Annotated in this window: 52 protein-coding genes (1 of these 52 only partly in view); 42 read left to right on the top strand and 10 right to left on the bottom strand. The window is 42.8% G+C overall.

Features of this window, described 5'->3' with window-relative positions; genetic code table 11:
- Positions 1 to 253, bottom strand: a 253-nt coding sequence (locus tag KFT32_RS09230; protein WP_211746902.1) for a hypothetical protein, incomplete at its 3' end; no start/stop codon positions are given.
- A gap of 62 nt (positions 254 to 315) precedes the next feature.
- Between KFT32_RS09230 and KFT32_RS09235 the strand changes: the two genes are divergently transcribed.
- The 3 genes from KFT32_RS09235 to KFT32_RS27670 all read left to right on the top strand — a co-directional run bounded on the left by KFT32_RS09235 (position 316) and on the right by KFT32_RS27670 (position 1,702).
- A complete protein-coding gene (locus tag KFT32_RS09235) occupies positions 316 to 453 on the top strand; it encodes a hypothetical protein (protein ID WP_211746903.1) in 138 nt (45 codons plus the stop codon).
- Between the two features lie 19 nt (positions 454 to 472).
- On the top strand, positions 473 to 988 hold the full coding sequence (locus KFT32_RS09240) for a hypothetical protein (protein WP_211746904.1): 516 nt from the start codon (positions 473 to 475) through the stop codon (positions 986 to 988).
- A gap of 414 nt (positions 989 to 1,402) precedes the next feature.
- On the top strand, positions 1,403 to 1,702 hold the full coding sequence (locus KFT32_RS27670) for a DUF975 family protein (RefSeq protein WP_481856322.1): 300 nt from the start codon (positions 1,403 to 1,405) through the stop codon (positions 1,700 to 1,702).
- A 78-nt stretch (positions 1,703 to 1,780) separates the two neighbouring features.
- On the opposite strand, the gene KFT32_RS09250 is transcribed toward KFT32_RS27670, so the two are convergent.
- Positions 1,781 to 2,824 (bottom strand): serine hydrolase domain-containing protein, encoded by a 1,044-nt coding sequence (locus KFT32_RS09250; RefSeq protein WP_211746906.1) that lies wholly within the window; start codon positions 2,822 to 2,824, stop codon positions 1,781 to 1,783.
- A gap of 229 nt (positions 2,825 to 3,053) precedes the next feature.
- Between KFT32_RS09250 and KFT32_RS09255 the strand changes: the two genes are divergently transcribed.
- The 4 genes from KFT32_RS09255 to KFT32_RS09270 all read left to right on the top strand — a co-directional run bounded on the left by KFT32_RS09255 (position 3,054) and on the right by KFT32_RS09270 (position 9,185).
- Positions 3,054 to 3,926, top strand: coding sequence for a polysaccharide deacetylase family protein (locus tag KFT32_RS09255; RefSeq protein ID WP_249435777.1), 873 nt, complete (start codon positions 3,054 to 3,056; stop codon positions 3,924 to 3,926).
- A 24-nt stretch (positions 3,927 to 3,950) separates the two neighbouring features.
- On the top strand, positions 3,951 to 4,628 hold the full coding sequence (locus KFT32_RS09260; protein WP_211746907.1) for a YkyA family protein: 678 nt from the start codon (positions 3,951 to 3,953) through the stop codon (positions 4,626 to 4,628).
- Positions 4,629 to 4,811: 183 nt separating this feature from the next.
- On the top strand, positions 4,812 to 5,693 hold the full coding sequence (locus tag KFT32_RS09265; protein WP_211746908.1) for a radical SAM/SPASM domain-containing protein: 882 nt from the start codon (positions 4,812 to 4,814) through the stop codon (positions 5,691 to 5,693).
- Between the two features lie 174 nt (positions 5,694 to 5,867).
- Positions 5,868 to 9,185: a DEAD/DEAH box helicase gene (locus tag KFT32_RS09270; RefSeq protein WP_211746909.1), complete on the top strand. Its 3,318-nt coding sequence runs from the start codon at positions 5,868 to 5,870 to the stop codon at positions 9,183 to 9,185.
- A gap of 89 nt (positions 9,186 to 9,274) precedes the next feature.
- On the opposite strand, the gene KFT32_RS09275 is transcribed toward KFT32_RS09270, so the two are convergent.
- The gene (locus KFT32_RS09275; RefSeq protein ID WP_211746910.1) at positions 9,275 to 9,517 is read right to left on the bottom strand and encodes a DUF896 domain-containing protein; all 243 of its coding nucleotides are present in this window, start codon (positions 9,515 to 9,517) and stop codon (positions 9,275 to 9,277) included.
- Between the two features lie 300 nt (positions 9,518 to 9,817).
- Here KFT32_RS09275 and desA point away from each other — a divergent pair, with 300 nt between their 5' ends.
- From desA to KFT32_RS09340, 13 genes are all read left to right on the top strand, one after another.
- Entirely contained in the window at positions 9,818 to 10,885 is a 1,068-nt protein-coding gene (gene desA / locus KFT32_RS09280) for a Delta(5) desaturase DesA (RefSeq protein WP_211746911.1), read from the top strand.
- Between the two features lie 125 nt (positions 10,886 to 11,010).
- Positions 11,011 to 12,132 (top strand): sensor histidine kinase, encoded by a 1,122-nt coding sequence (locus tag KFT32_RS09285; protein ID WP_211747066.1) that lies wholly within the window; start codon positions 11,011 to 11,013, stop codon positions 12,130 to 12,132.
- Positions 12,133 to 12,148: 16 nt separating this feature from the next.
- A complete protein-coding gene (locus tag KFT32_RS09290) occupies positions 12,149 to 12,748 on the top strand; it encodes a response regulator transcription factor (RefSeq protein ID WP_211746912.1) in 600 nt (199 codons plus the stop codon).
- 128 nt (positions 12,749 to 12,876) lie between these two features.
- Positions 12,877 to 13,626 (top strand): methionine ABC transporter ATP-binding protein, encoded by a 750-nt coding sequence (locus KFT32_RS09295; protein WP_211746913.1) that lies wholly within the window; start codon positions 12,877 to 12,879, stop codon positions 13,624 to 13,626.
- Positions 13,626 to 14,297 carry a methionine ABC transporter permease gene (locus tag KFT32_RS09300; RefSeq protein WP_211746914.1) on the top strand — a complete coding sequence of 224 codons (672 nt, stop codon included), beginning with the start codon at positions 13,626 to 13,628 and terminating at the stop codon, positions 14,295 to 14,297. Before KFT32_RS09295 ends, KFT32_RS09300 begins: the two co-directional genes overlap by 1 nt.
- Before the next feature lie 70 nt (positions 14,298 to 14,367).
- Positions 14,368 to 15,207 (top strand): MetQ/NlpA family ABC transporter substrate-binding protein, encoded by an 840-nt coding sequence (locus tag KFT32_RS09305; RefSeq protein WP_211747067.1) that lies wholly within the window; start codon positions 14,368 to 14,370, stop codon positions 15,205 to 15,207.
- A gap of 329 nt (positions 15,208 to 15,536) precedes the next feature.
- The gene (locus KFT32_RS09310) at positions 15,537 to 17,441 is read left to right on the top strand and encodes a PAS domain S-box protein (protein WP_211746915.1); all 1,905 of its coding nucleotides are present in this window, start codon (positions 15,537 to 15,539) and stop codon (positions 17,439 to 17,441) included.
- Positions 17,442 to 17,461: 20 nt separating this feature from the next.
- On the top strand, positions 17,462 to 18,355 hold the full coding sequence (locus tag KFT32_RS09315) for an AraC family transcriptional regulator (RefSeq protein WP_211746916.1): 894 nt from the start codon (positions 17,462 to 17,464) through the stop codon (positions 18,353 to 18,355).
- Positions 18,356 to 18,703: 348 nt separating this feature from the next.
- Positions 18,704 to 19,315, top strand: coding sequence for an ECF transporter S component (locus KFT32_RS09320; RefSeq protein WP_481856319.1), 612 nt, complete (start codon positions 18,704 to 18,706; stop codon positions 19,313 to 19,315).
- Positions 19,315 to 20,799, top strand: a complete 1,485-nt coding sequence (locus KFT32_RS09325; protein ID WP_211746918.1) for an ABC transporter ATP-binding protein — start codon at positions 19,315 to 19,317, stop codon at positions 20,797 to 20,799. The genes KFT32_RS09320 and KFT32_RS09325 overlap by 1 nt, the downstream gene beginning before the upstream one ends.
- Positions 20,790 to 21,584 carry an energy-coupling factor transporter transmembrane component T family protein gene (locus KFT32_RS09330; protein ID WP_211746919.1) on the top strand — a complete coding sequence of 265 codons (795 nt, stop codon included), beginning with the start codon at positions 20,790 to 20,792 and terminating at the stop codon, positions 21,582 to 21,584. The genes KFT32_RS09325 and KFT32_RS09330 overlap by 10 nt, the downstream gene beginning before the upstream one ends.
- A 172-nt stretch (positions 21,585 to 21,756) precedes the next feature.
- The gene (gene melA / locus KFT32_RS09335) at positions 21,757 to 23,262 is read left to right on the top strand and encodes an alpha-glucosidase/alpha-galactosidase (RefSeq protein ID WP_211746920.1); all 1,506 of its coding nucleotides are present in this window, start codon (positions 21,757 to 21,759) and stop codon (positions 23,260 to 23,262) included.
- A 660-nt stretch (positions 23,263 to 23,922) separates the two neighbouring features.
- Entirely contained in the window at positions 23,923 to 24,351 is a 429-nt protein-coding gene (locus tag KFT32_RS09340; protein WP_211746921.1) for a helix-turn-helix domain-containing protein, read from the top strand.
- Positions 24,352 to 24,542: 191 nt separating this feature from the next.
- Here KFT32_RS09340 and KFT32_RS09345 read toward each other — a convergent pair whose 3' ends face one another.
- Complete coding sequence (locus KFT32_RS09345) at positions 24,543 to 25,337, bottom strand: formate/nitrite transporter family protein (protein ID WP_211746922.1); 795 nt, start codon at positions 25,335 to 25,337, stop codon at positions 24,543 to 24,545.
- Between the two features lie 315 nt (positions 25,338 to 25,652).
- Positions 25,653 to 26,414, bottom strand: coding sequence for an MBL fold metallo-hydrolase (locus KFT32_RS09350; RefSeq protein WP_249435778.1), 762 nt, complete (start codon positions 26,412 to 26,414; stop codon positions 25,653 to 25,655).
- 218 nt (positions 26,415 to 26,632) lie between these two features.
- On the opposite strand from KFT32_RS09350, the gene KFT32_RS09355 reads away from it, so the two are divergent.
- From KFT32_RS09355 to KFT32_RS09390, 8 genes are all read left to right on the top strand, one after another.
- Positions 26,633 to 27,574, top strand: coding sequence for a metallophosphoesterase family protein (locus KFT32_RS09355; protein ID WP_211746923.1), 942 nt, complete (start codon positions 26,633 to 26,635; stop codon positions 27,572 to 27,574).
- Positions 27,567 to 28,223, top strand: a complete 657-nt coding sequence (locus tag KFT32_RS09360; RefSeq protein ID WP_211746924.1) for a glycerol-3-phosphate responsive antiterminator — start codon at positions 27,567 to 27,569, stop codon at positions 28,221 to 28,223. The genes KFT32_RS09355 and KFT32_RS09360 overlap by 8 nt, the downstream gene beginning before the upstream one ends.
- Before the next feature lie 252 nt (positions 28,224 to 28,475).
- On the top strand, positions 28,476 to 29,804 hold the full coding sequence (locus KFT32_RS09365) for an ABC transporter substrate-binding protein (protein WP_211746925.1): 1,329 nt from the start codon (positions 28,476 to 28,478) through the stop codon (positions 29,802 to 29,804).
- A 16-nt stretch (positions 29,805 to 29,820) separates the two neighbouring features.
- On the top strand, positions 29,821 to 30,939 hold the full coding sequence (locus KFT32_RS09370; RefSeq protein WP_211746926.1) for an ABC transporter ATP-binding protein: 1,119 nt from the start codon (positions 29,821 to 29,823) through the stop codon (positions 30,937 to 30,939).
- A gap of 3 nt (positions 30,940 to 30,942) precedes the next feature.
- The gene (locus KFT32_RS09375; RefSeq protein ID WP_211746927.1) at positions 30,943 to 31,830 is read left to right on the top strand and encodes a carbohydrate ABC transporter permease; all 888 of its coding nucleotides are present in this window, start codon (positions 30,943 to 30,945) and stop codon (positions 31,828 to 31,830) included.
- 147 nt (positions 31,831 to 31,977) lie between these two features.
- On the top strand, positions 31,978 to 32,805 hold the full coding sequence (locus KFT32_RS09380) for a carbohydrate ABC transporter permease (protein ID WP_211747069.1): 828 nt from the start codon (positions 31,978 to 31,980) through the stop codon (positions 32,803 to 32,805).
- A gap of 47 nt (positions 32,806 to 32,852) precedes the next feature.
- Complete coding sequence (locus KFT32_RS09385) at positions 32,853 to 33,128, top strand: hypothetical protein (protein WP_211746928.1); 276 nt, start codon at positions 32,853 to 32,855, stop codon at positions 33,126 to 33,128.
- A 132-nt stretch (positions 33,129 to 33,260) separates the two neighbouring features.
- A complete protein-coding gene (locus KFT32_RS09390) occupies positions 33,261 to 33,527 on the top strand; it encodes an excalibur calcium-binding domain-containing protein (RefSeq protein ID WP_211746929.1) in 267 nt (88 codons plus the stop codon).
- A gap of 106 nt (positions 33,528 to 33,633) precedes the next feature.
- Here the strand turns inward: KFT32_RS09390 and KFT32_RS09395 are convergent, their stop codons facing one another.
- The 5 genes from KFT32_RS09395 to KFT32_RS09415 form a co-directional block, all read right to left on the bottom strand.
- The gene (locus KFT32_RS09395) at positions 33,634 to 33,831 is read right to left on the bottom strand and encodes a hypothetical protein (protein WP_211746930.1); all 198 of its coding nucleotides are present in this window, start codon (positions 33,829 to 33,831) and stop codon (positions 33,634 to 33,636) included.
- Between the two features lie 280 nt (positions 33,832 to 34,111).
- Positions 34,112 to 34,792 carry a hypothetical protein gene (locus tag KFT32_RS09400; RefSeq protein ID WP_211746931.1) on the bottom strand — a complete coding sequence of 227 codons (681 nt, stop codon included), beginning with the start codon at positions 34,790 to 34,792 and terminating at the stop codon, positions 34,112 to 34,114.
- 224 nt (positions 34,793 to 35,016) lie between these two features.
- Positions 35,017 to 36,165, bottom strand: coding sequence for a mannitol-1-phosphate 5-dehydrogenase (locus KFT32_RS09405; protein ID WP_211746932.1), 1,149 nt, complete (start codon positions 36,163 to 36,165; stop codon positions 35,017 to 35,019).
- A 38-nt stretch (positions 36,166 to 36,203) separates the two neighbouring features.
- Entirely contained in the window at positions 36,204 to 38,171 is a 1,968-nt protein-coding gene (locus tag KFT32_RS09410; protein WP_211746933.1) for a PTS mannitol transporter subunit IICBA, read from the bottom strand.
- On the bottom strand, positions 38,168 to 40,303 hold the full coding sequence (locus KFT32_RS09415; RefSeq protein WP_211746934.1) for a BglG family transcription antiterminator: 2,136 nt from the start codon (positions 40,301 to 40,303) through the stop codon (positions 38,168 to 38,170). Before KFT32_RS09415 ends, KFT32_RS09410 begins: the two co-directional genes overlap by 4 nt.
- Before the next feature lie 463 nt (positions 40,304 to 40,766).
- Between KFT32_RS09415 and KFT32_RS09420 the strand changes: the two genes are divergently transcribed.
- From KFT32_RS09420 to KFT32_RS09485, 14 genes are all read left to right on the top strand, one after another.
- Positions 40,767 to 41,186, top strand: coding sequence for an organic hydroperoxide resistance protein (locus tag KFT32_RS09420; protein WP_211746935.1), 420 nt, complete (start codon positions 40,767 to 40,769; stop codon positions 41,184 to 41,186).
- Positions 41,187 to 41,516: 330 nt separating this feature from the next.
- Positions 41,517 to 41,888, top strand: coding sequence for a hypothetical protein (locus KFT32_RS09425; protein ID WP_211746936.1), 372 nt, complete (start codon positions 41,517 to 41,519; stop codon positions 41,886 to 41,888).
- Positions 41,889 to 42,214: 326 nt separating this feature from the next.
- Entirely contained in the window at positions 42,215 to 42,685 is a 471-nt protein-coding gene (locus KFT32_RS09430; protein ID WP_211746937.1) for a GNAT family N-acetyltransferase, read from the top strand.
- A 172-nt stretch (positions 42,686 to 42,857) separates the two neighbouring features.
- Positions 42,858 to 43,472 carry a TetR/AcrR family transcriptional regulator gene (locus KFT32_RS09435; protein ID WP_211747070.1) on the top strand — a complete coding sequence of 205 codons (615 nt, stop codon included), beginning with the start codon at positions 42,858 to 42,860 and terminating at the stop codon, positions 43,470 to 43,472.
- A 68-nt stretch (positions 43,473 to 43,540) separates the two neighbouring features.
- A complete protein-coding gene (locus KFT32_RS09440) occupies positions 43,541 to 44,767 on the top strand; it encodes an MFS transporter (protein ID WP_211746938.1) in 1,227 nt (408 codons plus the stop codon).
- Between the two features lie 194 nt (positions 44,768 to 44,961).
- On the top strand, positions 44,962 to 46,518 hold the full coding sequence (locus KFT32_RS09445) for an acetate--CoA ligase (RefSeq protein ID WP_249435794.1): 1,557 nt from the start codon (positions 44,962 to 44,964) through the stop codon (positions 46,516 to 46,518).
- Positions 46,519 to 46,756: 238 nt separating this feature from the next.
- A complete protein-coding gene (locus KFT32_RS09450) occupies positions 46,757 to 48,487 on the top strand; it encodes an ABC transporter ATP-binding protein (protein ID WP_211746940.1) in 1,731 nt (576 codons plus the stop codon).
- On the top strand, positions 48,480 to 50,321 hold the full coding sequence (locus tag KFT32_RS09455) for an ABC transporter ATP-binding protein (protein WP_211746941.1): 1,842 nt from the start codon (positions 48,480 to 48,482) through the stop codon (positions 50,319 to 50,321). The genes KFT32_RS09450 and KFT32_RS09455 overlap by 8 nt, the downstream gene beginning before the upstream one ends.
- Before the next feature lie 1,099 nt (positions 50,322 to 51,420).
- Positions 51,421 to 53,079, top strand: coding sequence for a glycoside hydrolase family 43 protein (locus tag KFT32_RS09460; RefSeq protein ID WP_211746942.1), 1,659 nt, complete (start codon positions 51,421 to 51,423; stop codon positions 53,077 to 53,079).
- A 126-nt stretch (positions 53,080 to 53,205) separates the two neighbouring features.
- On the top strand, positions 53,206 to 54,132 hold the full coding sequence (locus KFT32_RS09465) for an ABC transporter permease (protein WP_249435795.1): 927 nt from the start codon (positions 53,206 to 53,208) through the stop codon (positions 54,130 to 54,132).
- A gap of 13 nt (positions 54,133 to 54,145) precedes the next feature.
- Positions 54,146 to 55,018, top strand: coding sequence for a carbohydrate ABC transporter permease (locus KFT32_RS09470; protein ID WP_211746943.1), 873 nt, complete (start codon positions 54,146 to 54,148; stop codon positions 55,016 to 55,018).
- A gap of 75 nt (positions 55,019 to 55,093) precedes the next feature.
- Positions 55,094 to 56,719: an ABC transporter substrate-binding protein gene (locus KFT32_RS09475; RefSeq protein WP_211746944.1), complete on the top strand. Its 1,626-nt coding sequence runs from the start codon at positions 55,094 to 55,096 to the stop codon at positions 56,717 to 56,719.
- Positions 56,720 to 56,761: 42 nt separating this feature from the next.
- Positions 56,762 to 57,568, top strand: coding sequence for a Nif3-like dinuclear metal center hexameric protein (locus tag KFT32_RS09480; RefSeq protein WP_211746945.1), 807 nt, complete (start codon positions 56,762 to 56,764; stop codon positions 57,566 to 57,568).
- A 56-nt stretch (positions 57,569 to 57,624) separates the two neighbouring features.
- On the top strand, positions 57,625 to 57,671 hold the 5' end (the start) of the coding sequence (locus tag KFT32_RS09485; protein WP_211746946.1) for a GntR family transcriptional regulator. 628 nt of this gene lie beyond the right edge of the window; 47 of the gene's 675 nt are visible here — the first part of the coding sequence; the start codon lies at positions 57,625 to 57,627; its stop codon lies off the right edge, out of view.

Raw genomic sequence — 57,671 nt, forward strand, 5'->3', positions numbered from 1 at the left:
GATCGGAACATCCATCCGCACACGAAGCGCTGCTCTGCCGACGTTCCCCTGCACCTGCGAGTATCAGGGTTCTAAGAGGTTTTTGTCGGCAATCAGGCGAAGGAAGCGGAATGGATGTGAAGAAGCGAAGCGTTCGTATTTTTCTTTTCCAAGAAGTGATAGGAGTGAGAACACTCAGAGGAAAGGAAAAGGAAACGACGATCGGAACATCCATCCGCACACGAAGCGCTACTCTGCCGACGTTCCCCTGCACCTGCGAGTATCAGGGTTCTAAGAGGTTTTTGACGGCAATCAGGCGAAGGAAGCGGAATGGATGTGAAGAAGCGAAGCGTTCGTATTTTTCTTTTCCAAGAAGCGATAGGAGTGAGAACACTCAGAGGAAAGGAAAAGGAAACGACGATCGGAACATCCATCCGCACACGAAGTGCTACTCTGCCGTCAACTGCATCTTAGCAAATGAAAGGAGCAATTTATGTTTGACCCCACTGTTTTTGACAACCTGAAGGTTGCCCTTGAAAATGAACTGTATGATATGGACAATTTGGATCATAGCGTACGCATCACAGGTAGAGTAGATCGGATAGAACTCGCAGTGATGTCACGAATGTTCCGTATTCAGTTTCAGTTGCCTGAACTTGACTCGATCACTACTGAAATTGAGCTGGAAGCATCACTGCAAGAACTTGCCTCAGAGATTTTAGAACAACAAGGTGCGCAACCAGGTTGCATACTGAGAATCCGATACCAAATGCCGATTCAGCATGTGGAAGAAGAGTGTTCGCAGATCCAGCAGGTGATAGAGGAAATCTGGCCTGCACAGACCCTTACTCAGACAATCAGTTATGTATACGATAAAGAGAAGATGTCGACATTGCTAAATACGATTGAAATTACATTTCCACGTAAAATTAACGAAGAACAAATGAATGATCTTCCTGAACTCGTTCAATTTGTTGTGCATACCGCCCAGCGGTTGGGATCGGCATAAAGTAAGTAGGTTTGGTTCCCCGAGCTGATTAACCGTGCTATAATCAAGTTTTGACAGGAGGAATGATGTAATAAATGGGCATTATGAATATGAAGCGACGTTCACTTGATGCGTTGCGAGGAAAATGGGGGAAAGTCATATTACTGACGATCCTGATTTCCATTCTTACGATGTATATTCCACTAGCGATGGATATTCGCAGCAGTGGGGGATTTGAACTGTGGATGAAAATGGATGAGACTTCATCTGGTTCTCTTTTCAGTTTTGTACTGGAAATTGTACTGATTCCGTTTTATGCAAGCGTGTTATGGTTCTATCTCGGCCTTGTACGGAAAGAAGATAAGCGAATTCGAGATATTTTCAATATACAAAGATGGTGCGATGACGTTAAAACTGATTTGGACGTATATTGTTATGTTTTTCTTTGTTTTTCTATGGTTCCTGTTGCTCATCATCCCAGGAATCATCAAGAGTCTCTCTTATGCACAGACCACTTATGTATTAAGAGATCACCCAGAGTATACAGCAACCCAGGCCATTACAGAGAGCAGAAGGTTGATGGATGGATACAAGTGGAAGTATTTTCTCTTCCTTCTTAGCTTTATTGGTTGGTTCTTGTTAACGGCCGTTTCTTTTGGGCTTGCTTGGTTTTTTGTAGGACCTTATTTCTCTGCTGCACAAGCCGTGTTTTATGATGAATTGAAGGAGCAATAGACTTCTTCAGAGCAACTCCTAAGACTTTTTCAAAATAAAGAGGCTGGCGCCTTAAGGAAAGCAGGTTTTCTTAAAGCGTCAGCTTTTTTTGGTTCCATATTTTGCAGCCTGCAGAAGCTCCATCCCGATGGAAGTTGGATTAAGACGAATTCTAGGGTTACGAATATTCGATAAAATGACTACCCCAAACGCATGATCTGGGTTAAAACCAATAAAACTGCGATAACCATGGGTTCCGCCACTGTGATAGTAATGCCGTTCCTCTACATTTTGATGCCATCCTAATCCTACTCTAAAGTTATTCTTTTTTTGGAAATGGTTTTTTTGGGTAATAGAGTAAATATCAAAAATTTCCCTGTTTGGGTGAACGCCCATATGTACAGATAAAAAAGTTAGCAAATCGCTGACCGTAGAACGGAGAGCTCCGGTCCCCGGAAAGTCTTTCAGCTGAATCGGCGGCGCTATACGGTGCCCTGTATATCCTGGAACCAGCCGAGTCTTTGCTTCTGGCGATAGATGAATAGACGTATCCGGCATTTCAAGCGGAATGGTTATCATGTCTTGTACGGCAAGCTCATAACTTGTCTGCATCTCCGTAGCGAGAATATGTCCTAGAAGACCGATCCCTGCGTTGGAGTAACGGTACGTCTTCCCTACTTTTTCCGCAGAGGCACGTCGTAGATAAAAAGCGGCTTCTGACAAACTGAATACGGAACATGAGTCACGGTTTTGATCATGATCCAGTAAGTTCGTGATTTCTTTCCAGATTTGTTTTCCTGGAAGACCGGAAGTATGCGTCGCGAGATGCCGGAAAGTAACCGGCGAATCAGGAGGCAGAAGAGGGATATACTGTCCAAGGGAGTCATCGATGTCTAGGAAACCGTCATAATGCAGATGTGCAAGCAATGAGCTTGTGAATAGTTTTGTAATAGAGCCAATCTCATAAATGAGTTCACTGTAATTGGTAGTCGCATAAGGATGAATGTCTCCAATCCCATAGACTCGCCTTTCGTTTCCGTACACCGTGCCGATGACAAGTACGGATTCTTTATGTTTGTTATAATAGTTTTCGAGATTCCGATTAACCATACTTTGGATGATCTGTGACAGATACGGACTCACGATATATTTGCTCCTTTGGAAAAAGTTTGTATAGTTATTACGTTTATTTTATCTGAATTGTAACCTCGTTGTCATTCAACAGACATGTAATTCCTTTAATCTTATAACTGAGGTTATAAATAACCACAAATTACGACAATTCATCCCCCTGACAAGTGCAGATCGACATCAAATAATCGGGTGTTGAGTTGGGTAATGCGGTAATTAATTATGGAAAGAAGTGACAACATTGAGAAGACAACGAAAACAAAAACAACCCGTATTTCGGGGACGAAAAGCACGAAGAAGAATTCGATATGATCGAGTACTCATCGCCACTGTGATTTTGGCATTCTCGATTTTTCTAATATGGAAGATTGGAAGTTTTGCTATAGATCAGTTCTCACCAGTAGCAGAATCTCCGGTGGTTGTACAACAACCTAGTATGCTAGGGGGATTTACCGTTGTACCGATGGCGAAAAAAGAGCCCGTTCGGTTTAAGGGTAAAGTTCAAAAGGTTGCTTATCTTACTTTTGATGATGGTCCAAGTAAACACACAAATGACATACTTGACATCCTTAAACAAAATAAAGTGCAGGGCACCTTCTTTATGGTGGGAACTGAGATACATAAATATCCGGATGCAGTAAAACGAATCGTTGAAGAAGGCAGCTATCCGGGTATGCATACGATGACACATGAATATCATCATCTATATAAAAGTGGAGGTTCGGCTAACTTTTTGCAGGAAGTAAAGCAGGAGCAAAAGGTAATTCAAGAACTGACCGGATACAAGCCCTTTTTAGTTCGTGCTCCTTTTGGTAGTGCGCCTCAGATCGGGGAGAAGTTCAGAGGTGATATTGCAAAGGCACAATTTAAATTGTGGGACTGGACGACAGATTCCATGGATTGGGATTTGCCCGGCAATCCGAATCAGGTGATTGCTAATGTGAAACGAGACGTGAAAAAGGATGTGGAAGTGATTTTGTTCCACGAAAAAGAACAGACCGTAGAGGCACTACCTGAAATCATCAAGCACTTGAAAAAGAAAGGTTACAAGATTGAAGTATACAACCCTGAAAATCACGTCGTTATGAATTTTAAAAATGATTTACGTTTATAAACAGATACGGGAGGATTTTGTCTTATGTGGTCAAAAAGGAAGCTGGGTGCTGTGCTGATTGTATGCATGGTACTCCTTGCAGCCTGCAGTAAAGAGGATGCGGTTAGCACAATGAATACAATGGAAGATACGGTAAACACAGAGAATCAAATGCAGGAACATTTAAAGAAGTTAGCGGCTTTGGAAGGTAAAGACTTAGAACTGTATGAGCTGATTATGGAGCAAGGTAAAGATGCAAATGCCAAACTAGATGACTTGCTCACGGATGCATTGAAGCATGTTGATGATCGGAAGGAGCATCTCGAAGCAGCCAAACAAATCATGGACGCTGCTGAAGAGAAGAGCAAATTTTGGAGAACTTCGCTAGACTCCTATAGCAAAAGTGCAAAGGAAGAGACGTTGTATCAGAAGGCAGATCAGCTGTGGAAGGATTATGAAGCACGCCAGAAGACTTTCGGTGAATTCTATGAACGATATAATGAAAGTCTAATTATGGACAAAGAATTATATGTTCTCTTGGAAGAAAAGGACGGGGAAATCTCGCTAGACAAGCTAAAAAGCAAAGTAAGCGAACGTAATAAGGCTTTTGCGAATGCAAACAAGCTCAAACAACAATTTAATGAAGAAACCAAAGCTTTTAACAAAGACCATGAAAGTCTTGCGGTAGAAATGCAGCAGAACTTTTCCGGTGTAAATAACTGAGCATAGTAGAGTTAGACAGTTCACATGAATCCTGTGGCTGTCTTTTTTTTATATGAAAGAAGAACCTCAATATAGGGCTGCCGCATTTTTCTAGGTCGTGCCAAACGCAACTTCTACTGGTCGTATGGAGCTGGCTTCTTTATAATGATAGATACAATAGATGAAAGATTGGGGTACATTGGCTTGAAAACATTCAAGAAAGTTTATGTCGAAATCACAAGTATTTGTAATTTGGCTTGCAGCTTCTGTCCGCAGACGAGCCGGCAAGCAAAGTTTATGGATTTAAATACATTTGATAACATACTCGATCAGATCAGACCGCATACGAATCATATTTATTTACATGTTAAAGGGGAACCACTGCTGCATCCAAAGCTCGATCAACTTCTGGATGCAGCTGATGCGAAAGGCTTCAAAGTCAATATGACAACGAACGGTACGCTGATTGAGAAGGCCAAACATCGCATACTAGGGAAGCCTGCTGTGAGACAAATGAACTTTTCGCTGCACAGTTTTGATGGTCATGAGGGAAGCGAGAATCGCGAAGGATATCTGCATAGTATCATTGAATTTGTACGGGAAGCAGTGAAACAGGATATTATCGTATCTTTCCGACTTTGGAACCTCACACAGGATAATATGACAAACCTGCAAAAACAGCGCAATCGTGAAACACTTGAAGTACTGGAACGCGAATTTGGACTCGATTTTAAAATAGAAGAGAAAGTAACGCCGGGAAGCGGTGTGAAAATCGCGAAAAATATTTACTTGAATCAAGATCATGAATTCGAGTGGCCAAGCCTCGCTGCCGAAGAAGATGATGGAAAAGGATTTTGTCATGGGCTGCGTACACAGGCAGGTGTACTTGTAGATGGAACAGTCATTCCTTGTTGTCTTGATGGAGAAGGTGTCATTAACCTTGGTAATATTAATGCGACGCCTTTTTCCGAAATTGTGGAGAGCGAACGTGCGAATGATCTGTTCTATGGATTCTCTCGCCGTGAAGCAGTGGAAGAACTGTGCCGTAAATGCGGATATCGTAAACGATTTGGTGCAGGTGCGTAGGTAGTACCCATATTATATTGCTGTCTTACCTAAAGAAGGCGTCCACAAGGACGCTTTTTCTAATATGTGAATAACTGGGATTTACCTTTAAGTTTAGATATGGAGACATGCATCTGGTATTATAGCAGTTACATGATGTTATCGGCTGAGCATAAGGAAAGGAAAATTTGTTGAATGAATATAATGCTGAATCGAAGAAAAATAAAACTGCTGTGTGGTTCCCATTTCTATGAACAAGGAGAACATGCTTATTATTCAGGCAACGTAGGAATTACATTGTCTGATGCAGGTAAGGGTCAGTTTCGGGCTGTAGTCAAAGATGGGACGAAGAACAGGTATGATGTCGAAGTGAATCTAGAAACAAGTGGAGACGTCTCAGCTAGTTGTACCTGTCCTGATTTTCCTGTACAAGATTATTATTGCAAACATATTGCTGCTGCACTGATTCAGATCATTCATTTGCAGGAGGAGGGCACTGTAGAAGTTCGTTCTTACCCATCCTTGCTGCACAAGCCTGATCTTGAAATTCCAGATGGTTACATGACGCCAAGGTATCAGCGTGCACGTACCTCTGAACAAGCAGAGAAAGAGCGGGCAGAAGATATCCTTTCTTTATTTAGCAAAGGTTCACGCATCTCTGTAGAAGCTGCAAGTACGATCTTGGAGACAAGAGAGAGGCTCTCTGTTCAATTTACAGTAAGATCGATTCCTTATGGATATCACAAGCAAATGCTCGGGCTAGAGATCAAAATAGGCCCGAAGCGTCTATATATTGTACAGCAGGTGAAGCAGTTTTTGAGTCGTCTTGCTCGCAAAGAATCCCACGTATTTTCCAAACATTTTACGTATGATCCGGAAGTTCATTGTTTTCGTTCTCAAGATTACGCGGTATTGGCTGAACTGATTCATCTGGAACGGCAGGAAGAAATGTATCTAGAGTCACTGGGTGGATATCCGGGCATGGGACGAGCCAAAAACCAGGATCGGATGCTGCTCATACCGCCACTGGCTTGGGAGAAAATTGCTCCATTACTTTCGGAAGCAGCGGATGTTCATGTACAACAGGAGGATGAAATATATAGCAGTTTTACGCTGCCCAATCGGACACTCCCCTTGGATTTTGAATTTTCGAAACATTCGGAGAATAGTGGATTTCAGCTTGAAATACCGGGTCTTCAGAATATGCTCATTTTGAAAGAGTATTCTTTAGTGTTACATGACGGTATTTTTTATAAGGTTCCAGAGGAATCAGCGCATCATTTAGCAGGTCTGAAGGACAAGTTGTTGTCTAGCAGAGCACCTGTTCTGGGGATTACTGCGGAACAGATGGGTCCTTATATGGAGAAAGTTGTGCCCGGGCTTATGCGTCTTGGGCGCGTACATCTGACAGAAGAGATATCGAGCCAGATGGTGCAAGTCCCCCTTAAGGCGAGACTTTATTTGGACCGTGTCAGGGACAAACTGCTGGCTGGGCTTGAATTCCAATATGGTGATGTCGTTATCAATCCATTAGAGGAGAAGGAGCGGCTGCCACTGGGACGAATAATGATCCGTGACAAAGCGCAGGAAGAACAGATCATACGATTAATGGAGAATAGTGGGTTTGCAAGAACAGAAGCAGGATATTATTTGGAAAATGAGGATGCTGAATTTGATTTTCTGTTTTACACAATGCCACAGCTGGAGCAACTCGTTGAAGTACTTGCCACTTCTGCGGTGAAGATTCGGATTCTAACCTCGCCTGTGGTTCCACTCATTCGTGCCCATTGGGATGAAAGAACAGATTGGCTTGAATTCACATTCGATATCAAAGGAATACCGGATGACGAGATCAAAGAGGTACTTACGAGCGTAGAGGCGAGGCGCAAATATCACCGTTTGCAGAATGGCGCTTTGCTGCCTCTATCAAGTTCAAAGTTTCAGGAGATGGTAAAACTCATTAATGAGATGGGTTTTCGCAAGGGAGATTTAAGCAGGGGTGAAGGGAAGCTTCCTACCCACCGAGGTTTATCGCTAATGGATAAACAATCCGAACAACTTGAAATAAGTGAAGCTCTTCAGCAGTTCCTTGTAGATCTTGCACATCCAGAGAAAATGGAGTTTCCTGTACCTTCCTCATTACATGCGGAACTGAGGGATTATCAGAAAACAGGATATCGATGGATGAAGATGCTGGCTTCCTACCGATTTGGCGGGATTTTGGCTGATGATATGGGACTTGGGAAAACCCTTCAAAGCATTACATTTATTCTGTCGGAAATTCCGGTTATGCGCGAGCATAAAATGCCGGCACTCATCGTCTCTCCAGCATCGCTTGTTTATAACTGGCACAATGAGCTTAAGAAATTTGCTCCTGAACTTCGGACTGTTATTGCAGATGGAAGTAAAGGAGAGCGAGGGGAAGCCATTAGCCAAATGGACGAGGTGGATGTCGTCATTACCTCCTATCCCTTGCTTAGAAGAGATAGTGATCTCTATGCAAAACAGCAGTTTCATATCCTCATTCTGGATGAAGCACAGGCGTTTAAGAATCATTCAACCCAGACTGCACAATCGGTCAAACAGATCTCGGCGAGACATCGTTTTGCACTTACAGGTACGCCGATTGAGAACAGTCAGGAAGAGCTGTGGTCTATCTATGATGCAGTATTCCCAGAACTGTTTGCTGGAAGAAAAGCTTTTCAGGAGTTGTCTAGAGAATCGATTGCGAAACGAATCCGGCCTTTTCTACTCCGCCGTGTAAAATCAGACGTGCTGCAAGAACTGCCGGATAAAATCGAGTCTCTGCAAGTTTCCGAACTTTTGCCAGAGCAGAAAAAGCTGTATATTGCTTATCTTGCCAAACTACGTCAAGAAACAGTCAAGCACTTGAATGAAGAGGGCTTTCAGAAGAACCGGATCAAGATTTTAGCAGGACTAACCAGACTGAGACAGCTCTGCTGTCATCCTGGTTTGTTTGTGGAAGGTTATACAGGTAGTTCTGCCAAGTTTGAGCAGCTTATGGAATTGATTGAAGAGAGTCGAAGTGCAGGGAAGCGAATTTTGTTGTTCTCTCAGTTTACCGAAATGCTTGGGATTATCGGAAGAGAGCTTGGACTTCAAGGCATGCCTTTCTTCTATCTTGATGGCCAGACGCCGGGCCAAGAACGAGTGGAACTGTGCGAGAGATTCAATGAAGGAGAAAGAGACTTGTTCCTGATCTCGCTAAAAGCAGGAGGTACAGGACTTAATCTGACCGGAGCGGATACCGTCATCTTGTATGATTTGTGGTGGAATCCGGCAGTCGAAGATCAAGCTGCAAGCAGAGCCCACCGGATGGGGCAAAAGAACGTAGTTCAAGTCATTCGTCTTGTGACCCAAGGAACGGTGGAAGACAAAATGTATGAACTTCAGCAGCGTAAGAAAAATCTGATTGAAGAGATTATTCAGCCTGGGCAGGAAGCTATTTCACCGCTCAGTGAACATGAGATTCGGGAAATTCTTGCTATCTAGCGTGAAACGAAAAAAAAGGACAGGAACATGGCATGCTGCCATGTTCCTGTCCTTTTATTGATCAATGACGAAATATATCTGTCTGTGCCTTAGTTTAGCTTAGATTTATTTTGCTGCTGCTCAATTTTGAGCTTCTCCGGTGTAACGTCTTCACCATTGGGATCAACAATTGTAAGCCCGGAAATGGTGGAAAGCACTTGTCCCCGAATGGCTTGCAAATATTCTTTACGCAGGACTTGCTGTTCAGCAAGCTCTTCCTGAGTTAAGCCTTCTTTCTTTTGTTTGCGGCTCAGTTCGTTAATTCTATTGATTGAAGGAATCGTCACTCTCATCTACCTTCCTTTCGTATAACCAGATGTATATGACAGTTTACTGCAAGTATCAGTAATATGCAACCTAATGAATACAAAATAGGCTTTTTACATTTGTATCGTATCCATATGTAGTAGTTATCCCGTCAAATGGTTATAGGAAAATGCAGTTACAGAGTATGACATATGTCATACTCTGTAACTGACGTTTATGACTTACAGGCATGACGTTTTCTTTGTACAATGAGGATATCATATGCGTGGACCCGGTCAGCTGAGAACGAAATGGACTGCGGTGATACGCGTGAAGGAGAACATGCCATGTCTGCATCCTTTAAATCTCAACTGAAAAAAGAAGTGGCCCCTTATGAGAAAACAGAGTTGAAAGCAAGTATTATTCAAATGATAAATACACTTGTACCTCTTTTCTTACTTTGGTATCTGGCCTATGAAAGCTTGTCGGTATCTTACTTTATAACATTGCCCTTAACTCTGATTGCCTCCGGATTTGTCATTCGTACGTTTATTATTTTTCATGATTGCTGTCATGGTTCCTTCTTTAAGAGTCGTAAGGCCAACGATATTGTTGGAACACTCACAGGTGTTATTTCCCTTACGCCTTACATGCAGTGGAAATATAGTCATTCCATGCATCATGCAACCAGCGGTAATCTAGATAAGCGAGGAATTGGCGACATCTGGATGATGACAACGGATGAATATAAATCATCAACTTGGCTTACAAAATTATATTACCGGTTATATCGTAATCCCATTGTGTTATTTGGGATCGGTCCGATTGCCGTATTTTTACTTCAATATCGCTTTAATCGTAAAGGTGCAAAACGCAAGGAACGCCTGAATACGTATTTGACGAATGGGCTAATTGTAGCGGTATATGCGCTAATGTGTCTTGTAGTAGGTTGGGAAGCATTTTTGCTGATTCAACTCCCGATTTTTTACTTTGCAAGCATGCTGGGGATTTGGCTGTTTTATGTACAACATACGTTTGAAGATTCTTACTTCGAGAATGAAGAAGATTGGTCGTATATTCAGGCAGCTGTAGAGGGAAGCTCTTACTACAAGCTACCCAAAGTACTGCAGTGGATTACCGGGAATATTGGTTTTCACCATGTGCATCACTTAAGCCCGCGAGTACCGAACTATTATTTGGAGGAAGCACATAATGCAACACCTCCTTTGCATAAGGCTACAACGATTACGGTGGCAACGAGTCTGAAAGCTATGCGGTTTCGGCTCTGGGATGAGGAGAGCAAGCAGTTTGTAACCTTTAGAGGATATAAGAAAGTACTTCAGAAAAAAAAGCTGGAGCTGGAACAATCGGAGCCACGCAAAGATAAGGTTTCTGCATCTGCTCCTGCCAGCTAAAGTACATGATATGATACAATGTTTAACAAGCTAGAATGTGAGAAATGACTATGGATGATTTGAATCTGTAGTCTTTTTTTTCTGGTTAGATTAATAATAGAAGCGGGAGTGTGTTTGTGGACAGTATGCATCGATGGCAGGACGTTTTCCGCAAGAATACGGGACTTAATCCGTATGTATGGCTCGTGTGTTTCATACTGCCGTTTTACTTCATTATCGGTTATTCATCCAAAGGGTATGTTGTATTTGGCGTTTTGATGATTATCGTGTTTTTTGCTTCCAATCTGCTTGGACTCGTGATGAAGGGCTGGCCGGTATATATCTGGTATGGTGTTCAAATGGCGATTTCTATTTTAATGGCGCTCATTTTCGGGTTTGTTTATTTTTCTTTGTTTCTTGCATTTTTTATCGGGACGATCCAAAACAAAGCCGGATTCATTACTTTATATACCATTCATTTGGTCAGTACCTTCGCCACGATTAATTATAGCTTAGCTTCAGTAAATCTGATTGTGATTAAACAGCTTCCCTTTGTACTGGTTAGTATGATCGCTGTTATTCTATTGCCTGTCAGCACATATAACAAGAATAAACAGGATGCGCTGCAAGGGCAGCTTGAGGATGCGAATAAACGGATATCCGAACTGGTCAAACTGGAAGAACGGCAACGAATTGCAAGGGATCTGCATGATACACTAGGACAAAAGCTGTCTCTCATCGGTCTTAAGAGTGAACTTGCTAGCAAGATGGTGAACAGAAATCCAGGGCGAGCTCAAGAAGAGATGAAGGATGTTACCTTAACCGCAAGAACTGCTCTCAAGGAAGTGCGGGAGATGGTTACCCAGATGAGAGGCACAAGGCTTGAAGATGAGCTGTTTCGCATACGGCAAATTCTCAAAGTTGCGGATATCAAGCTGCTCATAGAAGGTGAAGAAAATCTTACGGGCATATCTCTGATGGCAGAGAACGTGCTGGGTATGTGCCTGAAAGAAGCTGTTACGAATGTAATTAAACATAGTGAAGCCAGCACATGCGAGATCGCAATTGAGCCGGATCACACAGAACTCGTCATTACAGTGAAAGATAATGGAAAAGGGATGGGGGACATGCCAGGACGGATTCGTGGAAACGGACTTCAGGGAATGAAGGAACGTCTGGAATTTGTGAACGGCAGTCTGCTCATCACTTCGATAGAAGGTACCGAGCTGCGTATTGCGGTGCCTCGTGCAGTACAGCGTCAAATGTGAAGGGAGTTGTAATCATATGATACGTATTGTTATTGCTGAAGATCAGCGAATGCTACTGGGTGCTCTTGCCTCATTGCTTGATCTGGAAGAAGACATGGAAGTGATCGGAAGAGCGAATAACGGGGAAGATGCAGTAAATCTAGTTCAAGAGCATAAGCCAGATATTTGTATCATGGATATTGAAATGCCAATTAAAAGCGGACTGGATGCTGCGGAAGAGATGAAAGGTGAAGAGGTAAAGATTATTATCTTAACTACTTTCGCACGCAGCGGCTATTTTGAACGAGCACTCAAGGCCGGAGTTAGTGGTTATTTACTAAAGGATAGTCCGATAGAAGAATTAGCTCAAACGATCCGCAGTGTAATGTCAGGAAGAAGGATCTATGCAGCTGAACTTGTGGATGAAGGATATGGTGAGAAAAATCCGCTGACGGAACGGGAAAAGGCCGTTTTGGAACTCATTGCCGATGGCAAAAATACAAAAGAAATTTCTAGTGAGTTATATATTACGACAGGGACGGTACGAAATTACGTATCCGTTATTTTAGACAAGCTTGGTGTAGGAAATCGAATCGAAGCAATTAAACATTTTAAGGAAAAAGGCTGGTTTAGATAAGAAAATAATTCGCTAACAAAATTGGATTAAAAATACATCTGATTTTGTTATGAAAATATAGAGCCAAATCCCTATCGATATGGTATGATTTAAAAGTGTGAAATGTCAGTGTTGGAGGAGGAAGAGAATTGATATCGCTAGACCATGTCAGCAAGAGTTTTGGATCCGAGAAGCATGGACGGCGACTGACGGTAGTAGATGGTGTTTCGCTGCATATAGAACAGGGAAGTATTCATGGCATCATTGGGGCAAGTGGTGCCGGGAAGTCGACACTGCTACGCATGATTAATTTGCTGGAACGGCCGGATCAAGGTCAGGTTTATATAGGTGGACAGGAACTCACTGGGATGAGAGAGCGGGAGCTTCGGGAAGCAAGAAGAAAGATCGGAATGATTTTTCAACATTTTAACCTGATCGCGAATCGAACCGTTGAGGGAAATGTGGCAATCCCGCTGGAGCTTGCGGGAGTCAAGAAAGAAGAACGTTCCGCTCGTGTTCGTGAATATTTGCAGTTTGTTGGCCTTGAAGACAAAGCAAAGCAGTATCCTGCAGAGCTTAGTGGAGGACAAAAACAACGTGTCGCCATAGCAAGAGCGCTTGCGAATGAACCGCAGGTGCTGCTCTGTGATGAACCGACTTCTGCGCTTGATCCTAAGACCACTTCTGGTGTGCTGGAGGTGCTTAGGCACGTTAACGAAGCAATGAAAATTACGATCGTGATTGTGACGCACGAAGTGCCTGTGGTCGAAAAATTGTGTAATGCCGTTTCCTTTATGGATGCCGGGAAGATCGTGCGGACTCTGCCAATTACAGAAGGGGCATTGCCTCCTGATATGCTCGCCTGGTATGAGGAACAGGAAGCGGGTGATGACGATTGATGAATTTTTACGAGACGTATGTGGCCAAGTATGAGAGTGAGATGTGGGAAGCCATAGGACAAACCTTTTTTATGGTCGGTCTTTCTCTTGCCGCTGCTATCCTGATTGGTCTCCCTCTGGGTACGCTTCTGTATCTGACACGCAAAGGTCAGAGGTATGAGAATCGAGTTTTGTTTGCCATACTGGATGTTGTAGTCAACATCGTCCGTTCATTCCCGTTCCTGCTGCTGGTTGTCTTTATGATTCCTTTAACACGCATGATCGTTGGGACGGCACTAGGGACTGTTGCTGCGTCTATTCCGTTATCGGTCGTAGCTATTGCAACATACTCTAGACTCGCTGAGCAGTCTTTACTTGAAGTTCCTCGAGGAGTGGTCGAAGCGGCTTCCTCCATGGGAGCAACACTTTTTCAATTTATTTATAAATTTCTGTATGTCGAGGCAAGATCCGGCTTGGTACGAGGTTTAACCATGTCCACGATCAGCTTCATTTCTTACTCTACCGTTGTAGGTGTTGTGGGTGGAGGCGGAATTGGTGATTTTGCCATCAGGTATGGATATCAACGGTATGAAACAGAACTCATGGTGTTTACGATTGCCATAATGATTATTCTGGTTCAGCTCATTCAGTTTGGCGGGAATCTGTTGGCTCGTAAATTGGATAAGCGTTGATAGGTTAATACATTCGAATATGAAGAAGAAGGGATTTAACACAGCTATGAAAAAGACAACAATGAATTTCATGACAAAATGGACAGGACTCGCCTTAATGGCACTCCTGATGTTAACTCTTGCAGCTTGTAATGCAGACAGCAACGATGCAAAGAAAGGGGATGAAGGTGCAGCACCGAAAGAGGGAGAAACGCAGACCCTGAAGGTAGCTAGTAACTTACCTGCAATGATTGATATGATGGAAGCCGTGAAACCGCAGCTTGAAAAAGAGGGCATTACGCTTGAAATCGTAAATGTATCTGATAATATCCAGCCAAATGAGGCACTCAAAAATAAAGAAGTGGATGCAAACTTCTTCCAGCATCAAGTGTTCATGCAACAATACAACGATAATAATGAAGGTAACCTGACCATGGTTACGCTAATTTATCATATCATCTATGGTGGCTACTCCAAGAAATATGACAGCATTGAAAAATTGCCGGATGGAGCCACAATTGCGATCCCGAATGATCCAGCCAACATTGGACGCTCCCTTGCGATGTTCGCCGAAAACGGAATGATTAAACTTAAGGATGGCGTAGGTACCAATGCGCTTCAGTCTGACATCACCGATAATCCGAAGAATTACAAATTCCAAGAAGTGGATCTTCTAATGCTTGCTCGTGCTTATGATGATGTAGATATGGTAACATTGTACCCTGCATATGCTTCACCGCTTGGCCTGACGCCAAATGAGGATGCCATCGTGAAGGAAGCATTGAATGAGAAGTTCGCTATCTCTCTGGTTGCTCGGGAGGATAACAAAGACTCCGAAGCGATTCAGAAACTGGCTGCTGCACTGACTAGTGACGAAGCTAGAAAGTTCATTGAAGAGAACCATCCGGATACGATGATTCCTGCCTTTTAAATAATAGTGATTTCGTATTAAAATAAGCTGCCTAAGGATTTGCTTAAGCAGCTTATTTTTTGTTTTTACATACTAGAACGTTGAGAATGGGGATAAGGTGGTTCCGTGAACGGAGCGACTTTGGCTTTGTCTGGACCTCTACTTCAGAGCATATCTTCGTCCAGACAAAACAAGTGGAGCGAAGAGCGCGGAAGCACCGTTTCCACAGTTAATTGCGTTTTCAACACATTTTGAAAGACATATTGGTTATTCAGTTATTTTTTCCTAAAACAACCCGTCCACAAGACTTCATCCAAGTTGTATAATATTCGATGTGAGGAGGTGCTGAGATGAGCAACCTGGAACGATTGGATGACATGAATTTAGTAGAACATATATTTACTCAAGCACCCGTTGGGGTTGCTTTTGTTTCCCTAGAAGGGAAATGGATCAAAGTGAATCCTGCAGCCTGCCAAATCATAGGATTTAGTGAGGAAGAGCTGATGACGCTCCCTGCAATGGACTATATATTATCAGAATCCATTCCATTATCTGAACTTGCAGAACATATGTCGTCAGGCTTTGAGAATGAAAAACAATATTTACATAGAAACGGAAATGTCGTCTGGGCATGTGTTCACGTTTCTCTTTATTATGATAAACATGTGGGGGAACCCTCCTATTACATTGTCCACATTATTGATATTACGACGAGTAAGGTTGCGGAGCTAAAACTATTAGAGAGTGTGGAAAGGTATACTTCGCTCAAAAAATATAATCATGATGCGATTATTTCCTTCGGATTGGATGGGAAAATCATTAATGGAAATCAGATGGCAGAACGTCTTACAGGATACGAGATCCCTGAATTAATCGGCACTCGAATCTCTCGTATTGTAGGGGAGGAATCCATTGCAAATTTATCACTCGTAGATCACGATTATACGTCGATTGAGCGCGATATTAAATCGGTTCGTCATAAGGAGGGGCATTCGGTCGAAGTACTTGCTACACTTGCCCCTATTATTATTCATAACCATAAAGTTGGGTTTTATCTCATCGTCAAAGACATGACAGAGGAGAAGCGGCTTATCATAGAAAAGGAAGATGCAGAGAGGACGAATAAAGCAAAAAGTGATTTTCTGGCCATGATGAGTCATGAAATACGTACTCCCATGAATGGAGTCATTGGAATGACAGACTTACTTTTGGATATGGACCTAAATGCTGAGCAAATGCAATATGCCTCCATTATTAAACAAAGCGGAGAGGCTTTGCTGACGATTATTAATGATATTCTTGATTTCTCCAAAGTGGAGTCTGGGAAAATGGAGCTCTCTATTGAGCCATTTGAATTACAGTCTATTATATCTGATGTATTTCAAATGAATGCACCCAGGGCAAAAAATAAAGATTTACAGATGGAGACGTATATTGACCCCGAAATTCCGGACAAATTGCTTGGAGACGGGAATAAGCTCCGGCAAGTATTAATCAATTTGCTTAGTAATGCAATCAAGTTTACACAGAAGGGCTCAATCTCATTATCTGCAAAAAAAGTAGAGCAACTCCATGATCGGGTGTGTCTAGAATTTGAAGTACTGGATACGGGAATAGGCATCCCTGATAGTAAAGCAGGGGGACTCTTTGAACCTTTTTATCAAGTTGATCATTACATGACAAGACAAATCGAGGGTACGGGGCTAGGCTTAGCAATCAGCAAGAAAATGGTCGAACTGATGGGTGGAGAAATCAGATATGAGCCTAGAAGGGATGAAAATGGCTCGCGTTTCGTGTTTAGGACAAACTTTACACTACAGTCTAATCTCGAGCTAAAGGAAGATCAGCAAGTGAATCAATGCTGTGATAAACCAGATCATTTACTACGTATTCTTGTAGTGGAAGATAATGAGGTCAATCAGTTGGTATTGGTCAAAATGATGAATAAATTAGGATACACGCCGGCCGTTGTTTCAGATGGGAAAAAAGCAATAAAAGCATGTTTGGAAGATACCTATGATCTTGTGTTCATGGATATCCAAATGCCTATTATGGACGGTGTTGAAGCGACGCGCCAAATTCGTGAACAACTGTCAGACAAGTGTCCGTACATCATTGCTGTGACCGCTCATGCGATAAAAGGGGATAGGGAAAAATACCTGTCTATGGGCATGGATGAATATATAAGTAAGCCATTAAGTATGCATTTGATCTCCGAGACAATAGAGAAGTTCAAATCACTCCGATTCACTTAAAGTGCAGGAGGAAATTACACATGTCAGGTAGTTTTTTCTGCAATAACCCGCCGGATGGTTCGTGGAATCCTTATTTTTATGCCTATTATTATAAGCAGTGGAAAGACTATAAAATGGCCTACCATGAACATTGCTGGACCGAAATTATGTACGTTATTCAGGGGATATGTACCATAGATGTGCTGTGCAGGAATGGACAAAACGAGCTTGTTACCCTGCGGAAAGGTGAATTTATCATATTGGATGCAGATGTTCCTCATAGACTGATTGTAGAGCAAGATACGGCCTGCAGAATGCTTAATGTGGAATTTGGCTTCATCGATGAAGATCATTCGTTTGATGCATCGATGAAGCAATTGCTTGCAGAAGAAAAAGCATTGTCCGATTTTGTGACTTCCCCTTTCGAATATCTCGTTTTATCTGATCCGGAAGAGGTCTATTATGTACTCAAAAGTTTGGTGCTCGAACTTGATCGGCAACCCGTTGGGCATAAAAATACGATGATGAACCTGTTGTTTTTACAGTTATTTGCAAGAATCGCAAGGCTTCGGGAAGAAGTGGAGATGATGAGGGAGCCGAGCGCAGAAGGGTATGTAAAACGTTGTATTCTCTATATGCACCAGAACTATGATCGTAATATTCAAATTAAGGATTTGGCCGAAGCAGTTCGTCTTCATCCTGGTTATTTGCAGCGTATCTTCAAGACGAACACCTCTCAGACACTGACAGAGTACCTAACCGGAATCCGAATGGAAAAAGCAAAAATGCTGCTTCAGCAAACGGCTATTCCCATTCATGAATTATGTGATTATGTAGGTGTCAGCAGCAGTCAGTATTTTCATACCCTGTTTAAAAAACATACGGGCTTGACCCCTAGCACCTACCGGGAGCAGACGGAACGAAGATCGTGGTAGTCTCTAAAAACAATTGCCAATAATGTACATTTATTGTACATTGTAACTAACTTAAAAGCGTGAACGGGAGCTTGATGAAGTCAGGCTGAGAGGGTGGCCCTATGCCACTGACCGTGGATCTGATCTGGGTAATGCCAGCGTAGAGAGCGAATATCTAGTATCGTTTAGAACAAAGTGTTGGGCAGGGAATACAGCTGCAGCGTATGTATCCGTCTTGTATGAACGGAAGATATGCGGGGAGCTGCGACACCAGATGCCGCTTTGTTTTTTAGGTGCGAACCAAGATACGTCCTTAGCTGGCCTGCCCGAATTGGGGAGGCTTTTTTTTAATTCTAAGGAGGAATGTACATGTTACAGACAAGAGGTGGGTCTTCAAAATCAGGGCGCAAAGGACTTACGTTAACGGATATCCTGGTTACGATTGTCATTGCGGTTGTATTCGGGATTATCTATAAAATATGGGGACCTACTTACGATCTGGTCAAACCATTTGGTCTTCATGCGGAACAGACGATTTACGGGATGTGGTTCATGGCAGGAACCTTTGCTTTTCTCGTCGTTCGTAAACCCGGGGCTGCTCTTCTCTCGGAGATTGCGGCTTCCACGGTAAGTGCGTTTCTTGGAAGTGAATGGGGAATATCTACGCTCATTTATGGAGCCGTTCAAGGTCTTGGCGCCGAGGTTATCTTTGCGCTCTTCCTATATCGGAAGGTGAATGTGTGGATTACCTGTCTTGCCGCAATTGGCTCGGCAGCAGGTTCTTTAGTCCTTGATTTTGGTTATGGTTATATCGAATCCTTGCAAACCTGGAGTTACGCTCTTCTCATTGGGCTAAGACTTGCAGGAAGTATTGTAATCGCGGGTATTGTTGCTTATTCGCTGTATAAGGCTCTTGAAATAACAGGGGTAACCAAATCACTGAGAAGGTCAACAAAAGAAGATATGGAGGCACTTCATTAATGCCTCCTCAAGTGAAGTCAGTGGAACCGCAAGAAGGATACACCTACTCCATCGATAGGCCAGTAGAAGTAGCAGTTGCTGGCCTTCGCCTGAAGTTTCCCGGAGAACCTCAGATCTGGTTTAGGAATCTCTCACTTACTATAACCAAAGGAGAGAAGGTATTACTTCTTGGTGCAAGTGGGAGCGGGAAATCTACATTGCTCCAAGTGTTAAGTGGACTCATTCCCCATTCGATTGATGTCCCAATGAAGGTAGATGAATCGACGATTCCTCCTCATGCAGGCATCGTTTTTCAAGATCCAGACACTCAGTTTTGTATGCCATACGTAGATGAGGAACTTGCTTTTGTTCTCGAAAATCGTCAGGTTCCTAGGGATGAAATGCAAGCCCAAATAAAAGAGCTCTTGTCTCTCGTCGGACTTGAGTTAACCGATGTACATACATCAGTTCAAGCACTCTCCCAAGGGATGAAGCAACGCCTTGCGATCGCTTCCGTACTGGCTATGGAACCAGAGGTGCTTTTTTTGGATGAGCCGACGGCATTGCTGGACGAACAAGGGACACTAGAAGTATGGGACACGATTCGTCAGGTAGCTAGAGAGCGTACAGTTATTATCGTGGAGCATAAAATTGATCACATTCTGGGTTTCGTAGATCGCATTGTTGTTTTGTCTTCAGAAGGGGAGGTGATTGCGGATGGTGACGCTGTAGAGGTGTTTGTTCAGCAACAGCGAACACTTGCGGATTATGGGATCTGGTATCCTGGGGTCTGGAATGAACATTCTCTTCCTCCACGACAGCCTCTGCCTTCCTCTTGTGAGCATCAACCAGAGCCAGAACCGATTCTCTTGCTTCAAGATGTGACGATTCAGCGCGGCGGCCAGTCTATTATTCAGGCAGAAGAATTGAAGGTGCTCCCAGGTGATTTTATCGGGATAATGGGACCGAATGGTGCTGGGAAGAGCTCACTCTTGCTTGGATTAATGAAATTGCTCCCGATAACAGGGACTTATTTGATTAACGGTGTGCATCCCCGGAATACGAAACAAGCAGCAGAACAAATCGCCTTTGTATTTCAGAATCCTGAATTTCAGTTTGTCACCCACTCGGTCTGGAATGAGGTCGAATACTCGCTATTGTTTGAGCCGCTGACTCGAGAGCAACGATCTGTACGAGTAGAAGAATTACTTCGAAGATTTCATTTGCATGGACTTGAAGACAGACATCCTTATGAACTATCCCTTGGGCAAAAAAGAAGACTTAGTGTTGCTTCAGCTATCGTCCGCAAACAACCCATTTTGTTATTAGATGAGCCAACGTTTGGGCAGGACGCCAGAAATACATTTGCCATGCTGGATGAGCTCGAACGTCTGCGGAGTGAAGGTACAGCCATTGTTATGGTAACTCATGATAAGGAGATATCAGCTAGGTATTGTACTTCGGTCTGGAAAGCGGCGGAGGGGAGAGTCACCACTTGCAACTAAATATTCCTTATCAAGAAACTTGGCTACACCGGGTTAACCCTGGATGTAAACTCGTTATTTTTACTTCGATGTTTCTCGTGGTCATTTTGATCCATAACCTAAATAGCATGATGTATCTAACGATGGCTATGATGTTACTGCTGTTCGGTACTGGGCATCCTCCGCTACGCTTACTTCTGTACGCCTCTCCTTTTATTCTAGTGTTTATATCAACGTCGACAGGAATGATGTTGTTCGGAAAAGGGGAAACCACTTGGTGGAAGTATGGAATTATCCATATCACAGAAGAGAGTTTCTTGCGTGGAGTACATCTTGGTTGCAGAGCGCTATCAATGGCCGCACTCGGGCTGTTATTTGGACTGACGACTCGGCCTGTGCGGCTCTTCTACTCGCTGATGCAGCAGTGGAGACTTCCTCCCAAATATGCTTACAGTTTTCTTGCTGCGATGAACTTGATCCCCATTCTAATTTACGAATTTCAGACGCTTCGGCATGCTTTGATGATTCGGGGAGCAGGCCATCAAAGATCGAAATGGAACGTGTATGCGCTCCTTAAACAGTATGCAATTCCGCTGCTTGCCCAAAGTATTCGAAAGGCACAGCGGATTGCTGTAGCCATGGAAGCGAAGGGATTTCAAAGTGAAAATAAGCGAACTTTTTTTTACCAAATTGGATATTCGCATCGTGATCTTTGGTTTGCTATTTATTTTATAGCGGCCGTTTCTGGAGCACTTTTATTAGGTAGTACTTTTCCTATTGTAGTGCATGCCGTAGATGTGAGATAGAGGAGAGTAAAGTGGGGATTTCAAATAAAAGTGAGGATTTTATAATAAGTTAGTAAAAAGAAGTCATGATATTGGTAACGCTTCCTTCCTTATGATTGCTACAATATTTTCATACCAATCGTAACTTTCCTGAATAGGGGAGGTTTCAAAAATGGAAGGTGGCTGATCTTTTATGTCATGTAAGGTAGCTTTTATTGGGGCAGGAAGTATTGGGTTTACGCGGGGATTACTACGAGACTTGCTAACGGTACCGGAGTTCAGTAGTATCGATATTTCGTTTACAGATATTAGTCAACATAATCTGGATATGGTAACGGAGTTATGTCAACGAGACATAACGGAGAATGGACTTGGTATACAAATTCATTCGACAACAGATCGGCGTGAGGCATTGAGAGATGCGAAATATGTCATTTCTACGATTCGTGTCGGCGGTCTGGAAGCTTTTGCGAGCGATGTCGATATTCCTCTAAAATATGGTGTCGATCAGTGTGTAGGAGATACGCTTAGTGCAGGCGGAATCATGTATGGCCAGCGCGGTATCGCTGAGATGATGGAGATCTGTAAAGATATTCGTGAAGTATGTGCAGAGGACGTGCTGCTGCTGAATTACTCCAACCCCATGGCTATGCTTACTTGGGCATGTAATCAATATGGCGGTGTTCGTACCATTGGTTTGTGCCATGGCGTACAGCATGGGCATCATCAGATTGCAGAAGTGTATGGGCTTGATATGAAAGAGGTAGACATCGTATGTGCGGGAATTAATCATCAAACTTGGTATATCAAAGCAAGTCACGAAGGAAAGGACCTTACAGCTGGACTGCTCGAAGCCTTCCTCAAGCATCCGGAATATAGCCGCACGGAGAAAGTTCGAATAGATATGTTACGCAGATTTGGATACTACAGTACGGAATCTAACGGACATCTGAGTGAGTATGTACCTTGGTACCGCAAACGTCCGGAGGAAATCAAAGACTGGATTGATCTTGGCAGCTGGATTAACGGGGAAACGGGTGGATATCTTCGGGTGTGTACCGAAGGGCGGAACTGGTTTGAGACTGATTTTCCGAATTGGATGAAGGAAGAACCGAATCGTTTCACAGCGGATAAACGTGGCCAGGAGCATGGTTCCTATATCATTGAGAGTTTAGAGACGGGCAGGGTCTACCGTGGACATTTCAATGTTATTAATAATGGAGTCATATCCAATCTACCGGACGACGCGGTAATAGAAGCTCCAGGGTACGTAGATCGTAATGGTATTTCCATGCCACATGTAGGTCCACTTCCGCTTGGACCTGCCGCTGTATGTAATGTGAGCATCTCGGTACAACGACTCGCGGTGGAGGCAGCTATTCATGGAGACGATCAGCTGCTTCGTCAGGCTTTTATGATGGATCCTTTAGTGGGCGCTGTATGTAATCCGAATGAAATATGGCAGATGGTGGATGAGATGCTTGTTGCAGGGGAACGGTGGCTTCCGCAGTATAGGAATGCCGTCTCTGAAGCGAAGGAGAGAATGGCATCAGACAGCTGGATTCCGGTCCAAGCGTACGAGGGAGCAGCCAGACTGAAAGTGAAGACAGTAGAGGAAATGAAGCAGGACCGGGAAGCGGCGTCGAAGAATGCTGGAGAGTCCGATAAGGGCAAAGACCGAGACAAAGTAGGACAATAAACAAGAAGGTTACTCATCTCTATAAGCAAGACAGAGAAGTGATGCGTTAAAGTAACAATGGATATTTTAGGAAATGTAAAATTGCAAAAAGCATCTGTCAATTACGTTGACGGATGCTTTTTTTACTCAAGTGAACTTTTTCTCTTCAGAAGTGACTTTCTTTTTTCGATATACTAGAAAGAGAGCATTACTCGCCCAAATGAAGTGAAGGAAGATATATACAAATCGAGGATCTGCTGTTAAATTAATGGGTAAGAATATTGTAGGAGGAAATAAAATGAGTAGACGTCTGGATATGGTCGTTATGTTTGGTTACTTTTGTATCCTCCTGTTCGGTGTTGTAGTAAAAGAAATTCCGTATCAATTCGGAATAAGAAACTAGAGCTAAGACAGATGAGAGATATCCGCAAGAGAGTAGAGTTCGTACATAAGATTAGCAAAAAAGACTGTTTCCTTTTACATGAGAACAGTCTTTTTTTGTAAATTAAGGAATGAATTGACCAATCGAAGAATAATGTTTATAATAATTAACATATTTGTTAAGTTTACTATTAGATTCATTTTGGAAGGCATAACTCGGGTATAAACTGCATTACATAAGGATATAAGAACAATAGTGTAATTGAATGTAACGCTAAAGAGTAAAGGAAGGTTAAATCAATGATCAAGACTGAAACCGCTTACCGCAGAGCGAAGGAAAAATTGAAAGATCACAAGGCATATATCGTAAACGAGAAACTTCGTTTTCAGAGTATGGGACTCAGCAAGGAACAAACTTCACATGCGATTCAACCATTGCTTGCTTTTAAAGACGAACTTGCAGAGGAAATTCATAATTATGAGATGATTAAACAAGGGACCTTTTTTCCTGTTCAAAATATTATGGAACTCGGTAAAAATTTGATTGCACACCGAATCTATTTAAATTTATCCCAGGCAGAGCTTGCTAAAAGACTGGGTGTCTCGGAAGCTCAGGTCTCAAGGGACGAGAGAAATGAGTATGAAGGAGCAACAACAGAGAAAATTCAAAGCGTGATGAATGCTTTAGGGTTGAAGACAACGATCCATATTGAGATGGCTGTAGGGTAACGAATCGGAAAAGGAAGCAGTAGTGGCTCATATAGAGCTATGTGTGACTCCTCTGTTTACTTCTACGTGTGACAAAAAAGGGGTATGAACGATTATGTTCATACCCCTTTTTTATTCGTTGCTATTCTAAATTTGCTGCTGATCAGGACAGAGTACAAGAGTGATGTCCCCTGTATGCCGGACGAAAAGACTTAGTGCTTTGCTTCTTCTTCCTCATCGAATGGTTTATTAATATAGTGGTAAAAATATCCCATCATAAACACGCCGCCTACCATGTTACCAATCGTTACAGGGATCAAGTTATGAAGGATAGCTCCAAGAGATACAGCCTCTGAATGCTCCAGCACAAGTGCGATGGCAAAGGTACACATGTTAGCAATACTGTGCTCGTATCCCGAAATAAAAAAGCAGAATACAAACAAGATCATGGCGAACATTTTGGCTCCGTTTTCCTTCATAAACATAGGTACAAAAAAGGCGAGGCATACAAGCCAATTACATAAAATCGCTCGAAAAAACAACTCTACAACGGTAGCATCCAGCTTGTGCTCCACTACACTAAGTAAAAATGTATTTACGCTGGGTGAGGCGTAAAGGTTCGTTACATCAATGAGGAAAGCGAATACCAGAGCACCAAGCAGGTTCCCCACATAAGTAAGTCCCCATAGTTTGTATACCGTTTTCCACTCCATTTTTTTCTTTAGTGCTGCATATGTAAAGTAAAAAGTATTACCTGTAAAAAGATCAGCGCCTCCGTAGGCAATGAGGATAATCGCTGCTCCAAACGTAAGTGCTGCCATCGGATAGGCTGCAGGTGATTCTACCATGTAAAAAAAATTGCCTGTCTTAAAGGCGACAATAACGCCGAATCCAATGAACATACTGGCAAGCATTGCCCGCAAGATATACATTTTCCAATCTTTTTGGTATACCTTATATTTTTTCAATGCATACTTTTCGACGAGGCGTAAACCTTCTGCTTCCAAATCGATCCCTCCGTGTACTACGAAATAAACAAGCCCTAATGATTTCCATTCCCTACAAGATTATGTCCAAGCTGAAGTGAGTGTATGTATAGTGAGTCAGAATGTAGAGTTTAAGGATGATAAGCGTATTAGAAATGGATTTTCGGGGAATTTCAAATCGTTTTCATAAATGTAGATCATAAAAGACCATTCAGCCTAATTTAAAATAATCGATAAGGCATTGCAATTATATGAATTACTTCACATTTAGAAAGGAAGATCATGAGAAATATTAAAAAGGGCGCGAATCCGATTCGTGCCCTTCCTTATATCAGCTTATTGTTCAAATTGATTTATAATTTCGGTAATCCGTTGATTGGCCTCTCCTTTATATATACCACCGTGATAGCATATGACACAGTTGATATCATAATGATCCAGCTGTTTGAGAGAATCGATTGCCTTTTTCATATCTAACGTATGGATGGGGCTAGGACCTAGCAGCTCCCCGTTTGCTACAACAAGGGCATCGCCTGCAATAAGCGTTTTGCTTGCCTCATGATAGAGACTGATATGACCTGGGGTGTGACCCGGAGTCTCCACGACAGTAATTCCACCCCCATAGGGTAAAGTTTCTTTATTAACAACAGTTCTATCTACAGGTGCTTTAGGCGGATTTTCAAGCGTGAGCTTGAAGGCTTGTTTCATCTGATCGGGGACTTCGGCAGGAAGAGAGGCTAAGGATTTTACAATGGATTCGGGTGTGATTCTAATAAGTAGTTTGTCGCCTTGAATGTAGGGTTGTTCTATTGGGTCCGAAATGATCTCTGCATGGGGGGAAGCTTCTCTAAGCCCAGGCAGATTGCCAATATGGTCGAGGTCTTGATGTGTGAGGATGATTCGGCTGATGTTGTTCACGCTGTATCCGAGACTTACCATCTCCTGTTCAATCAGAGGTAATTGGCCAGGGTAGCCGGTATCCACCAGAATCAGTTCTTCTCCATCATGTAAAAGGGTAGGGTAGACGCACTGGTTGCGACCCATCACGGTTTGAGACAATTCCATCATACTGATTTGTTTTGATATTGATACTGACATGGTAGGATCCCTCCATTTCAATTTGTGAGGATACTATCATATCAATTTTTATCTCACCTGTAAAATTAATTAAATATCATAACATAATTTAGTGTAAAAGTCAATATTAAATTATCTGGATATGTATTTTACAAAAAACATGACTGGATGTGGATTCCAGATTACATTCTCCATTTATACTTCATTACAGATAGACGCAAAGGAGAGTGTACAAGACAGTGAGAATAGCGATTATGGGTGATTTACATTATCACGAGGCAGATCCAACGCTTGGTAACTGGACGGAAGCAAGAGATGCGTTCTATAAAAACATGTTGCATCATTATTTTAGCTGCGAGGCCGACTTGTATATATCACTTGGTGATCTGACCAATTTTGGAACAAAACGCGAACTGCAAGAGGTTTATGAGATTATACACTCCTACGAACGCAAGTTTCATCACGTTCTTGGGAATCACGATACGTACAGTCAGCCCAAAAAGGACATTCAAAAGCAAACAGGACAAGCTTGTTATTACTCTGTAACGATGGAGGATTACGTTCTCGTCTTTCTGGATACGACAAGAGAGATGGATTTGGAGAACTGGGGAGGCTGGATAGATGAGGAGCAGCTGAACTGGTTTGAAGAGGTCGTTCAGACATCGGGTACGAAGCCGATGCTGGTCTTCGCCCATCACCCTGTACATCTAACGACGAGAGGTTCAGATCGTGATAAAGGTTCAATTGATCCCTCCATTGATATGTGGCGTATTCTTCGTCAGAAGAAGGGATCAGGTCTTTATTTTAACGGTCATACCCATATGGATTCGATTGTAGTACAGCATAATTGGACTTTCGTACAGTTGTCCGCTTGCCTTGATGAGCACGCATACCGTCTTGCGGAAATTGTAGGAGAAGAAGTTCAGATTCAGGCAGTAGATATTATGGACTCCGCACTCGCTGTTCAGTTACCTGAGATTCATAAGCATATGAAGCATTTTAGCGCTAATCCGCATGCTCGTGGGAACGATTTGGATCGGGAGTGCTGTGTACAGCTGATTGGCGAGAAGATCAATGACGAAGCATTTTTCAAAGAACTCGAAGCAGAGTTGTATGAGGGAGAGAGAGGTTCGCATTCAAGTGCGGAAATCAGACTTGGGGGCGACAAGGCACATGTCTAATGTTGTATCTCCTCTGTCTAAGCGAACAGAGAGCGTAAAGTCTGTCTCTAAAAAAACAAGTAAGCAACATTCGGTTGCTTACTTGTTGGAACGTCTGTCAGAGTACCGTAATGTAGCTTCCATTCGAGATGTACGCTACATTGAAACAGCCTTGTCCTATAAAGATCAGCTCAGCGGGGTGTTCCTTCTCACGGGAAGTATTGGGGTGATCAAAGGATATGTAGAGCTATTCCAAAAACATGATATTCCGGTATTTGTACATGTTGAGAAGATCGGTGGACTTTCTTATGACCAGCAGGGACTTGAATATTTGGCAAATGCGATTCGGCCTGACGGTATTATTACGACCAAAATTCAGGTAGTCAAGAAAGCGCAAAAACTGGGGCTTGCTACGATACAGCGGTTTTTTCTCGTTGATTCGGAGGGCCTTGCCAATATTGCTCAAAGTCTTGCCCAAGTAGAGCCTGATATTATTGAAATTATGCCAGCCCGAATTCCTGAAGTACTCCAGAAGGTAAGAGAAATGACAGATATTCCGCTCATTTCAGGAGGTTTACTGCGGAAGAGAGAACATGCGGAAGCTTGTTTGGTAGAAGGAGCAACCGCCATCTCTTCCTCGAGTCAGGACCTATGGGAAAAGTCATTTTAAGCAGTTAACGTTATTTAACACGAATCATCGATTCATTTAACATTTACGTTCTATGATGAAATTAGAAAAAAAGTTAGAAGAAACAAAAAGAGTACAAATAACCTCACAAGTAAATATATACCGGGTTGGAGTGATGGAGAAACCTGATCAGATCAAGAGAAGCCTGTAGTGGCTGCTCCTGGTCTGATAGAGGTTTCTTTTGTTATGCCTAGATCGGGAGTCTATATGTTTTTAATCCAAGGAGGATTTGTGATGAGAAAAGGAAAGACACGCAGTTTGCTAACACTTGTACTGGGGATGACGGTTCTACTTTCTGCTTGTGGTACGGAATCAGGCGGTAATGCAGCAACGAATGCAGCCGGAGCTGCTGGGGGGAACAGTGCAAGCCCTGAGGAGAAAGTTCAGATTAAATATTGGTATGCCTATGGTGACAAAACGGAAGAGGCGAAGCAAGAGCTTGTAAAACGATTTAATGAGTCTCAAGACAAAATCGAAGTCGTTGCTGAATACCAGGGCAATTATAATGACCTGCATGCGAAGGTACAAGCTGCTTTTGCAGCAAACGATGCACCAGCCGTATCCGATCTTGAGATTTCTTCAACAGGAACCTTTGCCAGATACGGTATGATTACGGACCTTACTGCATTAGCAGAACAAGATAAGGACCAGTTACAGATGGATGATTTTAACCCAGGATTGATGGGGAATGCCTACGTGGATGGCAAATTGTACGGCCTTCCTTTTATGCGCAGTACACCGATTATGTATATGAACGTTACTATGCTGGAAGAAGCAGGACTTGATCCAGCTGGACCTAAGACTTGGGATGAATTCGAAGAATACGGAAAAGTACTAAAAGCAAAGGGAAAAACAGCCATGACGATGCCTGCAGACATTTGGTACTATGAAGGCCTTGTTGCACAGTCAGGTGGTCAAGTGTTGACGGATGACGGGAAAGCTGGGTTGTTTAATTCTCCTGAAGGGGTAGCCCCAGTGGAATTTTGGAAGAAACTTGCTAGCCAAGGCATTATTAAAATTCCTGTAGGCGATGAGGCAGGAGCAACCGCAGACAAAGATTGGGCTAACCAGGCATCTGCGTTCCGTTTCGGTTCTACAGCTGGTGTTGCTGGAGCTATTGAAATCTCAAAAGGAAATAACTTTGAATTTACGACTGCTTTTATGCCAGCTAATAAATCTTATGGTGTTCCAACAGGTGGGTGTCAACTCGTCATTACTTCAAAACTCAGTGATGAAGAAAAAGCAGCAGCTTGGGAATTCCTTAAATTCATGACGACGACTGAAAGTACAACGTATCAGAGCAAACACACAGGATACTTGCCTACTCGAATTTCAGCGCTGGAGAGCGAAGAGTTACAGTCTTTGTACAAGGAATACCCGCAGTATAAAGTCGCTGTAGACCAACTTGCCTATGCAAGACCTCGTCCAATGGAGACGGCTTATCCAGAAGTTGCGAAGATCGTGAAGAGTGCCATTGAAAAAACGTTGCTTGATCCGAAGGTCTCTGTGCAGGATGCAATGGACGAAGCCAACGAAAAGGCGAATGCATTGCTCAGCAAATAAAAGGGAGTTGACATGAATGGGCAAAATCGAGCTGAAAGGCATCAGTAAATTTTTTAAGCAGGAAGAGGTTATTAAAGACCTCGACCTTACGATAAAAGATGGTTCGTTCACTGTGCTTGTCGGTCCTTCCGGTTGTGGTAAATCAACCACGCTCCGCATGATTGCGGGGCTGGATGATCAGACGAGCGGTGACATTTGGATTGATGGCAAACGTGTCAACGGGGTTCCGCCGGGCATGCGGGACGTGGCGATGGTATTCCAAAACTATGCTTTATATCCGACGATGAATGTCCATGACAATATTGAATTTGGCCTCATTAACCGTAAGGTTCCGAAAAAGGAACGTGAGGCACTGATTGCGGATATCGCTGAAATTGTAGGCCTGAGCGATTATATGAAAAAGAAGCCGGAGATGCTCTCCGGCGGTCAGCGCCAGCGTGTGGCACTCGCTCGTGCCATGGTGAAGAAACCGCAAGTATTTATTCTTGACGAGCCACTGAGTAATTTGGACGCAAAACTTCGCCATCAAATGCGGACAGAGCTTATTCAATTGCATAAAAGACTTGGCACGACGTTTGTATATGTAACTCATGACCAAGTTGAAGCGATGTCGATGGGTGATGAAATCGTCATTATGAATAAGGGTGTAATTCAACAGGCGGCCTCACCACTCGAGCTGTATAATGATCCGGCGAATATGTTCGCCGCTCAGTTTATCGGTACACCGGCAATGAATATTCTTCCTTATAAAGGACTGCAACTTCACACGTTATCTGCTTCCAGTAAAGAAGATATTCGTCATTTCGGGTTCCGGCCTGAGCATGCTCAGCTAAATTTAGGGCAAGAAACGTCAGTAGAGGGTCTGCGAATAGGTGGAGAAATCATGACTCGGGAGAGCCTTGGTGCGGAAAATATTTATCAAATCCAGTCCAGTTTCGGCATGTTCTCGATCAAAACCTTTTTAGCACCTCTTATACTCGATAACATGGTTACCGTTACGGTTCCTTATGAGCATCTTTACTACTTTGACAACAGTGGAATGAGGCTAAGACAAGCGGAATTCAGAGTAGCTTCGAATGAACCGGTAACTTCGGAGAGGGCTCTTGAACTCATTTCGGTGGGTGGAGGAGTGTAGTGCATGATCAATCAGTCATCTAACTTATGGCATAAGCTTAGACCCTATGGATTGGTAGCTCCGGCACTATCCGTTTTTGGTGTATTTTTTATTTATCCTATTTTTTATATGATCTATCTCAGTGTATTTGACTGGAATTTTGTCAGTCCTACGAAGGAATATGTCGGCTTGCAAAATTTTTCGGCGTTATTGTCGGATTCAGAGTTCCGTCAGGTTCTGCTAAATACGACAATTTACACGGTAGCTACCGTGCTGCTTACGCTTAGTATCTCTTTGCTGTTAGCCTTGTGGTTGAACCGTTCTGGATTTTTCTATGGATTTGTCCAAGGGGCGATTTTCAGTCCGCATATCATTTCTTTGGTTTCGATCTCGCTTCTATGGAGCTGGCTGATGGACCCGGAATACGGCCTGCTGAACTGGGTAATCGGCTTATTCGGAATGGAACCATTGCAATGGTTAGCCCATCCGGATACGTCACTGATGTCACTGATTCTGGTAGCGGTGTGGAAAGGAATAGGATTCAATACGCTTGTCTTTATTGCCGGACTGCAGAGTATCCCAAAAAGCATCTATGAAGCGGCTGCTTTGGATCGATCGAAACCGTGGCGTACCTTTATTCGCCTTACATTACCTATGTTATCGCCAACACTCTTTTTCCTTGCGATTATGAGTATGATCGGTTCCTTTCAGGTGTTTGAAACGATCGCTATCATGACTCAAGGAGGACCGGTAAATTCAACCAATACACTGGTCTACTACATTTATCAATATGGTTTCCGCTTCTTTAAGATCGGATATGCTTCAGCAGCTGGGGTGATCCTGCTCGTCATCGTTGGTATCCTTACCATCTTGTATTTCCGTCTATTGTCCCAAAAAGTGCATTATCGTTAATACAAATGTAGAGAAGAAGTAAATGAACATGTAGAAGTTGAGTAGAATAGGATCGGCAAGGAGAGGTGGCAATTCATGAACCTATTAGAACCAACAGCAAGAGTAGAAGGTACACTGCGAAGCAAAGTAAAAGAGGAAGTAAGCGGTATGAAGGTGATGAACAGTTTGCTAAAAATCATTAACGTGATTCTTATGGGGGTACTTGTTCTTATCTTCGCGTTACCTTTTGCTTGGATGGTGTCTACATCACTTAAGACGCTGCCTGAAACCATGATTTTCCCGCCAGAGTGGATTCCCTCGAATCCCCAGTGGCAAAATTTCATTCAGGCCTGGAACTCGGGGCCGTTTCTGCATTATTTTATGAACAGTGTCTTGATTTCCGTAGGTATTCTGGTGTTACAGATGCTGACAATTATTCCGGCAGCCTATGCCTTTGCAAGATACGAGTTTAAGGGGTCTGGTATTCTATTTGGATTCGTTATGGTGACCTTAATGATTCCTTCCCAGCTGATCTTCTTACCTGTCTATCTTGAGCTCAGCTCATGGAATCTACTGAACACTCATCTCGGTCTCATCTTACCATTTGCCTCCAGTGCTTTCGGGATTTTTCTCCTTCGTCAGTCGTTCAAGCAAGTACCGAATGAATTGATTGAAGCCGCTAGGCTGGATAAAGCAAAAGAGTGGAAGATTATGCTGAAGCTCATGATTCCGATGGCTCGTCCTGCACTGATTACGTTTGGTTTGTTCAGTTTTATCAGTCATTGGAATGATTACTTCTGGCCGCTTGTAATGACAACCAATGAAACAGCACGTACGCTTCCGCTGGGAATTGCGAAGATTCGGGAGACGGAGGGCGTAGCTACGTGGAATATACTTATGGCAGGAAATCTAATATTGGTCGTACCTATACTGATTGTCTTCTTCTTTGCCCAACGCTCCATTATTAAGGCTTTTGTGTACAACGGAGTGAAATAAGGGGCTTATGTATATTAAGACAACCTGTTCCCAAGCAAGTAGATCCTATGGTTAAATGGTATCCGGAGGTGATTTTCATCCTGAACCCGGATAAGAAAAAACGCAATCCCAAATTTGTAATGGCAGAGGCTGTACTTACTGTTGTAGCCCTCATTTTGCTGATTGTGGGACTGATGAATTCAGCTTTTTCCTTAGGCTGGTTTTTTCTCAGTATGTCTGTCGTATATGCCATTCGATATTGGGAGCTCAGATCGTGGATTTCGGTACTTTCATTTGTCATTTTAATCATGGGTGCCGTAAGTTTGTTTATGCTAGGAAGATAAGTGATCATTATAAAATAGGAAAAGTCTCCTTTAGAGGGGGCTTTTTTCTATTTATTTCATGGATTTTCCTTTGATAATTTATTAAAATAAAGTTTTAAAGTGTATACATAATGTATCGGAGGTGGCATGCAAATGAGAAAATGGACGAAGGTTGTGTTGGTAACTATGGTATCGGCTTCCATGTCTTTGGGAGCTATGGGAGTAATTCATGCGGAAAGCGCAAAGAAATATAAAAACTGTACTGAACTTAACAAAGTGTACAAAGGTGGAGTAGCTAAATCTTCCTCTGTTAAAAATAAGGGAGGGAAAACAAAGTATAAACCACATGTTTCTGCGGCGTTGTATAAAGCGAATAGCTCCAAAGATCGTGACAACGACGGAATTGCCTGCGAGAAATAGAATTTATTATTGATTAAAAAACAACAAAAAGCCGCTACTCACACTTTATAGAAAGGGTGGATATCGGCTTTTATCTGATCTTTAGCTTATATATGTTATTCAGGATTTAAAAAGGGACAGGAATGAGCGTAGAACAATGTCTGATCTCTTGAAAAGGAATGCTGATGATACCTTCTGTATGTTTCAGACGAAGCTTCTTATGGGGGATCTGAAGACTCACGATACCTGAATAGGCAGTGCCATCGGTTAAAGATAGATGTACGGAATACCCTTTTTGCTCAGCAAGTCGTAGTTCTTCCATCATATGAATTCCTCCGTTCGCTTGTGATTAGTTCATATTAACTATGTCGGTAGCAGGAAGAGAAAAATGAAGAACGATTTATGTAATCGCTTTCTTCTATCATAATGGAATAAAGCGGCTAGGAACAGTGTGCAAATAGTCCTGGTTCTGGTATGTCTGTATTCGTGGCTCCCTAAACCTAATCTAGAAAATCTGAATCACTGAAAAAAGCAACCCATCTGAACCGATCGGTTGCTTTTTTCTATGAAGTAACAGCAGGATAGTGAATGTGGTATGTTAATTACTATTTTTTTATCGGTTCGACACCGATCGTAGTACCCGTATCGCTTGGGTCTTTCATTTTAATATTCGTAACATACCATGCTTCATACCCGTTAGATGTCATCGTTTTCTTTACGGTGACAACAGCAGAGCCCTTGCCTTTCCAATTGGAAGCAACAAGTCCATAATCGAATGAGAACTGAGTCGTCGATTTACTCAGAGACTTTGTTTTGAGCTTTTCGATCTCAGACATATGCGGACTGGAGCCTCCCGTTGTCCAGTAGTGATCCTCGAATTCTTTCTTGGTTTTGGAACGTAGTTCAGGTGAGAAAACAGCGTATTGCAGCGCCCCATTACGAGTCTGAATGCCTTTGACCCAAGTGTTTAAGGCTTCTTTGGCTGTAGAGGGGACCATAGCCGATTCCAAACGATCGATCTGAACCGCTTGTTGAGCGGATTCCGGCAGCGTCACTTGAACTTCATTTTTATTAGCATTGTAAACTGCTTTCCCTTTAAATACTTCTGCAAGGCGATCGATCGGAACAAGCACTTTACCGTCTTCGACCTGCAAGTCTAGATAACTTGTCTCAAAGGCTTGATCATTGATCACCAAATTTAGTTTAGATCCTGCATAAGCGGAACCTACAGCAATCATCGCTCCGAAGACAGTACAAAGCACAATTTTTGGTAGGGATTTCAGCATTTTAGCCACCTCTTCTTTATATGTATAGACGGTTTATTATGGAGAAAGTTACATATTTGAAGAGAATTTAGTTCGGTTAAGATGCATTGAAAAATGGAAATTGGCTTAAAGTAGAACAGAAGCAGACAAGGATACAGCTGATCTGAAAAATAAAAACCGCCATCCCGAAGGATAGCGGTTTTATTATGTCTTGCTTATGTTTTTAAGAGTAACAGTCTAGCAGTTTACGCTTGGGAAGTCATTGCATACTGCTCGCAGATGATGCGATGATCTTCACTGCCTTCAGTAAACCCAGTAACAGAGGATACAACAGCTGCAATGCCTTTATCTGCAATTTGCTCTTGTAACTCCTTGGACTGCGGATCTTGCGGGTTGTTATAATGGAAAGCTGCTGCGATGCCTTTCAGAAGCGCTTCATGGCCTAAACCATACTGAATGGCGATGTTAGCTGGACCTACAAGGCGATCTGTAGGGCTCAGTTTCCGCAATGGCTCCCGGCCTACACGGATAACTTCATCACGGATATACGGGTTCTTAAAGCGTTTTTCAATCTTGTCGATGTATTTGAAATGCTCGTCTTTGTCAAAGCCATGCTTCTTAATCAGTGCTTCGCCACTTTCTTCCATAGCCTGGCGAACAACACTGCGGATGGAATCGTTATTGATAGCTTCTTCAATGGTCTCCATACCTGCTAGATAACCAAGATATGCAGTAATTGCATGACCGGTGTTCAAAGTGAACAATTTACGCTGTACATAAGCAAGCAGGTTATCGGTCAATTTCATCCCTGGAATCTGAGGTACTTCACCTTTAAGGGAGGGTTCTTCCACAATCCACTCGTAGAAGGACTCTACACCGACATCAAGAATGTTCTCACCTTGGTAAGGAGGGACGATACGGTCCACTGAACAGTTCGCAAAACCGACATGTTCCTCCGCATACGCTTTGCCAGCTTCAGACAAATGAGTGTACACCTGTTCTTCCAAGTGCTTGCTTCCGCCGACCATGTTCTCACAGGCAATAATATTAAGAGCACCTCTGCCTGCTTCTCTACGTGCTTCAATTCCTTTTGCAATGGTAGAAGCAATGATTTTTAGGACGTTTGGGCCTACTGCAGTAGTTACAATATCTGCCTCCGCTACTTCGCGAACGATATCTGTACCATTGGAAAGGACGCCGGATACATTCGTAATCGTTTCTTGTCTTTGCTCCAGGTCAAGAATATGAATCTGATAACTTTTTTTCTCGTTCAGTTCATTAATCATTTGTTCATTGATATCTGCAAATACGACATGGTAGGAAGCTTGGGAGAGAAGGGCGCCGATAAATCCACGCCCGATGTTCCCTGCTCCAAATTGAATTGCTTTTTTCATGTGAAAAACCCGCTTTCGTTTTGAAGATTTAGTATCCTTTATTCTCCGAAGATGCTGTAGATTTCGTTTGGATCCTTGACTTGTGCCAGTCTTGTTACAGTAGACTCGTCTTCGATTGCTTCAGCAATTTTGGTAAGAATCTGTAAATGTTCTCTACCTGCTCCAGCAATACCGATAACGAGGTAAGCACGGCCACCTTCAAATTCAACGCCTTCTGGATATTGGTGAACTACGATACCGCTAGTTTGAATTTCTTTCTTCGCATCGCCTACTCCATGAGGAATAGCTACCCCGTTACCGATATAAGTCGTTGCCACACCTTCGCGTTCAATCATGGCATCCACATAATGCGGTTTAACATAACCAGCTGCAACAAGGGACTCACCTGCACGGCGGATTGCATCTTCCTTACTTACAGATGGAAGTTGTAGTACGATATTTTCTTTACGTAGTACATCATTACCCTTATTCTCTTCGGAAGTTGCTTTTATTTCTTCAGGAACTGCTTTATCCGCTGCACCAGACACATCTTCTTTTGCGTAGTCAGATACAGGAGATGAACTTTGTTCATGTTTTACTTTTAAGTCTTCAATTAATTTGTCATAAATCGGATTGTTTACAAAGTTATCAATCGAGATATGGATGGCATTTGGTGCTTTTGCTTTTGCCCGAGGTGTCAGATTTTGCTGTGTAACAACTAGATCTGCATCATTCGGAATATTCTCGATCGCTGTGTTGGTTACATAGATCGGTAGACCAGCAGCTTTTACTTTTTTACGGAACGAAGTAGCACCCATTGCACTGGAACCCATACCTGCATCACAAGCAAAGATGATTTTGTTGATGGCTGCTTTGTCATTCAGGTTTGCTGCAGGAGCTGCGGCAGTACCTTTACTGCTGCTCTTCATATCTGCAACAGCTTCTTTTGCTTTGTCCAAATCTTCTTCGCTTGTATTTGATCTGCGCAAGAAGAAGGAGGACAGCAAGAACGATACAACGGTTGCGACAAGAACACCCGCTAGAACGGGAAGATAGGATCCTTTTGGTGTCATTGCCATGATCGCAAGAATACTACCAGGAGACGATGCTGCAATAAGTCCTGCATCCAGTAGGTTGAATGTGAAGACACCTGCCATACCGGATACGATGACGGATACGAACATAATTGGTTTCATAAGGACATACGGGAAGTATACCTCGTGAATACCGCCAAAGAAATGGATGATTGCTGCACCCGGTGCGGAACCTTTAATTGATCCTTTACCGAAGAAAGAGTAAGCAAGCAGTAGCCCAAGACCAGGACCTGGATTCGCTTCGAGCAAGAACATAATTGACTTACCAGCAGTTTCAGCTTGCTGGATACCAATTGGACTCAAGATTCCGTGGTTAATCGCATTGTTCAAGAATAAAATTTTCGCTGGCTCAATGAAAATAGAAACGAGCGGGAGAATGCCCCATTTCAACATTGCATCAACACCGTTGGCAAGAATATTAGTGAACGCTTCTACAAGGGGACCTACTCCGTAAAGTCCACCGAAGGCAAGAAGCATACCGATAATACCAGCGGAAAAGTTGTTTACGAGCATTTCAAAACCAGAAGGTGTTTTGCTTCCAACATACTTATCAAATTGTTTGATTACCCATCCGCCAAGCGGACCCATAATCATGGCGCCGATAAACATCGGTATATCTGCACCAACGATAACCCCCATCGCAGCGATGGCACCTAGCACACCACCTCTATGATCATGCACGGCTTTACCACCGCTGTAAGCAATTAATAAAGGAAGGAGGTATTTAATCATCGGATCCACTAGGGATGCTAGTGTCTCATTCGGGAAGTATCCGTCTGCAATAAAGAGAGCGGTAATTAAACCCCAGGCAATAAAAGCACCGATATTCGGCATAACCATTGCGCTCAGGAAACGACCGAATTTTTGGGTTGCTTGTTTGACACTCCCTGTTTTTTTAGGGACAGATTCGCCAGTTGCTTCCAGCGTACTCATATTTGTTCAACCTCCATTGTGTATTGTTCCATTTTTCTTAAATATAAATCTTTCAGAATGCCCTGAATTTCTTTCGTTAAGGCAGTTTGCCGAGCTACACTTAAACGAATAGCAAAGCCAGGACGGTCGATCAGCGATTTGCTGACTTCACTTGCCGCTTCCAGATACGTACGTTCGCTTTCTTTGGGAGCCAGTAGAATAATGGCAGCATACAGGTTTGCATCGTCCTCTGCACCATAGGTCATGGGCTCCTCAAAGCGGATAATTCCAAGTATAAGATGATGAATAACCGTTGACCTGCAATGTAATAAAAAGATTCCTTCCGTAGAAAGAATGGTTTCCCCAAGACGTTCCCTGTCGTGAAGTTCTTGAGTTAGAATTCGGGTTTCTTCCTCAGTCGATGTAAACTGCCGAGCTATTTTTTCGATAAGCTCATCAATGGCTCCAGATTGAACCCGATCTTCAATTACCAGATTTCTCATGAGATCCTGAATTCCTTGTATCAGATTCTTCTGTTTCTCCAGCGTATCCGGTAAATAGGCCGGTGCTTCGCTAGATGCAGGAAGAAGTTCGGGTACAGGTTCAAGATGTTCTAAAACAAATCTGATTTTTTCGATATCGGCTTCACCAAGAAGAGGAGAGACTCTCACTACTTGTTTATTACTAGTTAAATCCACAGTTGAAATGACTAGATCGACTTGCCCGTCAAGTTCACTTACCTCTGCGGCAGAGATAACATCGACAATTTGAAGAGAAGGGAACTCTTTTTTTACTCTTGTCTGCAGCAGACTAGAGGTCCCCATGCCGCTCGCACATACGATGAATACACGAATAGATCGTTTCCTGTACTTGGCTCCTGCATACTCTGACATCGCTCCGATATGGAGCGCGATGTAGCCGATTTCTGCCTCAGGAACAGGTTTACCTATATATTCCTCAAGAACCTTGGCACATTTCCTTGCCACTTCATAGATGCTGGCGTATTGCTCCTGGATCTGTGAAAGAAGTGGGTTTCGAATATCCAGCCCGAGTTTTAAACGCTCAAGAGCGGGGCCCAAATGGCTAATAAAACCATAGAAAAGCTTACTGTTGCTTTTCAGTTCAAAACCAGTCTCGGATTCTGCTTTTTTTAGAATATTTCGCGCGAGGCGAACCAGTTCAAAACTGACATTCTCATAAGCAGCATCCGTTTCTGCCTCCGTTTGAAGCCTTGTTTCGGCACCTTTTAGATGCATTGTAATATAACCAGTCTCGTCCTCTGGAATCGTTAGTCCGAAGGCTTCTTCTAGGCGATCTACGAGCGCCTGAGCTGCGGTGAAATCAGGATGAAGCCGCAGTTCATTCAGTACACTTGGGGGAATCTTAATACTTTGCCCGGTTCTTATCCTTTCAATGGCAAGAGCAAGGTGGACGGCTAACCCAATAAAGGCACTGTCAGTCAGTTTCATCCCTGTTTTTTCTTCAAGCTCTGTCAAATACTTTTCGATAATGACGATGGTACTATCTTCAACTAGGTTCAAAAGACGGCTTCGGATATGATGCTGAATTTTCCCAACATCCTGTCCACTTTCTTTCATCCGATCACGAACGAGGCGAATGAGTTCATATTCATCTACATTCTCATGAAGCAGATGGATAAGAGCGGTCCGAAAATCTTTTTCCGTACCTTCTACGAAGATGCCATACCCGGGTTTACGCAACAGCTTAATATGAAAGGCCTCGAACCATTCTTCAATAAGGTCCAGATCATGGCTTAGTGTACCTTCGGTCACTTTAAATCTTGATGCAAAAGTGAAAAGCTTGATGGGTTCAGAACTTAGCAACAGCTCGCTAATGATAAAATAGCGGCGCTCATTGCGGGAATAACTAGTTGGTGCTTTTATACTTCCTATCACGGCTTGAACGGAGCCAAAAGCAGAAGGTTTCCCTTCGAGCATAAGACCTGCTCCTGGTTTACGGGTTAGCGTAAGATCATACCCGTTAAGCCATTGTTCCATAGCAGGTAGCTCACGTTTGATCGTCTTTTCACTTACATCCAGTTCATCTGACAGCTCACGTACGGTTACAAAGCGGCCTGGCGATGCAAGAAGAAACCGGGTCATTTGTACAGTTCGTTCACTGGGTTTCTTCATGATTCCACGCTCCTTGTAAAGTAGCCGTAAGAACAGGCTAACCGGAATTTTTGAAAACGGTATCATTAAGCCGCTTGAATATGAACAAGCTTGATATCATTGAAGCTAATTAAAATTGTAATTAATGCGCTTGACAAATTCAAAGAAAAGATAGTGCGGTTTGACCCCTACAATCTAGGGACATATTTAAAAAGGATAGGTGTAGTATCTATAAAATGGTCATAAACCATGCGTGCAATGGGAAGTTAGGAAGTAAAGTGTCACGAATACACGGTCTTTAATTACCACAATTTTCGTATAACAAAGCAGATACAAGAAAACAAAAAGTATAATGATCCATTTTTAATGATATGGATGTTTACTTTTATTATTTAATTGTGTACAATTGAATTGTTGATAATTTAAATTGATCATAAGACCTTCGCTATGTAAACAATAGATAGAACAAAGGAGAAATCTCAATATGAAAACATTATACGAAACAACCGTAATTAATACAGGTGGCCGCCAAGGGTTTGTACAATCTCCAGACAATACGTTTCTGCTGGATGTAGCTGCCCCGCCTGAGCTTGGAGGTAAAGAAACAACGGCAACGAATCCAGAACAGTTATTTGCTGCGGGGTATAGTGCTTGTTTTAACTCGGCGCTCGAGTTTCAATTGAAGAAAAACAATGTGAAAATTGAGAAAAGCACGGTGACAGCTACAGTGATGCTAAAAACCGATCCTGAGGATAACGGAGTCAAACTGGAAGTAGAACTTGATGTTCGCATCGATGGTCTGGACGAAGAAACAGCACACAAATATGTAGAGCTGGCTCATGCCTATTGCCCTTACTCGAAAGCAATTAAAGGAAATGTAAATGTTACTGTAGGTTTGGAGTAAGTTAGTACTCATTTTAAATAGTAGAAAAGCATTGGCATGAAACGTCGCCATATACGAAATACAATAAAAGGGATGCCATATGGCATCCCTTTGTTAATTATCAAATCATGATATTCCATCCTTAATCAGCACTCACCCAATATCCATTTCCATTTTTTATCATACATTTCGTTGCTCTAGAACATGCTGGATTGAGCCAAATGCTGAATTGTGTTACATTAATATTCCTTTAAAACATCATTTTCTGGAAAAATATTAAAATTATATATAATTATACTATTATGAAAGTGTTCTAACTAGATAGCTATTTAATAAGGGAGAAAATAGACAATGAAAAAAGGGATAACAGCCATATTAGCCACTTTTCTGTGTGCCGTACTTTTGCTCGATACCGGAACTGCTGAAGCGCAAGAAGTGAAAAACGAGAATAAAGTTGAAACCCATGTGATGGCTTCTTCTAAGTTTGATGGGGGAAATAGCAGTTTGGAGCTGGCGATATCAGCAGAAGAGGAGCAGCGATTAAGAGATATTTACGATCTTGATATGCCGGAACCTAAAAAACCGGAATTTACAAGTGACTGGGGCATGATTTATGGGGATATTATGATTGGATCCGGTGAACCTGCCTTTAAGCTCGGACCGAACGCCCCGAAGGATCTGATCAAGCTTGTTATGTACATACTAACGATTGCTTTTATGTAGCAGGAGAGAGAACCTCTCCTACTTTTCTTCATTTCTTTTGCTATCAATACCTTAAATTTCTAAATTTATGGTACTGATTACTACTAATTCTATAGATTTTATATAAAAACATTGTCAATTTCATCTTAGACCGCAAGTTTTTGCAAATAGGCAGCGATTTAGAACAAGCCATCAAGGCAGGGTGTCGAGTATACTTATAGAATAATATCAAAAATATTCCTGCTCTATGTTGAACAGCTGCGTGCGGTATCAATGCAGAAGGTATTGGCTTGATTACGGAAACGTTATATTGCTCAACTTACTTGCAGAACCAGCGGAGGTACTTTATGCCTGATATGCTCGTGAAACTATATGAACTGCCTGAAATGGAATCCAGGGAAAGTTATGAAAAACGTACGGGTGTTACGATACGCCGTGCGATCGCTCCAGAAAAACACGTTGTCGCTGACTGGGTAGGTACACATTTTGGCAAAGGTTGGGTAAGCGAAGCAGAAGTTGCTTTTGCAAGATCTCCAATTACCTGTCTCGTTGCTGTAGAGAACGGCAAGATGCTTGGCTTTGCTTGTTATGATGCTACGGTAAAAGGCTTTTTTGGACCTACTGGAGTGGATGAGAACGAACGTGGACGTGGAATTGGGAAGATGCTGCTGCTTTATGCACTAGATTACATGAAGCAGGAAGGTTACGGATATGCGGTAATTGGCGGAGCAGGACCTGTTGATTTTTATGCAAAAACAACGGGTGCTACGGTTATTGAAGGTTCTGTCCCTGGAATGTATAAAGGGATGCTTTCGTAAGAACAGAACAAACGGTATTATCATTACTTTTTTAGAATAAAAGAACCCCCAGTCATCGCTGAGATTATACGATCTTTGCGGGGCTGGGGGTTTTTAATTGACATCCATTTTTCCCATATATTATAATTAGACCGAACAGTCGGTTTACGGCAAGGAGGCGTTTTTCATCGAAATCAAGCGTAGAAAAGATGCAGCTCAGATCAAAAAGGATATCGCTCATCAGATCAAGGATCTGTTCTCTCAGAAGGGATATAATGCGACGTCAATGGAAGAGGTTTGTAAAGTTACGGGCCGAAGCAAGGGCAGCATCTACTACCATTTTAAGAGCAAAGAAGAGATGTTTATGTATCTCATCAAGCTGAATAATGAGGAGTGGATGGAGGCTTGGATGGGGAAGGAAGCAGCATATGTGACTACCCGGGAGAAGCTATTTGCTCTAGCAGATCACTATGTAGACGATATGAACAATCCACTGTCTCATGCAATTAATGAGTTCATGTCCAGTCAAGTCGTTACGGAGAGTATGCTAAATGATATGTTGGAGCTGACACGGCTGCCTTATATAACATACGAACAGCTGATTACGAGAGGCATGGAGCGCGGAGAGTTGAAGAAGGATAGTTCAAGTGATGTGATGTATGTACTTACTGGACTATTTAACGGAATGAGTATGCTTTATTACGAGAAAGACTTAGAAGAAATACGGCGCCTTTACAAAAAAGGACTGGAAATATTGCTAGCAGGAATGGAAGCACCTAATCAAGTGATAATGACAGAAGAGGACTGATTGGAAGGATCAGTTTTTCTTTTTCATAATAAATAGACCGAACAGTCGGTCTAAAAAGGAGAGGAACAATGAACCAATTGCTCCGCAATAAGTCATTTCTTATCGTAACGAGTTCAGATTTACTGCAAAATCTCGCAATTTGGATACGGAATATGGCTATCTTGTATTTCATTGTAGAACAAACAGGTGGAGATCCCTTGGCTGTCTCGCTCATTACGGTATTGGAGTATGTCCCGATTTTCGTTTTTTCCTTCATTGGCGGGGGACTTGCAGATCGCTGGAATCCCAAAAAAACGATGATATGGGGTGATGTCTTAAGCACACTTTCTATTGTTATGATCCTAATTGTATTTTGGGCCGGGTACTGGCAAGTGCTGTATGCAGCAACTTTTGTATCTGCCACCGTGAGCCAGTTCTCACAGCCTTCCTCAGCGAAGATCTTTAAACGGAATGTTCCAGAAGAACACGTTCAGACCGCAATTGCACTCACACAAAGTCTTCATTCTCTGTTCATTATTGTTGGTCCTCTGCTTGGAACATTTATCTATACTACACTTGGGCTGCAAGCTTCCCTCTACACCTTACTTTTCTTATTTATCTCGTCCGCTATAGTGCTTACCTTCCTACCTTCAACTACTGCAGAAAGGGAGAAACAGAGCTCCTTATATGAAGATCTGCTGGAAGGGTGGCGCTTCATACTAAGGACGCCTTCTCTAAAATGGCTTGCCGTCGTCTTCGCAATCGTAGGTCTTGCAGAAGGATTGGTCAGTCCCTTACAAATTTTCATCATTACCGAAAGATTACATCTTGATGAGACTTATGTTTCTTATTTATCGGGAATAGCTGGTCTCGGTCTACTTTTAGGAAGCGGAATCGCAGCGGTTGTCAGCCAAAAAATGAATCAAACCTTCCTTCTTGTTGCAGGAATATGCATGATGGCACTTACTACCATAGTGGAAGCCTTATCTACTTCATTCGCCTTAACTCTTACCATTCGCTTCTTTGGTTCTATTAGTTTAGCTTTTATAAATATTGTTATATCGACTTTCATGGTTGCTCAGGTTGAAGAGAAGATGATCGGCCGAGTGAATGGAACGATTATGCCGTTATTTATGGGGGCAATTCTCATTGGTTCTTCGGTTACAGGTCTTCTCATGAATGCGACTTCTTTACTCACGGTATACATGATTTCAGCAGCCGTTATTTTCGTGAGTGTGTTGCCGGGTTTGTTGATTCGATTCAATGATCCAGATGTAAAAGACACGAAATTAGACCACCATTCTAGTCCTTTCTAATAGAAGTATGATCAATAGAGTTCTGATAAAATGATTGTTTATTTTCTTTTTCTTGGTAGAATGTCATGCAGGAAATTCAAAATTATTAGCACCAGGTACTAACTCATGTTATAATGGTCCTAATACCTACTTGACCTAAGAAGGAGAAGATGAACGTGAATTATGAGCACTGGATTGCACCGGAGCTATACAATATGACATCAGAAATGGAACGGCATCCGGCAGAAAACATTGCATTAAAGTGCTTGGATGAGCATGAACATTATGAGGAAGTAACTTATGGGGATTTGCTGAAAAAGGCAAACCAGATTGCAGGCGGACTTGCTGACCTTGGTCTGAGTAAAGGTGATCGGGTACTTGTTATGGTACCAAGGAATGTGATTGCTTACGCCATTTACATCGCATGTTTGAAATTAGGCCTTGTCATTATTCCATCTTCTGAGATGTTAAGAGCAAAAGACTTGTCTTACCGCCTTGTCCATTCCAAAGCCCGTGCTGTCATTGTATGGTCTGGCGTGACAGAAGAAGTAGACAAAATGGAAGAAACCATTCCATCTCTCGAATACCGGATTGCGGTATCTGCTGAAGCAGGAGAGGAAAAATCGGGGTACACCATGCTGAGCCAGCTCATGGAGGGGCAGCCAGAAGTACGTGCTGCGGTGGATACCCACCGGGATGATGTTGCTATTCTGACGTACACATCCGGTACAACAGGAAATCCGAAGGGAGTGGTGCATACGCACGGATGGGGTTATGCTCACCTGCGTATTACCTCACCTTGGCTGGATATCCAGTCACAAGATACAGTGTGGGCCACTGCGGCACCGGGATGGCAAAAGTGGATTTGGAGCCCGTTCCTTTCCGTACTCGGAAACGGAGCAACTGGATTTGTCTATAGTGGCTCATTTGAACCGAAACGTTATTTGCGGTTCATGCAAGATTATAAGGTGAATGTGCTTTGCTGTACGCCTACGGAATATCGGCTGATGGCAAAATTGGATGGACTAGGCCACTATGATCTTTCGAGTATGCGAAGTGCAGTATCTGCGGGTGAACCGTTGAATCTAGAAGTGATTAGCAGTTTCCAACGTCATTTTGATATCACCATTCGCGATGGATACGGACAAACCGAAAGTACTTTGCTAATTGGTAACTTGAAAGACATGCCTTTCCGTAAAGGGTCTATGGGAATGTCGATTTCACCGGGACTCGTTCAAGTGGTAGATGATGAAGGTCAGCTGGTTGCGCCAGGAGAAGTCGGGAACATTGCAGTTCATACTGAAATGCCTGCACTCTTCCGTGCCTACTATTTGGATGAGAATCGTAAACAGGTGAGTACCAAAGGGAGTTACTTCTTAACAGGTGACCGCGCAAGCGTGGATGAGGAAGGGTACTTCTGGTTTGAGGGCCGCGGGGATGATATTATTATTAGCTCAGGCTATACGATTGGACCGTTCGAGGTGGAAGAAGCGCTGATGAAGCACGATGCGGTGAAAGAATGTGCTGCGGTAGCAAGCCCGGATGAAACTCGCGGACATGTAGTGAAAGCTTTTATCGTGTTACAAGAAGGTGTTGAAGGTTCCGATTCACTTGTAAAAGAACTTCAGCAACACGTGAAACAGATGACAGCTCCTTATAAATATCCGCGACGGATTGAGTTTATCAGTGATTTGCCAAAAACAAACTCGGGTAAGATTCGCCGGATTGAACTTCGTCAGCTGGAGAAACAAAGAGCAAACAAGGATAAATAATTGAAATGATGATATATAAAAGGATCAGGTTCTCTATGAGAGCTTGGTTCTTTTTTTATTAGAGCAATAAATCCCGAAGATCATTAGATAAAGATAATCCATTTAAAATTTGCTGTATCGGGGTAATGGGGTAGAGATATACGTTATAATATGGATATGAGTGCATTATTTGGGGGATAGAAAAAAGGAGAAGAGATCATCAACAATATTTATAGCTTCAAGAGTCGGAGGAATGGATATGGCCCTAGTTTTCAATTATTTACGGAAATACCGGGTAGCCGCAATTGCTGCACTATTTATGCTGCTGCTCGAGCTTATGGTGGAACTGATTCAACCTTATCTCATTCAGAAGATTATTGATGATGGGATTCAGCAGCAGAACCTGGCCGTTGTCTGGAAGTGGGGAATGTTCTTGCTGGGCAGTGCAGTTATTGCCTTTATAGCAGGGATTTCAAGTTCTTTTTATGCGGCACATGCGAGTCAGGGATTTGGAGCAGATCTTAGGGAAGCATTGTATGAAAAAGTACAGGCGTTCTCTTACGCGGTTTTTAACCGGTTTGCAACCTCTTCTCTCATTATTCGACTGACCGGGGATATTACCCAGATTCAAGAAACAATATTTATGAGTTTGCGGTTTGCAACAAGAGTACCGCTCGTGGTCATTGGTAGTGTCATTATGGCACTGATCGTCAATGTGAGATTGGGATTGTTTCTGGCAGTCACCGTACCGATCTTGCTCATTTTTATTTTTTACATCATGAAAAAGGTATCCGTTCTGTTTCGCAATGTACAGATTCGGCTGGATGAAGTGAACGGTGTTGCGCAGGAAAATCTAATTGGAATTAGGCTCATCCGCGTATTTGTACGCATGGGCCACGAGGTTGAACGGTTTGGTCGTTCGATACATAAGTTAATGACTTCAACGATGTCAGCCCAGCGTCTTGCAGAAACGACGATGCCTTTTATTATGCTCATCATGAACACAAGTGTTCTGCTTATCTTATGGTTTGGACGCAAGGAAATTGTAGTATCTAACAGTGCTTCGCTTGGGGAAGTTGTTGCCGTAATTAACTACGCGGTTCGTACAATGGGATCGCTGTCGATGTTATCCTGGATCGTTGCTACTTTCTCTCGCGCCAATGCATCACGGCAACGGATTGAGGAAGTGTTACAAACAGAGCAAGACGTATACGATAATGACGTACCTTCTGCAAACCGTGCCTCGTTACAAGGTAACATACAATATGATGGGATTCATTTTCACTATCCAGCGGGAGAAATGAATGTCCTCGAAAATATTTCATTTCAAGCGAGTTCGGGTGATCGAGTCGCAATTATGGGGGCAACCGGTTCAGGAAAAACGTCGCTAGTTCAACTGCTTCTGAGGTTATATGAGCCAAGCAAAGGGACGATCACTATTCACGGGCAGAATATTCAGGACATGCCAGTAGATCAACTGCGAAATGCAATTGGTTATGTTCCGCAGGAAGCCGTATTGTTCACGGGTTCGGTTCGGGACAATATGGCCTGGGGGAATCAGAATGCTAGTTTTGAAGAAATGCAGGAAGCAGCTCGCAAAGCACAAATTCACGATACGATTATGTCACTGCCAAAAGGCTACGATACGATGCTTGGACAGCGTGGTGTGAATTTGTCAGGTGGACAAAAGCAGCGTTTGTCCATTGCAAGAGCACTAGTCCGTAATCCGCAGATTCTGATCCTTGATGACAGTACGAGTGCGCTTGACGTCAAGACGGAAGCAGCCTTACTGAATGAACTTAATGAATTATCATGTACCACTTTTATTATTACGCAAAAAATATCATCTACCTTATCTGCTGATCTTATTTTACTACTGGATGAAGGTAGGCTCATTGCGAGTGGTACACATGAGGAGCTGATTGCAGACTCTTCATTGTATCGCCGCATCTATGAATCCCAATACGGACAGGAGGCACAGCATGCTTAAACAACTTGCCGAACCGTTTCGTCAGGAGCGTTCTCAGGCTCTGAAAGATAAAACGAATCTTGACCAGGGCCCACGCAAAAAGAAAGTCAAAGCTAAAAACTGGTCCTGGACGCTGCGGCGTATATGGGATTATCTTGCCAAAAGACGACTCAAGCTAGTGCTTGTGCTAGTTATGGTCGTCCTCACTTCAGCCCTAGCTTTGCTGGGCCCTTATCTGATCGGTACAGCTGTCGATACGTATCTGGAAGGTGAAGGAGAGAATACGTGGATTTATTTTCTGATGGCATTAGGTGGTGTCTATCTTCTCCATCCGATATTTTCGTTTTTACAAAATATTTGGATGATTGAGATTGCTCAGGAAACGGTGTACCGGATGCGACATGATTTGTTTACACATCTGCACAGACTGCCCATTCCCTTCTTCGGTAAGCGTCAGCAGGGTGAAATTATGAGCAGGCTTACGAATGATATCGAAAATGTCAGTGCTACCCTGAACGGTTCCATTATTCAGATTACATCTAGTATTCTCACACTAGCAGGGGTTGTTATTGTCATGCTTACGCTGAGTCCACTGCTCACGTTGCTCACTTTTACAGTGGTTCCTTTGATGGTGCTTGGCATGCGCTGGATTACCAAACGAACGGGCCCACTCTTCAAGGAACGTCAGCGTAATTTGGGAGAACTGAACGGATACATTGAAGAGACATTGTCTGGACAGCGTATTATCAAAGCTTTTTCACAAGAAGAACGAGTGATTACTGCATTTAAAGAACGTAACGATCGTATTCGTTTATCTGGATTTTGGGCCCAGACCATTTCTGGATTTATTCCGAAACTGATGAACGGTCTGAATAACCTTAGTTTTGCTATTATTGCAGGCATTGGCGGGATCATGGCGATCTCTGGTTCCATTAGTGTCGGGGTCATTATTATTTTTGCAGAATATGCCCGCCAGTTTACGAGACCGCTGAATGATCTTGCGAACCAGTGGAATACGATTTTGTCAGCGATTGCAGGAGCGGAGCGGGTATTTGAAATTATGGATGAAGATCCAGAAGTGAAGGACGAGACGGGAGCTAAGAAACTGGATCATGTAGAAGGTGCAGTGAAGTTCGAACATGTTTATTTTGGATATGAAGAGGAAGGAGCAACGCTTCAGGATATTTCTTTTGAAGCGAGTCCTGGGGAGATGGTTGCTCTGGTTGGACCTACAGGGGCAGGGAAAACGACGTTAATCCAGTTAATATCCAGATTTTATAGTCCTGACAAAGGGACCATTACGGTAGATGGGCAGGATGTCACTACAATTCAGAGAGAGAGTTTGCGCTCTCATATGGCATTTGTGCTGCAGGATTCGTTCCTGTTTGAGGGCACCATCCGGGAAAATATCCGCTATGGACGATTGGATGCTACGGATGAGGAAGTAGAAGAAGCCGCGAAGATGGCGAATGCACATTCCTTTATTACAAGGTTAAAACAAGGCTACGATCAAGTACTTCATGCAGATGGAAGCGGGATCAGTCAGGGTCAAAAACAGCTGCTCGCTATTGCCCGGGCAATGCTCGCTGATCCTGCTATGCTCGTTCTTGATGAAGCGACGAGCAGTATTGATACCGTAACCGAAATCAAGATTCAAGAAGGACTGCAGCGTTTGATGCAGGGTAGAACAAGCTTTGTCATTGCCCACAGACTAAATACGATACGCCAAGCAGACAAAATCCTTGTCCTGCAAAACGGGAAATTGATTGAACAAGGATCGCATGAGGAACTGCTTGGGGAGGAAGGATTTTATAGTGAGTTGTATCATGGGCAGCTGAAAAAGGAAGCGATGTAAAGAGCTGTAATTTGGTGCTGAGTTAGGGCGCATGGGTTAGTGCATTAGGGAAACGGTGTGCTAGTGCTCTGAGCTCCGCTTGTTTTGACTGGACGAAGTAAAGCTTCGAAGCAGCAGGTCCAGCCAAAGCCAAAAGTCGCTCAGAACCCTAGTCCACCTTATTCCCTGGAGATACACTTGTGGAACCAGCGAAGTAGAGCAACGAAATCAGCTTTCCCTGATACGTGTTGGGGTAGGTGGACATCGTTGCTTCTAAAGGGAAGCAACTTGTTTGATGGAAACTGAGAGATTTGGAACAGTGAAGTAGGATATGAACACATCTTTCCCTGATATGAGGGGATAGGCGGGAGCCGTTGCATAATAAGCAACGGCTTTTTGTTGTTTAGTCGTGCTTCGGAGTTTAGAAGAAGTATGATCGCTTTTGAGACCTGTATCTTAGCAAGTATCATATCCAACAGAAAGACTAGTCTCGTTTAAGCACACCCCTAGTTCACTAGAAAACCTTTAGGGTTCAAGCCGGAGAGTAATTATTGCAATCATAACTTCATTTTAGGATTCTTAAATAATAACAACCATTTTTTAAAACAGACCTATTGCTTACCTATAGGAAGAAATTTTGATTTCCCATCCAACATAAGGGGGAACGATTTTGATTGACTTTAGCTTCACGTACGTTGTAACTCAAGGGAAATAAGGTGGTCTAGAGATTTGGGCGACTTTTGGCTTTATCTGGACCGTTCACTTCGGAGGTTAGACATTGTCCAGGTAAAACAAGCGGAGCCAAGAGCACTAGAACACCGTTTTTCCGTCACCCAAAGTATTGCTTTCCCCCACTAAGCAACGTTTTCCCTCTCGAAAAATAGCAACACTGGAAAAAAAACTTGCGCCAAAATCAAGATATATATTGAATTAATGGAAATAGTGATTTACAATTATTTCAACTACCATACTAGTATGACTAGTATGCAATTAAGAAGTGATTTCGTTCCAACTCCATAATTCGCTTTTTCTTCCATGGTCTGCACAGTATTTGATGAAAATAGCGAATACGTTTTATGTCATATTTGAAAGCGCTTTACTAAAAATGAGGAGGGATCATATGATACAGAACCCAATCTTGAAAGGCTTCAATCCTGATCCAAGTATCTGCCGAGTGGGAGATGATTACTACATTGCAGTTTCCACTTTTGAATGGTTTCCTGGTGTTCAGATTCATCATTCCAAAGATTTAACGAATTGGCATTTAGTTAGCCGCCCGCTGAACCGGACCAGCCAGCTGAACATGATCGGTAACCCGGACTCCGGTGGGGTATGGGCCCCTTGTCTGAGTTATGCGGATGGTCAGTTTTGGCTCATCTACTCTGATATCAAAGTCGTTGAGGGAGACGTCTGGAAAGACGGTCATAATTATCTGGTCACTTGCACTGAGATTGATGGGGAATGGAGCGAACCGATTTACTTGAACAGTTCTGGATTTGATCCCTCTCTATTTCATGATGAGGATGGACGTAAATATCTGGTTAACATGGTTTGGGATCAGCGCGTACATAACCATCGTTTCTATGGAATTGCCATTCAAGAATACAGCGATCACGAGCAAAAGCTGATCGGTGAACCTCAGATCATATTTAAAGGAACAGAACTCGGACTTACAGAAGCTCCGCATCTCTATCACTGGAATGGATATTATTACTTGCTTACAGCCGAAGGCGGTACCAAATTCGAGCATGCAGCAACGATTGCCAGATCTAAAAATCTGTATGGGCCATACGAGGTGCATCCTCACAATCCGCTGCTGACAAGTTGGCATGACCTAACGAATCCTCTACAAAAAGCAGGGCATGCCTCCATCGTTGAAACGCAGAACGGCGAATGGTATCTAGTACATTTGACAGGAAGACCTATTCGCCGGGAAGGAAAGAAACTGCTGGAAGAACGGGGTTACTGCCCGTTAGGGCGTGAAACTGCAATACAGCAGCTGGAGTGGAAAGCGGACTGGCCCTATGTCGTTGGAGGTAACACACCTTCTTTGACAGTAGAAAGTCCCGACTTGCAGGAAGTGACCTGGGAGCAAGATTATCCTACGCAGGATGATTTTAATAACACTCAGCTGAATCATCACTTTCAGACCCTGCGGATTCCTTTTACTGAAGAGATTGGATCTTTAACGGAAAGACCTGGTCATCTGAGATTGTACGGCAGAGAGTCACTCCATTCTACATTTACGCAAGCCCATGTGGCTAGAAGGTGGCAGAGCTTTACTTTTGATGCCGAAGTAAAACTGGATTTCCATCCGGTATCCTTTCAACAAATGGCTGGTTTGATCTGCTACTACAATACAAAAAATTGGGTATTTGCACACATCACACACCATGAGGTAAAGGGAAGAGTTATCGACATCATGACCTGTGACCGATTTGTAAGTAGTCAGCCGATAGCTGGAGCGGAAATTTCTATACCGGAACATTTGAAAGCGGTTTATTTAAAGGTAAAAGTACGAACAGAGACGTTCCATTTCGAGTATTCCTTTGACGGAGAGAATTGGAATCAAATACCTGTGATTTTCCCTTCCTATAAATTATCAGACGACTACATCAATCAGGGAGGATTTTTCACCGGGGCTTTTGTCGGAATGCACTGTCAAGATACCTCAGGAAGAAGGTTACCTGCGGACTTTGATTACTTTAGCTATAAGGAAATAGACCATGATGATGTACCGCTGCTTGAACATAAGGAGCATGAACTTACTTCCCAGTAACTTTGACCTTGGCAGGATGTAGATGTAGTGATTCATCACAGTAATCATGTCTTGCTGGATAGAGCCCAATGGATTGGAGTGAACGACAAGATGGAGTCAAAAACCGTAACCAGATCTTTGCCGGACATGAAAGTGGCCCAAAAAAATAAACTGCAGACAATCGCTTCCCTTCTTCGCAAAGACTGGCAGCTGTATTCTTTGCTCGTATTGCCTATTATCTACTTGCTCATTTTTAAATATGGACCGATGATCGGGAACGTCATTGCCTTTCGGCGTTTTGTACCTGGTGGAAGTATTTTCGGAGAAAAGTGGGTGGGTCTGCATTATTTCCGGATGTTTGTGGAGGATCCGAGCTTCTGGCGCGTATTTACGAATACGCTCATTCTGGGCGGACTCGCTATGCTTCTTACTTTTCCGATGCCCATCGTGTTCGCCCTCTTACTTAATGAAGTGAAAAATAAAAAATTCAAGAAATTCGTTCAAACTGCATCCTATCTGCCTCATTTTCTGTCCATTGTCATTGTGGCAGGGATGATTCTTCAGCTAACTGCTATGAATGGTTCCATCAACACACTAGTTCACTTTTTTACGGGTGAAAATATTAACTTTATGCAACGTTCAGAATGGTTCCGTACGATCTATATTACTTCTGAAATTTGGCAAGGCATGGGCTGGGGGGCCATTCTCTATCTGGCTGCACTGACAACCATTGATGATTCTCTATATGAAGCAGCAAGGATCGATGGGGCGAATCGCTGGAAGCAAACTTTGCACGTGACCATTCCAGGCATACTCCCTACTATTGTGACACTGTTGATTCTTAATATGGGAAGCTTCCTAGCTGTAGGATTTGAAAAAATCCTTCTATTATATAACCCGCTCATCTACGAGACTTCAGACGTCATATCCACTTATCTCTACCGTGTCGGTCTCGAATCCAGCAATTTCAGTTACGCAACAGCGATTGGTCTATTTGAGTCGATTATCGGTCTAATCCTCGTATTTTCTGTCAACGCGATTTCACGCAAACTGACGGAACGAAGCTTATGGTAAAGGGGAGTGCGTTATGAAGGAATCTTTGTCCTATAAAATTTTCAAGACGTGTAACGCCGTGTTCTTACTCGGTATCGTTTTTATCACATTGTATCCCTTTCTGAATGTAGTCGCTCAGTCTTTCAGTAGTGAATCCTATATCAATTCCGGTAAAGTGAGTCTCATCCCAAGGGGATTTAATATCGAGACATACAAAACTGTCGTGAAGGACAGCATGTTCTGGACGAACTACAAAAATACGTTTGTCTATACCATTGTAGGAACTGCGATCTCGATGTTTTTGTCTACGATCTTCGCGTATGCTTTGTCCAAAAAAAGACTCATGGGCCGCAAGTTTTTGACCATGTTCGCGGTATTCACCATGTTCTTTAATGGTGGTTTGATTCCTAACTATGTACTTATTAATAGCCTCGGATTTAGTAATTCCATGTGGGCGATCGTTATTCCAGGTGCCATTAGTGTATATAACATGCTCATTATGAAATCCTTTTTTGAAAATATGCCCGAAGAGCTGGAAGAGGCAGCTTCCATTGATGGACTGAACACCTACGGCATCTTGTTCCGTATAATTTTGCCTCTCAGTAAGGCGGTTATGGCCACGATGGTTTTGTTCTATGCGGTTGGACACTGGAATTCCTGGTTCCCTGCGTTTCTATATCTTGACCAAAAAGAAATGTTCCCAGTAACCATCTATCTTCGCAATATGATTGCTGGTGCTACAGGAGGAACTTCAGCGGGGGCAACTTCAGCAGATAATTTGACTCAAATCTCTGCCAACATCAAATCAGTCACCATGGTTCTGACGATTCTACCCATTTTAACGATCTATCCTTTTGTCCAAAAGTATTTTGTCTCTGGTGTCATGTTGGGATCAGTCAAAGGCTAATCCCTGTGAGATAAAAAAGCCGTTCATTCGCAAGAAAAACAAATGTGAATTATCAAATTATGGGGGGAACAAAAAATGAAGAAAAATCCTCGTCACCTGATTGGAAAAACGGTTTTGGCAGCTTTGCTTAGTGTATCACTGGCAGCATGCAGCAATAATATGGGCGGTAAGGAAGCAGAGAATCAGAGCAAAGGAGCGATGGAGACATACGCAGTAGGAGATTCCTTCAAAGCAACAGACCCTTTTAATCTGCCTATTTTGTATAGTGATCAACCAAGTTACCCTTATAAACAGGACTGGATGCTATTTAAGAAAATAACGGAAATGACGGGTGTGACGCTTCAGCCTGTGATTGTACCGATGAGTGACTATAGTCAAAAAAGATCTCTGCTCATCAGCTCTGGAGATGCGCCGCTCGTGATTCCTAAAACGTATCCAGGTGAAGAGTCGGCCTTTGTTTCCTCGAATGCGATTCTGCCTGTAAGTGATTATATTGACCTTATGCCGAATTTCAAAAACAAAGTAGAGAGTTGGGGCCTGGAAGACGAACTAGAAGGCCTTCGCCAAGAGGATGGCAAATATTATGTTCTTCCCGGACTGCATGAGGAAGTATGGCCTGACTATACACTGCTTGTTCGTACCGATATCTTGGAAAAGCATAATATAGCGATTCCAACCACATGGGATGAGCTGCTCACGGTGATGAAACAACTGAAAGAAGAATACCCAGATTCGATTCCGTTCTCTGACCGTTTTCAGTTTAACAGTACGCTCAATATTGCTTCAGCCGGATTTGGAACCAAAGCCGGTTGGGGATTTGGTAGTGGGCTCACTTATAAAGAAGATCAGGATCAGTTCGTGTACACGGCAACGACACAGGAATACAAGGATATGCTGACGTATTTCAACAAGCTTGTTGCAGAAGGACTGCTCGATAAAGAAAGCTTTACTCAAGACGATGACCAAGCGATTCAAAAATTTGTATCCGGTAAATCTTTTATTATTAACGGGAACTCCCAAACGGTTATTTTACATCGTAATGATATGAATAAGACCCTTGGTGAAGAGAACTATTCCATTGCAAAAATTACCGTTCCTGGTGGACCAGCAGGTCAGCTAATGTCGGGAAGCCGGCTTGAAAACGGGGTAATGATCTCTGCCAAAGCCAAACAAAGTGAGAACTTTGAAGCTATTCTTCAGTTTGTAGATTGGCTGTACTATAGCGATGAAGGCCAGGAATTTGCAAAGTGGGGAGTAGAAGGTGAGACATATACGAAAGAAAATGGTGTACGTAAGCTCGTAGAAGACGTCAATTATAATGGACTTAATCCAAAAGGGACGAAGGATTTACGTATCGATTATGGATTTTCCGGTGGTGTTTTTGCTTATGGAGGAACTACGGATCTATTACAATCCATGTTCAGTGAAGAAGAACTTACATTCCAAAATGATATGAAAGAAGTGAAAACGGTCATTCCTGCAGAACCGCCGATTCCGTATTCTATTGAAGAACGAGAAAGAGTAACCTTGCTCAGCACACCGCTCAAAGATTATACGGATCAGAATACATTTAAATTTATTTTGGGTGAAAGGGATTTGTCAGAGTTCGATACCTTTGTTAAAGAACTGGAAAGCCAAGGATTAACGCAGTATTTGGAACTAGCCAACACCACTTACAAAGAATACAAAAACAAGAAATAACTTTCATTTTGTATTCTTGAATAAAGAAAGTTAGGTGAAGATTTGACGCATACCGTGCAGGATGTTATTTCAATACTGGATCGTACGGTTCGTCCTGCGGGAACTACTGTAGATGGGATCATTACTGGGGATGCTAATCAAAGCGTTCAGGCTGTTGTCGTTTCCTTTGTAGCCTCCCATACCGTAATCCAGAAGGCGATACAACTCGGAGCCAATATGGTAATAACACATGAGGGACCTTTTTACGAGCATAACGGTAACAGAAGTGTGGGCAGCGAAGCTGATGATGATCCTGTAATCCAGAAAAAGAAGGAACTGATTGATGCTCATGGTTTGGTGCTGTACCGATTTCATGATGGACCGCACGAGGCGGTACCGGATACGATTACAAATGGACTTCTCCATGCACTAGGCTGGGAAAAGTATGATCATACACACCTAAAAACGGCTGTGATCATTACTTTACCTAACCCTGCTAGCACCCAAGAAATAGGGGCATATTTAAAAACCAAACTAAATCTTCCTTATGTACGTCTTGTTGGAGAAAGAGAGCAGAAATGCAGTAAAATTGCCCTGGCAGTCGGTTATCGGGGCGGAGCCCATCATGCGATTCCTCTGTATGAAAAGGAGCAGCTGGATTTACTTATTACAGGGGAAGGTCCTGAATGGGAAACTCCCGAATATATTCTGGATGCGGTGAAGCAAGGGAATCAGAAATCTCTGATTTTTCTTGGGCATGCGGCTAGTGAAGATCCGGGAATGATCGTAGTTGCTCAAAAAATTAGAGATCGTTTTCCGAATCTCCCGGTTCATTTTATTAAGGCCGATCCTTACATCATGGTACTGTAACTTAGTAGCTGTGCAGAGATATATAGAATAAGTGATAGAAAGAAAGAGGGTACCATATGTCTACAGAACAGAAGCTCAAAGGCTCTACTCGAGCTTACTCCTA

Source organism: Paenibacillus sp. Marseille-Q4541, assembly GCF_018310695.1.
GTDB lineage: Bacteria > Bacillota > Bacilli > Paenibacillales > Paenibacillaceae > Paenibacillus.

Excerpts from the sequence above, each read along its gene's own strand:
- KFT32_RS09440 (WP_211746938.1), top strand. The coding sequence starts at position 43,541 with ATGAACCAATTGCTCCGCAATAAGTCATTTCTTATCGTAACGAGTTCA.
- KFT32_RS09450 (WP_211746940.1), top strand. The coding sequence starts at position 46,757 with ATGGCCCTAGTTTTCAATTATTTACGGAAATACCGGGTAGCCGCAATT.
- melA (WP_211746920.1), top strand. The coding sequence starts at position 21,757 with ATGTCATGTAAGGTAGCTTTTATTGGGGCAGGAAGTATTGGGTTTACG.
- KFT32_RS09460 (WP_211746942.1), top strand. The coding sequence starts at position 51,421 with ATGATACAGAACCCAATCTTGAAAGGCTTCAATCCTGATCCAAGTATC.
- desA (WP_211746911.1), top strand. The coding sequence starts at position 9,818 with ATGTCTGCATCCTTTAAATCTCAACTGAAAAAAGAAGTGGCCCCTTAT.
- KFT32_RS09430 (WP_211746937.1), top strand. The coding sequence starts at position 42,215 with ATGCCTGATATGCTCGTGAAACTATATGAACTGCCTGAAATGGAATCC.
- KFT32_RS09445 (WP_249435794.1), top strand. The coding sequence starts at position 44,962 with ATGACATCAGAAATGGAACGGCATCCGGCAGAAAACATTGCATTAAAG.
- KFT32_RS09290 (WP_211746912.1), top strand. The coding sequence starts at position 12,149 with ATGATACGTATTGTTATTGCTGAAGATCAGCGAATGCTACTGGGTGCT.
- KFT32_RS09365 (WP_211746925.1), top strand. The coding sequence starts at position 28,476 with ATGAGAAAAGGAAAGACACGCAGTTTGCTAACACTTGTACTGGGGATG.
- KFT32_RS09275 (WP_211746910.1), bottom strand. The coding sequence starts at position 9,517 with ATGAGAGTGACGATTCCTTCAATCAATAGAATTAACGAACTGAGCCGC.
- KFT32_RS09375 (WP_211746927.1), top strand. The coding sequence starts at position 30,943 with ATGATCAATCAGTCATCTAACTTATGGCATAAGCTTAGACCCTATGGA.
- KFT32_RS09260 (WP_211746907.1), top strand. The coding sequence starts at position 3,951 with ATGTGGTCAAAAAGGAAGCTGGGTGCTGTGCTGATTGTATGCATGGTA.
- KFT32_RS09420 (WP_211746935.1), top strand. The coding sequence starts at position 40,767 with ATGAAAACATTATACGAAACAACCGTAATTAATACAGGTGGCCGCCAA.
- KFT32_RS09305 (WP_211747067.1), top strand. The coding sequence starts at position 14,368 with ATGACAAAATGGACAGGACTCGCCTTAATGGCACTCCTGATGTTAACT.
- KFT32_RS09270 (WP_211746909.1), top strand. The coding sequence starts at position 5,868 with ATGAATATAATGCTGAATCGAAGAAAAATAAAACTGCTGTGTGGTTCC.
- KFT32_RS09370 (WP_211746926.1), top strand. The coding sequence starts at position 29,821 with ATGGGCAAAATCGAGCTGAAAGGCATCAGTAAATTTTTTAAGCAGGAA.
- KFT32_RS09285 (WP_211747066.1), top strand. The coding sequence starts at position 11,011 with ATGCATCGATGGCAGGACGTTTTCCGCAAGAATACGGGACTTAATCCG.
- KFT32_RS09425 (WP_211746936.1), top strand. The coding sequence starts at position 41,517 with ATGAAAAAAGGGATAACAGCCATATTAGCCACTTTTCTGTGTGCCGTA.
- KFT32_RS09400 (WP_211746931.1), bottom strand. The coding sequence starts at position 34,792 with ATGCTGAAATCCCTACCAAAAATTGTGCTTTGTACTGTCTTCGGAGCG.
- KFT32_RS09470 (WP_211746943.1), top strand. The coding sequence starts at position 54,146 with ATGAAGGAATCTTTGTCCTATAAAATTTTCAAGACGTGTAACGCCGTG.
- KFT32_RS09405 (WP_211746932.1), bottom strand. The coding sequence starts at position 36,165 with ATGAAAAAAGCAATTCAATTTGGAGCAGGGAACATCGGGCGTGGATTT.
- KFT32_RS09310 (WP_211746915.1), top strand. The coding sequence starts at position 15,537 with ATGAGCAACCTGGAACGATTGGATGACATGAATTTAGTAGAACATATA.
- KFT32_RS09340 (WP_211746921.1), top strand. The coding sequence starts at position 23,923 with ATGATCAAGACTGAAACCGCTTACCGCAGAGCGAAGGAAAAATTGAAA.
- KFT32_RS09455 (WP_211746941.1), top strand. The coding sequence starts at position 48,480 with ATGCTTAAACAACTTGCCGAACCGTTTCGTCAGGAGCGTTCTCAGGCT.
- KFT32_RS09315 (WP_211746916.1), top strand. The coding sequence starts at position 17,462 with ATGTCAGGTAGTTTTTTCTGCAATAACCCGCCGGATGGTTCGTGGAAT.
- KFT32_RS09325 (WP_211746918.1), top strand. The coding sequence starts at position 19,315 with ATGCCTCCTCAAGTGAAGTCAGTGGAACCGCAAGAAGGATACACCTAC.
- KFT32_RS09410 (WP_211746933.1), bottom strand. The coding sequence starts at position 38,171 with ATGAGTACGCTGGAAGCAACTGGCGAATCTGTCCCTAAAAAAACAGGG.
- KFT32_RS09465 (WP_249435795.1), top strand. The coding sequence starts at position 53,206 with ATGAAAGTGGCCCAAAAAAATAAACTGCAGACAATCGCTTCCCTTCTT.
- KFT32_RS09240 (WP_211746904.1), top strand. The coding sequence starts at position 473 with ATGTTTGACCCCACTGTTTTTGACAACCTGAAGGTTGCCCTTGAAAAT.
- KFT32_RS09350 (WP_249435778.1), bottom strand. The coding sequence starts at position 26,414 with ATGTCAGTATCAATATCAAAACAAATCAGTATGATGGAATTGTCTCAA.
- KFT32_RS09385 (WP_211746928.1), top strand. The coding sequence starts at position 32,853 with ATGGTTAAATGGTATCCGGAGGTGATTTTCATCCTGAACCCGGATAAG.
- KFT32_RS09360 (WP_211746924.1), top strand. The coding sequence starts at position 27,567 with ATGTCTAATGTTGTATCTCCTCTGTCTAAGCGAACAGAGAGCGTAAAG.
- KFT32_RS09395 (WP_211746930.1), bottom strand. The coding sequence starts at position 33,831 with ATGATGGAAGAACTACGACTTGCTGAGCAAAAAGGGTATTCCGTACAT.
- KFT32_RS09390 (WP_211746929.1), top strand. The coding sequence starts at position 33,261 with ATGAGAAAATGGACGAAGGTTGTGTTGGTAACTATGGTATCGGCTTCC.
- KFT32_RS09320 (WP_481856319.1), top strand. The coding sequence starts at position 18,704 with ATGTTACAGACAAGAGGTGGGTCTTCAAAATCAGGGCGCAAAGGACTT.
- KFT32_RS27670 (WP_481856322.1), top strand. The coding sequence starts at position 1,403 with ATGTTTTTCTTTGTTTTTCTATGGTTCCTGTTGCTCATCATCCCAGGA.
- KFT32_RS09300 (WP_211746914.1), top strand. The coding sequence starts at position 13,626 with ATGAATTTTTACGAGACGTATGTGGCCAAGTATGAGAGTGAGATGTGG.
- KFT32_RS09415 (WP_211746934.1), bottom strand. The coding sequence starts at position 40,303 with ATGAAGAAACCCAGTGAACGAACTGTACAAATGACCCGGTTTCTTCTT.
- KFT32_RS09380 (WP_211747069.1), top strand. The coding sequence starts at position 31,978 with ATGAAGGTGATGAACAGTTTGCTAAAAATCATTAACGTGATTCTTATG.
- KFT32_RS09475 (WP_211746944.1), top strand. The coding sequence starts at position 55,094 with ATGAAGAAAAATCCTCGTCACCTGATTGGAAAAACGGTTTTGGCAGCT.